This window comes from Rothia sp. BD8 (genome assembly GCF_044878465.1).
In the GTDB taxonomy this organism is placed as follows: Bacteria; Actinomycetota; Actinomycetes; order Actinomycetales; family Micrococcaceae; genus Rothia; species Rothia kristinae.
Genome location: NZ_JANJES010000005.1, coordinates 1 through 57,002, shown reverse-complemented (window position 1 = coordinate 57,002; position 57,002 = coordinate 1). Strand labels below are relative to the sequence as shown.

General features: G+C 72.3%; 49 protein-coding genes and 1 pseudogene (1 of these 50 running past the window's edge). 26 read left to right on the top strand and 24 right to left on the bottom strand.

What is annotated here, in order from left to right; translation table 11 throughout:
* Positions 1-534, top strand: partial view of an HNH endonuclease family protein gene (locus tag NQ707_RS05600; RefSeq protein ID WP_404435033.1) — the 3' portion only. It extends 198 nt beyond the left edge of the window; 534 of the gene's 732 nt are visible here — the last part of the coding sequence; its start codon lies off the left edge, out of view; it ends in the stop codon at positions 532-534.
* 118 nt (positions 535-652) lie between these two features.
* Here NQ707_RS05600 and NQ707_RS05595 read toward each other — a convergent pair whose 3' ends face one another.
* On the bottom strand, positions 653-1,465 hold the full coding sequence (locus NQ707_RS05595; protein ID WP_260008510.1) for a nitrilase-related carbon-nitrogen hydrolase: 813 nt from the start codon (positions 1,463-1,465) through the stop codon (positions 653-655).
* Between the two features lie 272 nt (positions 1,466-1,737).
* On the opposite strand from NQ707_RS05595, the gene NQ707_RS05590 reads away from it, so the two are divergent.
* Together NQ707_RS05590 and NQ707_RS05585 are read left to right on the top strand one after the other, a co-directional pair.
* Positions 1,738-2,889, top strand: coding sequence for a hypothetical protein (locus NQ707_RS05590; protein WP_404435032.1), 1,152 nt, complete (start codon positions 1,738-1,740; stop codon positions 2,887-2,889).
* Positions 2,886-4,316 (top strand): lipopolysaccharide biosynthesis protein, encoded by a 1,431-nt coding sequence (locus NQ707_RS05585; protein ID WP_058730400.1) that lies wholly within the window; start codon positions 2,886-2,888, stop codon positions 4,314-4,316. The genes NQ707_RS05590 and NQ707_RS05585 overlap by 4 nt, the downstream gene beginning before the upstream one ends.
* A 33-nt stretch (positions 4,317-4,349) precedes the next feature.
* On the opposite strand, the gene NQ707_RS05580 is transcribed toward NQ707_RS05585, so the two are convergent.
* Together NQ707_RS05580 and serS are read right to left on the bottom strand one after the other, a co-directional pair.
* Positions 4,350-5,171, bottom strand: coding sequence for an HAD family hydrolase (locus NQ707_RS05580; RefSeq protein ID WP_404435031.1), 822 nt, complete (start codon positions 5,169-5,171; stop codon positions 4,350-4,352).
* On the bottom strand, positions 5,168-6,502 hold the full coding sequence (serS, locus tag NQ707_RS05575; RefSeq protein ID WP_100464847.1) for a serine--tRNA ligase: 1,335 nt from the start codon (positions 6,500-6,502) through the stop codon (positions 5,168-5,170). Before serS ends, NQ707_RS05580 begins: the two co-directional genes overlap by 4 nt.
* Positions 6,503-6,635: 133 nt before the next feature.
* Between serS and NQ707_RS05570 the strand changes: the two genes are divergently transcribed.
* Positions 6,636-7,694, top strand: a complete 1,059-nt coding sequence (locus NQ707_RS05570) for a diacylglycerol/lipid kinase family protein (protein ID WP_404435030.1) — start codon at positions 6,636-6,638, stop codon at positions 7,692-7,694.
* 122 nt (positions 7,695-7,816) lie between these two features.
* Complete coding sequence (gene dld / locus NQ707_RS05565; RefSeq protein WP_363834062.1) at positions 7,817-9,532, top strand: D-lactate dehydrogenase; 1,716 nt, start codon at positions 7,817-7,819, stop codon at positions 9,530-9,532.
* A 19-nt stretch (positions 9,533-9,551) separates the two neighbouring features.
* On the opposite strand, the gene pheA is transcribed toward dld, so the two are convergent.
* Positions 9,552-10,493 carry a prephenate dehydratase gene (pheA, locus tag NQ707_RS05560; protein WP_064725306.1) on the bottom strand — a complete coding sequence of 314 codons (942 nt, stop codon included), beginning with the start codon at positions 10,491-10,493 and terminating at the stop codon, positions 9,552-9,554.
* A 2-nt stretch (positions 10,494-10,495) separates the two neighbouring features.
* Positions 10,496-10,819, bottom strand: coding sequence for a rhodanese-like domain-containing protein (locus NQ707_RS05555; RefSeq protein ID WP_058730396.1), 324 nt, complete (start codon positions 10,817-10,819; stop codon positions 10,496-10,498).
* A 168-nt stretch (positions 10,820-10,987) separates the two neighbouring features.
* On the opposite strand from NQ707_RS05555, the gene hutG reads away from it, so the two are divergent.
* Both hutG and pgm read left to right on the top strand, forming a co-directional pair.
* Complete coding sequence (hutG, locus tag NQ707_RS05550) at positions 10,988-12,100, top strand: formimidoylglutamase (RefSeq protein ID WP_404435029.1); 1,113 nt, start codon at positions 10,988-10,990, stop codon at positions 12,098-12,100.
* A 9-nt stretch (positions 12,101-12,109) separates the two neighbouring features.
* Positions 12,110-13,744, top strand: coding sequence for a phosphoglucomutase (alpha-D-glucose-1,6-bisphosphate-dependent) (gene pgm, locus NQ707_RS05545; protein ID WP_058730394.1), 1,635 nt, complete (start codon positions 12,110-12,112; stop codon positions 13,742-13,744).
* Positions 13,745-13,747: 3 nt separating this feature from the next.
* Here pgm and NQ707_RS05540 read toward each other — a convergent pair whose 3' ends face one another.
* On the bottom strand, positions 13,748-14,311 hold the full coding sequence (locus NQ707_RS05540; protein WP_058730393.1) for a DUF4190 domain-containing protein: 564 nt from the start codon (positions 14,309-14,311) through the stop codon (positions 13,748-13,750).
* A gap of 507 nt (positions 14,312-14,818) precedes the next feature.
* Here NQ707_RS05540 and NQ707_RS05535 point away from each other — a divergent pair.
* The 3 genes from NQ707_RS05535 to NQ707_RS05525 are packed head-to-tail and all read left to right on the top strand — an operon-like array spanning position 14,819 to position 18,063.
* A complete protein-coding gene (locus NQ707_RS05535) occupies positions 14,819-15,172 on the top strand; it encodes a hypothetical protein (protein WP_058730391.1) in 354 nt (117 codons plus the stop codon).
* Between the two features lie 46 nt (positions 15,173-15,218).
* On the top strand, positions 15,219-16,694 hold the full coding sequence (locus NQ707_RS05530; RefSeq protein WP_058730390.1) for a peptide MFS transporter: 1,476 nt from the start codon (positions 15,219-15,221) through the stop codon (positions 16,692-16,694).
* A gap of 16 nt (positions 16,695-16,710) precedes the next feature.
* A complete protein-coding gene (locus tag NQ707_RS05525) occupies positions 16,711-18,063 on the top strand; it encodes a solute carrier family 23 protein (protein WP_196826113.1) in 1,353 nt (450 codons plus the stop codon).
* A 254-nt stretch (positions 18,064-18,317) separates the two neighbouring features.
* On the opposite strand, the gene NQ707_RS05520 is transcribed toward NQ707_RS05525, so the two are convergent.
* The 6 genes from NQ707_RS05520 to NQ707_RS05495 form a co-directional block, all read right to left on the bottom strand.
* Positions 18,318-19,274 (bottom strand): hypothetical protein, encoded by a 957-nt coding sequence (locus NQ707_RS05520; protein ID WP_404435028.1) that lies wholly within the window; start codon positions 19,272-19,274, stop codon positions 18,318-18,320.
* A gap of 311 nt (positions 19,275-19,585) precedes the next feature.
* Positions 19,586-20,590, bottom strand: coding sequence for a glycerophosphodiester phosphodiesterase family protein (locus NQ707_RS05515; RefSeq protein WP_165869976.1), 1,005 nt, complete (start codon positions 20,588-20,590; stop codon positions 19,586-19,588).
* Between the two features lie 62 nt (positions 20,591-20,652).
* On the bottom strand, positions 20,653-21,444 hold the full coding sequence (locus NQ707_RS05510) for a hypothetical protein (RefSeq protein WP_404435027.1): 792 nt from the start codon (positions 21,442-21,444) through the stop codon (positions 20,653-20,655).
* A complete protein-coding gene (locus NQ707_RS05505; RefSeq protein WP_404435026.1) occupies positions 21,441-22,277 on the bottom strand; it encodes an HAD family hydrolase in 837 nt (278 codons plus the stop codon). The genes NQ707_RS05510 and NQ707_RS05505 overlap by 4 nt, the downstream gene beginning before the upstream one ends.
* Positions 22,278-22,817, bottom strand: a complete 540-nt coding sequence (locus tag NQ707_RS05500) for a YbhB/YbcL family Raf kinase inhibitor-like protein (protein ID WP_064725297.1) — start codon at positions 22,815-22,817, stop codon at positions 22,278-22,280.
* 86 nt (positions 22,818-22,903) lie between these two features.
* Positions 22,904-23,842, bottom strand: a complete 939-nt coding sequence (locus NQ707_RS05495; RefSeq protein WP_404435025.1) for a carbohydrate kinase — start codon at positions 23,840-23,842, stop codon at positions 22,904-22,906.
* Between the two features lie 204 nt (positions 23,843-24,046).
* On the opposite strand from NQ707_RS05495, the gene NQ707_RS05490 reads away from it, so the two are divergent.
* Positions 24,047-25,141, top strand: coding sequence for an excalibur calcium-binding domain-containing protein (locus NQ707_RS05490; protein WP_279752256.1), 1,095 nt, complete (start codon positions 24,047-24,049; stop codon positions 25,139-25,141).
* Between the two features lie 238 nt (positions 25,142-25,379).
* Positions 25,380-26,831 carry a glyceraldehyde-3-phosphate dehydrogenase gene (locus NQ707_RS05485; RefSeq protein WP_100464866.1) on the top strand — a complete coding sequence of 484 codons (1,452 nt, stop codon included), beginning with the start codon at positions 25,380-25,382 and terminating at the stop codon, positions 26,829-26,831.
* 129 nt (positions 26,832-26,960) lie between these two features.
* Here the strand turns inward: NQ707_RS05485 and NQ707_RS05480 are convergent, their stop codons facing one another.
* Together NQ707_RS05480 and NQ707_RS05475 are read right to left on the bottom strand one after the other, a co-directional pair.
* Entirely contained in the window at positions 26,961-28,292 is a 1,332-nt protein-coding gene (locus NQ707_RS05480) for a M18 family aminopeptidase (protein WP_100464868.1), read from the bottom strand.
* On the bottom strand, positions 28,289-29,404 hold the full coding sequence (locus NQ707_RS05475; RefSeq protein ID WP_196826111.1) for a CPBP family intramembrane glutamic endopeptidase: 1,116 nt from the start codon (positions 29,402-29,404) through the stop codon (positions 28,289-28,291). Before NQ707_RS05475 ends, NQ707_RS05480 begins: the two co-directional genes overlap by 4 nt.
* Positions 29,405-29,490: 86 nt before the next feature.
* Between NQ707_RS05475 and NQ707_RS05470 the strand changes: the two genes are divergently transcribed.
* Together NQ707_RS05470 and NQ707_RS05465 are read left to right on the top strand one after the other, a co-directional pair.
* Complete coding sequence (locus tag NQ707_RS05470) at positions 29,491-31,497, top strand: carboxyltransferase domain-containing protein (RefSeq protein WP_404435024.1); 2,007 nt, start codon at positions 29,491-29,493, stop codon at positions 31,495-31,497.
* On the top strand, positions 31,482-33,344 hold the full coding sequence (locus NQ707_RS05465; RefSeq protein WP_196826109.1) for a biotin carboxylase N-terminal domain-containing protein: 1,863 nt from the start codon (positions 31,482-31,484) through the stop codon (positions 33,342-33,344). The genes NQ707_RS05470 and NQ707_RS05465 overlap by 16 nt, the downstream gene beginning before the upstream one ends.
* A 132-nt stretch (positions 33,345-33,476) precedes the next feature.
* Here NQ707_RS05465 and NQ707_RS05460 read toward each other — a convergent pair whose 3' ends face one another.
* The 3 genes from NQ707_RS05460 to NQ707_RS05450 all read right to left on the bottom strand — a co-directional run bounded on the left by NQ707_RS05460 (position 33,477) and on the right by NQ707_RS05450 (position 36,966).
* Positions 33,477-34,808 carry an NRAMP family divalent metal transporter gene (locus NQ707_RS05460; RefSeq protein ID WP_404435023.1) on the bottom strand — a complete coding sequence of 444 codons (1,332 nt, stop codon included), beginning with the start codon at positions 34,806-34,808 and terminating at the stop codon, positions 33,477-33,479.
* Between the two features lie 221 nt (positions 34,809-35,029).
* Complete coding sequence (locus NQ707_RS05455) at positions 35,030-36,505, bottom strand: TIGR01777 family oxidoreductase (RefSeq protein ID WP_058743439.1); 1,476 nt, start codon at positions 36,503-36,505, stop codon at positions 35,030-35,032.
* 5 nt (positions 36,506-36,510) lie between these two features.
* Positions 36,511-36,966, bottom strand: a complete 456-nt coding sequence (locus tag NQ707_RS05450) for a pyrimidine dimer DNA glycosylase/endonuclease V (protein WP_058730522.1) — start codon at positions 36,964-36,966, stop codon at positions 36,511-36,513.
* A 264-nt stretch (positions 36,967-37,230) separates the two neighbouring features.
* Here NQ707_RS05450 and NQ707_RS05445 point away from each other — a divergent pair, with 264 nt between their 5' ends.
* From NQ707_RS05445 to NQ707_RS05430, 4 genes are all read left to right on the top strand, one after another.
* The gene (locus tag NQ707_RS05445; protein WP_208107293.1) at positions 37,231-38,601 is read left to right on the top strand and encodes a sodium/glutamate symporter; all 1,371 of its coding nucleotides are present in this window, start codon (positions 37,231-37,233) and stop codon (positions 38,599-38,601) included.
* 228 nt (positions 38,602-38,829) lie between these two features.
* A complete protein-coding gene (locus tag NQ707_RS05440; RefSeq protein WP_100464872.1) occupies positions 38,830-39,654 on the top strand; it encodes a siderophore-interacting protein in 825 nt (274 codons plus the stop codon).
* 34 nt (positions 39,655-39,688) lie between these two features.
* Positions 39,689-39,844, top strand: coding sequence for a hypothetical protein (locus NQ707_RS05435; protein ID WP_165590078.1), 156 nt, complete (start codon positions 39,689-39,691; stop codon positions 39,842-39,844).
* A gap of 11 nt (positions 39,845-39,855) precedes the next feature.
* Positions 39,856-40,164 (top strand): hypothetical protein, encoded by a 309-nt coding sequence (locus NQ707_RS05430; RefSeq protein ID WP_224799574.1) that lies wholly within the window; start codon positions 39,856-39,858, stop codon positions 40,162-40,164.
* A gap of 80 nt (positions 40,165-40,244) precedes the next feature.
* Here the strand turns inward: NQ707_RS05430 and NQ707_RS05425 are convergent, their stop codons facing one another.
* Positions 40,245-41,036, bottom strand: a complete 792-nt coding sequence (locus tag NQ707_RS05425) for a helix-turn-helix domain-containing protein (RefSeq protein ID WP_358293197.1) — start codon at positions 41,034-41,036, stop codon at positions 40,245-40,247.
* A gap of 230 nt (positions 41,037-41,266) precedes the next feature.
* Here NQ707_RS05425 and NQ707_RS05420 point away from each other — a divergent pair, with 230 nt between their 5' ends.
* The 4 genes from NQ707_RS05420 to NQ707_RS05405 all read left to right on the top strand — a co-directional run bounded on the left by NQ707_RS05420 (position 41,267) and on the right by NQ707_RS05405 (position 46,356).
* On the top strand, positions 41,267-42,160 hold the full coding sequence (locus NQ707_RS05420) for an alpha/beta fold hydrolase (RefSeq protein WP_404435022.1): 894 nt from the start codon (positions 41,267-41,269) through the stop codon (positions 42,158-42,160).
* A gap of 98 nt (positions 42,161-42,258) precedes the next feature.
* On the top strand, positions 42,259-43,800 hold the full coding sequence (locus NQ707_RS05415) for an NAD(P)/FAD-dependent oxidoreductase (protein ID WP_081046069.1): 1,542 nt from the start codon (positions 42,259-42,261) through the stop codon (positions 43,798-43,800).
* 115 nt (positions 43,801-43,915) lie between these two features.
* Positions 43,916-44,659: a trehalose operon repressor gene (gene treR / locus NQ707_RS05410; RefSeq protein ID WP_058730526.1), complete on the top strand. Its 744-nt coding sequence runs from the start codon at positions 43,916-43,918 to the stop codon at positions 44,657-44,659.
* Complete coding sequence (locus tag NQ707_RS05405; protein WP_100464877.1) at positions 44,656-46,356, top strand: alpha,alpha-phosphotrehalase; 1,701 nt, start codon at positions 44,656-44,658, stop codon at positions 46,354-46,356. Before treR ends, NQ707_RS05405 begins: the two co-directional genes overlap by 4 nt.
* Before the next feature lie 85 nt (positions 46,357-46,441).
* Here NQ707_RS05405 and NQ707_RS05400 read toward each other — a convergent pair.
* Positions 46,442-47,953, bottom strand: a pseudogene (locus NQ707_RS05400) (sugar porter family MFS transporter); the annotation flags it as partial.
* A 238-nt stretch (positions 47,954-48,191) separates the two neighbouring features.
* Between NQ707_RS05400 and NQ707_RS05395 the strand changes: the two are divergent.
* The gene (locus tag NQ707_RS05395) at positions 48,192-49,193 is read left to right on the top strand and encodes a hypothetical protein (protein WP_129357623.1); all 1,002 of its coding nucleotides are present in this window, start codon (positions 48,192-48,194) and stop codon (positions 49,191-49,193) included.
* A gap of 111 nt (positions 49,194-49,304) precedes the next feature.
* Here the strand turns inward: NQ707_RS05395 and NQ707_RS05390 are convergent, their stop codons facing one another.
* Positions 49,305-49,874 carry a YagU family protein gene (locus NQ707_RS05390; RefSeq protein ID WP_058730530.1) on the bottom strand — a complete coding sequence of 190 codons (570 nt, stop codon included), beginning with the start codon at positions 49,872-49,874 and terminating at the stop codon, positions 49,305-49,307.
* 282 nt (positions 49,875-50,156) lie between these two features.
* Here NQ707_RS05390 and NQ707_RS05385 point away from each other — a divergent pair, with 282 nt between their 5' ends.
* Together NQ707_RS05385 and NQ707_RS05380 are read left to right on the top strand one after the other, a co-directional pair.
* On the top strand, positions 50,157-51,641 hold the full coding sequence (locus NQ707_RS05385; protein WP_058730531.1) for an NCS2 family permease: 1,485 nt from the start codon (positions 50,157-50,159) through the stop codon (positions 51,639-51,641).
* A 222-nt stretch (positions 51,642-51,863) separates the two neighbouring features.
* Entirely contained in the window at positions 51,864-52,280 is a 417-nt protein-coding gene (locus tag NQ707_RS05380) for a YchJ family protein (protein ID WP_061225717.1), read from the top strand.
* Positions 52,281-52,315: 35 nt separating this feature from the next.
* Here NQ707_RS05380 and NQ707_RS05375 read toward each other — a convergent pair whose 3' ends face one another.
* The 4 genes from NQ707_RS05375 to NQ707_RS05360 all read right to left on the bottom strand — a co-directional run bounded on the left by NQ707_RS05375 (position 52,316) and on the right by NQ707_RS05360 (position 55,969).
* On the bottom strand, positions 52,316-52,987 hold the full coding sequence (locus tag NQ707_RS05375; RefSeq protein WP_404435021.1) for a GNAT family N-acetyltransferase: 672 nt from the start codon (positions 52,985-52,987) through the stop codon (positions 52,316-52,318).
* Positions 52,984-53,337, bottom strand: a complete 354-nt coding sequence (locus NQ707_RS05370) for a thiamine-binding protein (RefSeq protein ID WP_058730534.1) — start codon at positions 53,335-53,337, stop codon at positions 52,984-52,986. The genes NQ707_RS05375 and NQ707_RS05370 overlap by 4 nt, the downstream gene beginning before the upstream one ends.
* Before the next feature lie 194 nt (positions 53,338-53,531).
* The gene (locus tag NQ707_RS05365; protein ID WP_404435020.1) at positions 53,532-54,401 is read right to left on the bottom strand and encodes a spermidine synthase; all 870 of its coding nucleotides are present in this window, start codon (positions 54,399-54,401) and stop codon (positions 53,532-53,534) included.
* Positions 54,402-54,448: 47 nt separating this feature from the next.
* A complete protein-coding gene (locus NQ707_RS05360) occupies positions 54,449-55,969 on the bottom strand; it encodes an MFS transporter (RefSeq protein ID WP_404435019.1) in 1,521 nt (506 codons plus the stop codon).
* Positions 55,970-56,092: 123 nt separating this feature from the next.
* Between NQ707_RS05360 and NQ707_RS05355 the strand changes: the two genes are divergently transcribed.
* Entirely contained in the window at positions 56,093-56,860 is a 768-nt protein-coding gene (locus NQ707_RS05355; protein ID WP_081101643.1) for a TetR/AcrR family transcriptional regulator C-terminal domain-containing protein, read from the top strand.
* The last annotated feature ends 142 nt before the right edge of the window (positions 56,861-57,002 follow it).

Below are 57,002 nucleotides of genomic sequence, written 5' to 3'. Positions count from 1 at the left end.
AAGGGCAAGGCCGCCCGGACCGGGTACTCCCGGGACGCCTTCGGCGCGCGGTGGGCGGATGTGGACCACAACGGCTGCGACACCCGCAACGACATCCTCGCCCGGGACCTGACCCAGACCACCCTGCGCCCCGGGACCTGCAAGGTGGCCACCGGGGTGCTACAGGATCCGTACACGGGTCGGCGCATCGACTTCACCGCGGGGGCCCAGACCAGCGCGGCGGTGCAGATCGACCACGTCGTCGCCCTGTCCGACGCGTGGCAGACCGGCGCCCAGCAGCTGTCCACCGCGGACCGCATGGCCCTGGCCAACGACCCTCTGAACCTGCTGGCCGTGGACGGGCCCGCCAACAACGGCAAGTCCGACGGCGACGCCGCGACCTGGCTGCCCGAGCAGAAGTCCTTCCGCTGCGAGTACGTGGCCCGGCAGGCCGGGGTCAAGCGCAAGTACGACCTGTGGGTGACCCGTGCCGAGCGGGCCGCGATGCAGCGGGTCCTGGACACCTGCCCCGGCCAGCGCATCCCCACCCGGTAACCCGCCCGGCCCGCTCCACTGGGTTTCGGGCCGGGTTCGTCGCTTCGGGACGGGTTATTCCGGTCCCGAAACGACGAACCCGTCCCGAATCGATCTGATCAGGGCCGGGCCGGGCCGGTCAGTAGCCCAGGCGGGCGTTCTCCAGCACGGGCAGAGCCTGCCGGGCCCGGGGCACCACGTCCAGATCCAGATCCACGATCTCCAGGTGCTCCCCGCCGTCCAGCTGCGCCAGGGCTTCTCCGAACGGGTCCGCGACGACGGAGTGCCCCACACCCGTGGGCGCGCCCTCCGGCACCGCGGCGCCGGTGACGGCCGGGTCCGCCTGGCCCACCGCGAGCACGATCGTGTTGCTGTCCAGGGCACGGGCCCGAGTCAGGATCTCCCACTGCCGGACCTTGCTCTCGCCGGCACCCCAGGAGGCCGCACACACGATGACCTCGGCCCCGGCGCGAGAGAGCTCGGCGAACAGCTTGGGGAAGCGCACGTCGTAGCACAGGGCCAGCCCCACCCGGTGCCCGGCGACGCTGAGCACCACGGGCTCCCGGCCCGCAGCCACGGTGTCCGACTCGCGGAACCCGAAGGCGTCGTAGAGGTGGATCTTCGCGTAGTCGAAGCGCTCGCCCTCGGGGGTGTACGCCGCCAGCACGTTGCGCACCCGGGGGCTACCGGACCCGGCCGGAGCCTCCTCGAACTCCCCCGCCACGATGGTGATCTCCCGCTCGGCGGCCAGCCACATCAGCTCGGTCTTCCAGTGCTCGGCGTGCTCCCGGGCCGCACCCAGCAGGTCGTGGCCGAACCCGATCATCGTGGCTTCCGGGAAGACGACGAGCTGCGCACCGGCGGCCGCGGCGCGCTCGGTGTGCTCGCGGACCAGGGCGAGGTTCCCCGCGACGTCGGCGGTGGTGCTGATCTGGGCGATGGCGGCTCTCATGCCTCCACCCTGCCACGTCCGTCCGGGACCCGCGCACAGGGGCCGGGACCGGCCCCCGAGGCATGACGCCCGGGACTGGATCCCCGGGCCGGGCAGCGGGCACGGCACAGAATCCGCACAGCGACCCTCCGATAGACTCGCCCGAGGCGCACCGATGCCCGCACCCCGGTTACGCCCGGGCCGCAGACCCCCACGGGCGGCCCCGGAGCGCCTCCGGGGCGGACGCGGAAGCACCCGGACCATCGCACCCCATTCGCACCAGGACACACACTGTGGACATCCAGAACCACTTCTACGGCCACTCCGCCGCCTACGCCGCCCACGCGGGCCTGTCGGCACCACGCCACATCGCCGGTCTGGTGCAGCACGGGTGGACGCCCACCTCCCCGGTGCGCAGCCACTTCACGGAGCTGGCCTCCGCCGCACCGGCCGGAGGGCTGTTCGTGTGGTCCCACGGTTCCCGGGCCTGGGATCCCGCACGGGATGAGGAGGAGACCGGATACCGGAGCACAGCCATCGGGGCGCCGTTCCTGTACCTGGCGGACCAGGTGCGCGCCCGCGGGGCGATGCCGGAGCGCACGATCCCCACCGTCGTCGTCCCCTTCCACGGCTCCAAGATCTTCCAGCTGGAAGGCGACCAGTCCGTGTACGCCCGCCAGGTCTACGAGAAGGAGGGCCCGGCCGTGGTCTGCCTCCACGTGGATGACATGGAGCACGAGGAGATCGTGCGCGCCTGGACCGACACCGGGCACCGGGTGACCACCTGCGGTCAGCGCCGGGACCCGGAGTTCCTCTCCCGCAACCTGTGGCTGCTGGCCTCCGCACGCAAGGTGGTCACCAACCGGGTGGCCACGGCCTCGTTCTACGCCGCAGCCCTGGGCACCCCCGTGCACACCTACGGGCCCTTCTACTCCGTGCGCAACGCCGCCGCGACGGATCCTGACGAGGCCGCGATGCGCGCCATGTTCCCGGAGTTCTTCGCCGAGCAGCCGGACCAGGAGGCGCTGCGGCGGATCGCCGAGGTGGAGCTCGGCCGCCCCTGGATGCGCCGCCCCGAGGAGCTGACGCGCCTGCTCGGCTGGGACGGGTCCACCCTGCGCCCGGCGCTGCAGTACTGGCTGACCGGGCCGGTGGACAAGGCCCTGAAGGTCCTGGGACTGCGGACCAGCGCGGTCACGACCCCGCAGAGCCCCACCCACGACGGGCAGGCATCGGACCCGACCCCCGCTCCGGCGGTCCCGAACCGGACGGAGCCGAACGCGGGCGGGGAGCCGGCGGAGCCGAGCGCCGGCCCGAAGCCGCACCCCCTGGCGTTCCTGCGCCACCCGCTGCAGCATCTGCCCGAGCGCCTGCCCCGGAGCACCTACCCGCAGGCCGTGGCGCCTGGCATTGAGGACGCCCCGGCGGGGAGCCGCCGGGCATGAGCCGCACCCCGCCCTGGGCCGAGCCCGCCCCGGAGCCCGCCGAACCCCTCGGCGTCCCGGGCCCGGTGGGTCCCGTCCAGCCGTCGAGCCCGCAGCCCCGGACCGCGCAGACCACCCCCGTCGGGTCCCCGCGCCGGGGCCTCCCCCCGCGGGTGGTGCCGTACCTGTACCTCATCGCCTCGGCGGTGCAGGGCATGGCCGCGGTGCTCGTGCAGCCGTTCTCCATCCACCTGTTCGGCGGGGTCCGCTCCCCCGGGTGGAACTCCGCCTCCTTCGCGATCTCGGTGATGCAGGTGGGCCTCGTCGCCTTCTCCGCGGGCTTCCCGCTGGCCATCACCCGCGCCTGGCTGGAACCCGGCGACGGTCCCCGCAACGCCCGAGCGATCAACGGCTTCAACGTGCTGCTCGCGGTGCTCGGCGGCGCCCTCGGACTCGGCATCGCCGCCCTGGCCGGCGCCCCTGCCTACCTGCTGGCCTCGATCTGGTCCATGGCGGCCCTGGCCGTCGTGGTCGCCGCCCAGGCCCAGCTGCGCGCCCAGGCCCGCCCCCTGACCTTCGCGGCCCTGGCCGCCGGCTCCTCGCTGATCGCCCACCTGTTCGGTCTCACCGCCATCGCCCTGTTCGGCGCCCATGCCGCGGTGTTCATGGGCGGCTTCGCCGTCTCCACGACCCTCACGGCCCTCGCCGGGATCCTCCTGACCCGCCCCACCGCACCGCAGAGGGCATGGGGTGCGGTGAAGACAGCGGTGGTGGCCGGGGCGCCCCTGCTGCCGCACTCCTTCGCGATCATCCTGCTGATGCAGGGCGACTCCATCCTGCTCAAGCGCCTGGCCTCCCCCGGGGAGACCGGGGTCTACCTGGCCGCGCTCGTCTTCGCCCAGGGGCCCATCGCGGTGCTGGCCGGACTGAACAACGCCTGGTCCGCGACCGTCCTGAAGGCCTCCCACGGGGACCCGGCCGAGTTCGAGCGGATCTCCCGGTCCACCCTGCGCACCGCGACCCGGCTCGGAGCGCTGATGGCGGTGCTCGGGTCCATCGGCGCGCCCCTGGGGATCCTCGTGCTGGCCCAGGGCAACCCGGACACCACCCGCGTGGCCGTCGTCCTGCCGGTGCTGGGCATCGGCTACGCCCTGTACCTGGTCTCCACCAACATCCTGTTCGGGCGGCTGCGCACCACCGCGTTCTACTGGGTGACCCCGGCCGTCGTCGTGCTCGCCGCCGCGGCCGCCGCCTGGCCGGCCTCCCGCGACGCCCTGGTGGGGGTCGCGTGGGCGAAGGTCGCGGCCTTCACTCTGCTGGGTCTGGCCTATGCGTGGAACGCCCGCAAGGACGTCGCTCTGCCGATGCTGCGCACCGTGGGGCTGGTGGCCGCAGCGGGGCTCGTCGCCGCCGCAGTCCTCGCCGTCTACACGCTGCTGCTGGCCTGAACCGGGCACCGGGACCAGCCCCGGCCCACCCACTCAGTCCAGCAGGGATTCCAGGACGACGGCCGCGCCGTCCTCGTACACGCTGGGCGCCACCTCGTCGGCCACCGCCCGCACGCCCTGCGCGGCCTGGCCCATCGCGACCCCGCGCCCGGCCCACGTGAGCATCTCGACGTCGTTGAAGCCGTCCCCCACCGCGACGGTGCGCTCGCGCGGGATGCCCAGCCGCGAGCGGATCTGCTCCAGCGCGGAGGCCTTGGACACCCCGTGCGCGGCCACATCCAGCCACGGCGTCCACCCCACCGCGTAGGCGACCCCGTGCAGCCCGGCCCGCTCGATCGCCTCGGTGAAGTCCTCCAGGTCCAGCTCGTCGGAGAAGACCACCACGCGCACCGCGGACATGCTCGCCAGCTCCTCGAAGCCCACCACCCGGGCGGGCGCGCCGAAGCTGGCGTCGTGCACCGGGACCGTGGACCAGAACGCCCCCTCGGCGGTCTCCAGGGCGAAGCGAGCCCCCGGCACGGCCTCGCGCAGGGTGCGCAGGGCCGGTTCGGGGCGGAACTCGGCGGCGTCGATCACCGCGTACCCGCCGGGGGCCTCGGCGTCGATGCGCAGGGTGATCCCGCCGTTGGAGGCCACCGCGTAGCCGCGGGTGATCCCCGCCAGCTCCACCACGGGCAGGGCCGCGGCCCGGGAGCGCCCGGTGGCGATGACCACGTGGTGTCCGGCCGCGACCACCGCCTGCACGGCCCGGCGCACCCGGGCGGACATCGCGCCGTCGTGATCCACCAGGGTGCCGTCCACGTCCAGGGCCACCAGGTGGGGTCCCGACGCCGGGCTTCGGGGCGCGGAGGTCACCGGCTCCCGGCCTCGCGCACCGCCGGGATGACCTCCAGGCCGCCCAGGTAGGGGCGCAGCGCCTCCGGGATGCGCACGGAGCCGTCCGCCTGCTGATGGGTCTCCAGGATCGCCACCAGCCAGCGGGTCGTGGCGAGGGTCCCGTTGAGGGTCGCGACCATGCGGGTCCCGCCCTTCTTCCCCTCCGCGCCCTCGGGGGTGCGCTCGCGGATGTTCAGGCGCCGGGCCTGGTAGGTGGTGCAGTTGGAGGTGGAGGTCAGCTCGCGGTACGTGCCCTGGGTGGGCACCCACGCCTCGCAGTCGAACTTGCGGGCCGCGGAGGAGCCGAGGTCCCCGGCGGCGGTGTCGATGACGCGGTAGGACAGCTCGCACAGGCCGAGCATCTCCTCCTCCCAGGCGAGCATCTGCGCGTGCATCGCCTCGGCGTCCTCCACCCGGGCGTAGACGAACATCTCCGCTTTGTTGAACTGGTGCACGCGGATGATGCCGCGGGTGTCCTTGCCCGCGGACCCGGCTTCGCGCCGGTAGCAGGTGGACCAGCCGAGGTACTTCAGGGGGCCCTCGGACAGGTCGATGATCTCGTCCGCGTGGTACCCGGCGATCGCGACCTCGGAGGTGCCCACCAGGTAGAGGTCGTCGCGCTCGAGGCGGTAGATCTCGTCGTCGTGCTTGACGTTGAAGCCGGTGCCGGCCATGGTCTCCGGGCGCACCAGGGTGGGGGTGGTGAGCATGGTGAAGCCGCGTCGGCTCGCGTAGTCCAGGGCCATGCTCAGCAGGGCCTGCTCCAGGCGGGCTACGTGGCCTTTGAGGAAGTAGAAGCGGGCCCCGGAGACCTTGGCGCCGCGGGCCATGTCGATGCCGTCCACGATCTCGCCGATCTCCAGGTGGTCCCGGGGGGCGAACCCCTCGGCCTCGAAGTCTCGCGGCTGTCCGACGGTCTTGACGACCTCGAAGTCCTCCTCGCCGCCGGTGGGCACCCCGTCGATGATGAGGTTCTCCATGCGGGAGGTCAGCTCGTCCTGCTCCCGCTGGGCCTGCTCGGCGCGGGCCTCGGCCTCCTTGACCTGACCGGCCAGCTGGGCCGCCTGGGCCTTGGCCTGCTCGAAGGCGCCCTGCTGGGAGGGGTCCTTCTTCGCGGCCCCGGCGAGCCGGCCGATGTCCTTGCTGGCGGCCTTCTGCTCGGCGCGCAGGGACTCGAACTCGCTGATGGCCTGCCGACGGGAGGCGTCGGCCTCCAGGATGCGGTCCACCAGCTCGACGTCGGCCTGGCGGGCGCGCTGGGAGGCTCGGAAGAGGTCGGGGTTCTCACGCAGAAGACTGAGGTCGATCACGCCCCCAACCTACCGCACGGCCGTCCGCGTCGAGCGGCCTCCCCCGGGGCCGGCTCTGCCGCTCTCGACGACAGGTCCCGCCGGCGAGGGGCAGGCCACCCCTTCCGCTCGCTCCTCGCGTAGCCTGGGAGGCATGACTCGACCTTCCAGGCTCCTGGCCGCCGCGGGCCTCGCCGTGTTCGGCGGCGCCGCGGCCGCCAGCATCACCGCCGCCTGGCTGCGCAGCTCCCCCCTGCCCCCGGCGATCGCCGCCCCGGACCGGCCCCCGCTCACGCCGGGGCCGCCGCGGCGGGTCGGCGTCGTCGTCAATCCGGTCAAACACGGGGCGGGGGAGGCCCTCGACGCCGTGCACTCGTCGCTGCGCCGGGCCGGGTGGGAGGAGCCCCGGGTCTACGAGACCACCGTGGAGGACCCGGGGGCCGGTCAGGTGCGCGCCGCCCTGGCCGCCGGGTGCGAGCTGGTGCTGGCGATGGGCGGGGACGGCACCGTACGCCAGGCCGCCGCGCAGCTGGCCGACACCGAGGCGATCCTCGGCATCATCCCCCTGGGCACCGGGAACCTGCTGGCCCGCAACCTGGAGCTGCCCTTCACCGACCCGGCCGGCTGCGTGCAGATCGCCCTGCACGGGCACCCGCACCGCATCGACCTCATCGGCATCCGCGCCGAGCTGGCCGAGGGCGAGGCAGTGCGGCAGCGCTTCACCGTGATGGGCGGGGCCGGATTCGACGCCCAGATCATGACCGACACCCGGGATCGCCTGAAAGCCCGCCTCGGCTGGATCGCGTACGTGGAGGCCGGGATGCGCAACCTCGTGGCCCGCCGCCACTCCGTGAGCATCACCGTGGACGACGCCGCCCCGGTGCGCCGCAAGACCCGCTCGGTGATCGTCGCCAACACCGGGGACCTCACCGCCGGGATCCGCCTGGCCGAGGCCTCCCGGCTGGACGACGCCCGCCTGGAGACCATCGTGCTCACCCCCCGCAGCCTCCTGGACTGGGCCGCCCTGACCTGGCAGGTGATCTCCCGGCGCCGCGGACTGCTGCCGGTGATCGAGCATCTGCACGGGCGGCGGGTGCACGTGGACTTCCTGCACCACCCGCAGCCCATGGAGGTGGATGGGGACTACGTGGGCGAGGTCCGCGCCTTCACCGCCGAGGTCCAGCCCGGGGTGCTGCGGGTGCAGACCGCCTGAACCGACGTCGACGCGGGGTGGTGCGGCGCGGCGCGCGGCGGCGCGGTGTCATCGGGAGTCACCCGGCCGGGCGGAGGACTACGCTGGACGCGCATTCGCCGCCGCCGTCGAAAGGAATCCCCGTGGGCACCTCGTCCGCCGCCGCACCCTCCGCCACCGCCGCTCTGGATCAGTTCCGCAGCATCATGGGCACCCAGCACGTGCTCACCTCCGAACGCCGCACCGCACCGTATGCCCGCGGCAACCGCTACGGCTCCGGGAAGGTGCTGGCCGTGCTCAGGCCCGGCACCCTCGTCCAGATGTGGCAGGCCCTGCAGGTCTGCCTGGACCACGACATCGCCATCATCAACCAGGCCGCGAACACCGGGGTCACGGGCGGGTCTTCCCCTGCCGCGCAGGACTACGACCGCGACCTCGTGATCATCTCCACCCTGCGGATCAACCAGATCCACCTGATCAACGACAACCGCGAGGCCGTGTGCCTGGCCGGGTCCACCCTCTACGAGCTCACCGCCAAGCTCACCCCGCTGGGCCGGGAGCCGCACTCGGTGATCGGCTCCAGCTCCATCGGCGCCTCCGTGGTCGGCGGCATCGCCAACAACTCCGGCGGCTCCCAGGTCCGCAAGGGCCCCGCGTACACCGAGCACGCTCTGTTCGCCCGGGTGGACGAGCACGGGAAGGCGCACCTGGTCAACCACCTCGGCATCGAGCTGGGCGAGGACCCCGAGCACGTCCTGGAGCGCGCCCAGCGCGGGGACTGGGACCCGGCGTCGGTCACCGCCCCGCCGGAGGACACCACCGGCACCGACTACGCCGAGCACGTCCGGCAGATCACGGACACCCCGGCCCGGTACAACGCCAACCCCAAGTTCCTCTTCGAGGCCTCCGGCAGCGCCGGCAAGCTGATGATCTTCGCCGTGCGGGTGCGCACCTTCCCCCTGGAGAAGGACACCGCGACCTTCTACATCGGCACGGACAGCCCCAAGACCCTGGAGGACCTGCGCCGGGAGATCCTCACCTCGGACCGGCGCCTGCCGATCTCCGGGGAGTACCTGGGCCGGGAGTCCTTCGACATGGCCCGGAAGTACGGCAAGGACACCTACGTGGCCCTGAAGTACGCCGGCAGCCGCACCCAGGTGCGGATGTTCGCCCTGAAGAACTGGGCCAACGGGGTGTTCGCCAAGCTGCCCGGCTTCGGCCCGACGACGGCGGACACCATCGCCCAGAAGCTGTTCGCCCTGCTGCCCGAGCAGGTCCCCGAGCGCCTGCGCGCCTTCCGCGACCGGTGGGAGCACCACCTGATCCTGGTGGTCAGCCACGACCAGCGGGAGGAGACCCAGCAGATGCTCACCGGGTTCTTCGCCCAGGACGGGCACGACGGCGGGTTCTTCCTGTGCGACGCCGCCGAGGCCGAGGCGGCCATGCTGCTGCGCTTCGGGGTGGCCAGCGCGACCAACCGGATGTTCAACCTGCGCCGGGAGGAGTTCTCCGACTTCGCGAGCCTGGACGTGGCCCTGCGCCGGGACGACGAGGACTGGCTGGCGCAGATGCCGGAGGAGATCACCCGGGACATCGCGGAGAGCTGCTACCTCAGCCACTTCCTGTGCCACGTGGTGCACGCCGACCACATCATCCGCAAGGGGGTGGACGCCCCCACGGTGAAGCAGAAGATGGTGGACTTCCTCGAGGCCCGCGGGGCGGTGCTGCCGGCCGAGCACAACTACGGCCGGGTCTACCACGCCCCGGACAGCCTCGTGGAGCACTACAGGTCCCTGGACCCGTGCAACGTGTTCAACCCCGGGGTGGCGATGACCTCCCCGAAGCGCAACTGGGCGTAGCCGCCGGCCGGGTCGCGGCTCAGGCGCGCTCCGGGGCCGCGCCCATCAGCCCGGCCACCCAGCGGTCCGCGGCGTCGAAGGCGGCATCCGCGTGGTGGGCGTCCACCGCGGGTGCCGCGCCGTCGGCCCGGGGGTAGGAGCCCAGGAACACCACTCCCGGGGAGATCCGGTGCAGACCGCGCAGCGCGTTGCGCATCCGCGCGTCGGCCAGGTGCCCTTCCGCGTCCACGGAGAAGAAGTACCGGCCCAGGGCCTCCCCCGTGGGCCGGGACTCGATGCGGGAGAGGTTGACCCCGCGGGCCGTGAACTGCTCCAGCAGCTCCATCAGCGCCCCGGGGCGGTCCGCGGGCAGCGGGATCATCAGGGTGGTCTTGTCCGCGCCCGTGCGCTCCGGCAGCGGGGCGTGCGCGGGAGCCACCAGGACGAAGCGGGTCACCGCGGTGGAGACGTCCCCGATGTCCTCGGCCAGCACCGCCAGCTCCGGGTGCTGCTCCAGCACCACCGGGGAGCAGACCGCGGCCTGGTACCCGGGGGACTCCGCGCCCAGCAGGGCCAGGGCGGCGGCCGCGGTGGACCCGGCCGGGAGGTAGTCGGCCTCCGGCAGGTGGGCGTGCATCCAGCCGCGCACCTGCGCCCAGGCGTGGGAATGGGTGGACACGGTGCGCACCTGCTCCAGACGGGTGCCGGGGGCGCCGACCAGCACGAAGCGGATGGGCACCAGCACCTCGCGGATGATCCGCAGGTCCGCCCCGGCCGCGATCGCGTCCAGGGTGGCGGTGACTCCGCCCTCCACGGAGTTCTCGATCGGCACCATCGCCGCGTCGACTTCCCCGGCGCGCACCGCGGCCAGGGCCGCGGGCACCGACGGCGACGGCGCGCGCTCGGCGTCGGACGCCCCCTCCACGGACAGCAGGGCGGCCTCGGTGAAAGTTCCCTCCGGACCCAGGAACGCGTACCTCACGGTCAGCGGACCTGCGGGTCCTGGCCGTTCTCGGAGACCATGGGATACTCGGCGTCCTGCCACGCCCCCATGCCGCCGCGCACGTTGATCGCGTCGAAGCCGTTCTGGTTCAGGTACTCGGTGGCCTTCAGCGAGCGCCCGCCGGAGCGGCAGATGACGTAGACGTCCTCGTCCAGGGGGATCTCGCCGTAGCGGGCGGGGATGTCCGCCAGGGGCAGGTGCTGGGCCCGCTCGATGTGCCCCTCCTCCCACTCGTAGTCCTCGCGGACGTCGAGGATCTTGGCGTCCTCGGGGATCTCCTCCACGCTCACGCTGGGAATGTCCACGGTGCGCTCCTTCGCTGCTCGGCTGGCTCGGATTCCGCCGCCCAATCTACCCGGCGTCCGTCCCGCGCGGGAGGGCACTTGCGCCGGACCGCCCCCGGGTGTTGTCTGTAACGCGAGATATGGTTCACACCTCAGCGGGTGCGGGCCGCGGCAGAGAGGAACCCCAGCATGAGCACCACCCCGTGGCAGGGCCGCGACGACGGCCCCGGCGCCATCCACACCCGCTGGCACCACATGGTCTACGCCGGGCAGAAGGAGACCGGGGAGGAGGCGCAGAGCCTCGCGGTGCTCGGCTTCGACTCCCACGAGGGCACGATCCGCTCCCAGGGTCGGCCCGGGGCCGCGGAGGGCCCGCACCGGCTGCGCCACGCCCTGGCCCAGCTGGCCTTCCACGGGGCCAACGTGGTGCACGACCGCGGGGACATCGAGGTGGGCGGGCACCACCTGGAGGAGGCGCAGGCCGAGGCCGGGCGGCGCATCGCCGAGGCGGTGCGGGATCACCGGATGACCCTGGTGCTGGGCGGGGGACACGAGACCAGCTACGCGGGGTACCTGGGTCTGGCGGCCTCCGGGCGGCTGGACGGGGTGCGCACCTGGGGCGTGGTCTCCTTCGACACGCACCTGGGCACCGCCCAGGAGCCGCAGGCCACGGCCACCACGGTGTTCGACCAGATCGCCCGGGCGGAGCGGAAGGCCGGGCGGGAGTTCCGGTACGTGGCCCTGGGCATCTCCGAGACGGACAACACCCGCGCCCGCTTCGAGAACGCGGGGCGGATCGGGGCCCGGTACCTGAAGGATGCTCAGCTGCGCGAGGCGGAGCTGCCCGAGGCCGAGGCCTGGCTGGAGGAGCGGCTGGCGGACCTGGAGGTGATCTACCTCAGCGTGGATCTGGACGTGCTGCCGGGGGAGACCGCCCCGGGGGTCAGCGCGCCGGCAACCCTGGGGGTGCCCCTGTTCGTGGTGGAGCGCCTGGCCCGCCGGGTGGCGCGCACCGGGAAGGTCGCGGTGCTCGATGTCGTCGGGCTGGTGCCGCGCCTGGACCTGGATGAGCGCACCGCCCGCGCCGGGGCCCGGCTGATCCACTGGATCACTGCCGACGGCTTCGAGCGTCCGGCCGCGGACGCCTCCTTGGAGACCGCCCGGCCCCTGCTGGCCGAGCGCCAGCGGCACCTGGACTCCGGGACCGCGGACCCCGGCGGCACCACCGCCACCACCCAGCCCGTCACCGGCCAGCCCGTCACACAGGCCGCACAGGGCACCGGCACAGCGGCGGCGCGTTAGGTTGGTCATATGAGCGATCGAGCCGGAACCCCCGCACAGCCGCAGGACCTCGTGGACATCGAGGAGCTGCTCACCGCCTACCGCGAGCGCGTGCCCGACGCCGAGGACCCCGCCCAGCGGGTGGCCTTCGGCACCTCCGGGCACCGGGGTTCGGCCCTGAGCGGCTCCTTCAACGAGGCGCACATCGCCGCGATCACCCAGGCGATCGTCGAGTACCGCACCGAGCAGGGCATCGACGGGCCGCTGTTCATGGGCCGGGACACCCACGCCCTGTCCGGTCCGGCGCAGGAGACGGCCCTGGAGGTGCTGGCCGCGCACGGCGTCGTCGTGCTGCTGGACGCCCGCGACGGGTACGTGCCCACCCCGGCGCTGTCCCGAGCGATCCTGGTGCACAACGCCCGACCCGGGGCCTCCCAGGCCGACGGCATCGTGATCACCCCGAGCCACAATCCGCCCACGGACGGCGGGTTCAAGTACAACCCGCCGCACGGCGGGCCCGCCGGGGCCGAGGCCACCGGGTGGATCCAGGACCGGGCCAACGAGCTGCTGGCCGACGGGAACCGCGGGGTGCGCCGGGTGCCGTACGCCCAGGCGAAGCTGGCCGAGACCACGCAGACCTACGACTACCTGGACGCGTACGTCTCCGAGCTGCCCGAGGTGGTGGACCTGGAGGCGATCCGCAAGGCCGGGGTGCGCATCGGGGCGGACCCGATGGGCTCGGCATCGGTGGAGTACTGGAAGGAGATCGGGCGCCGGTACGGGCTCGAACTGACCGTGGTCAACCCGGACGTGGACCCGCAGTGGGGGTTCATGACCCTGGACTGGGACGGGAAGATCCGCATGGACTGCTCCTCCCCGCACGCGATGGCCTCGCTGATCGCCAACCGGGACTCCTACGACATCGCGACCGGCAATGACGCCGACTCGGACCGGCACGGCATCGTCACCCCGGACGCCGGGCTGATGAACCCCAACCACTTCCTGACCGTGGCCATCGACTACCTGTACCGGCACCGTCCGGACTGGCCGGGCGACGCCGGGGTGGGCAAGACCCTGGTCTCCTCCTCGATGATCGACCGGGTCGCCGAGGACCTGGGGCGCACGCTCGTGGAGGTGCCGGTGGGGTTCAAGCACTTCGTGGACGGGCTGCTGGCCGGCACCCTGGGCTTCGGCGGGGAGGAGTCCGCGGGGGCCAGCTTCCTGCGCCGGGACGGGGCCGTGTGGACCACGGACAAGGACGGGATCATCCTGGCCCTGCTGGCCTCGGAGATCCTCGCGGTCACCGGCAAGACGCCGTCGCAGCGCTACGCGGAGCTGACCGAGCGCTTCGGGGACCCCGCCTACGAGCGGATCGACGCCCCCGCGACCCGGGATCAGAAGGCCCGGCTGAAGCAGCTGAGCGCCGAGGACGTCACGGTCGAGGAGCTGGCCGGAGAGCCGATCACCGCCACACTCACCGTGGCCCCGGGCAACGGGGAGCCGCTGGGCGGGCTGAAGGTGGTCACCGAGTCCGCCTGGTTCGCCGCCCGCCCCTCCGGCACGGAGGACGTGTACAAGATCTACGCGGAGTCCTTCCGCGGCCCGGAGCACCTGCGGCAGGTGCAGGCCGAGGCCAAGCGGCTGGTGGACGGCGTCATCGGCTGAGGCTCAGCCGAACAGCACCCGCAGCGGGGCGGTGAGGCCGGCGGCGGACGGGGTGCCGGTGGGACTGTTGTGCAACGCGGTCCCCAGGATGCTGAACACGAAGATCACCGAGCCGACGATCAGCAGGACGGACAGCGCGCCGATGATGGTGGCGATCCACCCGAGCACCCGCCCGGCGGTCGCGTCCGCCCCACCCTCGCGGGCCTTCTTCGCCTGCACCAGGGCGATCGGCCCGAGGATCACGCCCAGCATGCTGACCAGCCCGACGATGCCGAGCACCAGAGCCGTCGTCGCCTGGGACTGCGCCCGCGGATCGACCGGCGGGTACGGGTAGCCGTACCCACGCGGATAGCCCCCGTGCTGCGGCTGCTGAATATGCCCCTGCCCGCAGTCGCCAGCGGGCTGGCCGTACTCACCCGGGGTCTGACTCTGGCCCGGCTGTTCCCCGTGCCGGCCGCCCTGCAAGGGGTGGTCGGGCTCGTCGCCGGTGCGGGCGGAGGCACCCTGGATCTCCGCCTGGCTGTGGTGGTCCTCGGGATGCTGGGGATCGCGGTGGTGCTCGCTCATACCCGCCACAGTATCCGCCGGACATCCCACCGGACCAGGCCTGACGCTGCCTGCGACGGAGCACGCAGGCCCCGAGGCCGATGACGATGAGCACCGGATGCTCGGCGCCGGCATCTCGTGCCGTCCCCGGGGCGAGGACCCCGCCCTGCTGCAACAGTCTCCACCCGCCACTGGAGTATGACGCGGATCATCCTCATCGGAATGAATGGGATGGAGCCGGATGAAGCACGCTGACGAAGAATCTGTCGACATCTCCAAGATGTCCATCTGGCGTTTTCGGGAGTATCGCCGATGGCTCACCCTGGGCACCTCCCATGATTTCGCCTCCGCCATCAAGCGGTTCACCTTCCCGATGCTGACCCTCATGGCGACAGGGGATCCCCTCCTCGCAGGGCTCGTGGGAACGCTGGGAGTCGCCTCCGAAGCGATCGCAGGTTTGGTCGGGGGGGGGGTATTTCGCGGACCACCATCCCAAACTCGGTCTGATGATGCTGGCATCATCTGTCGGTGCGGTATGGACTCGTCGGATCAGCCTCCACCGGCCAGCTGGTGGAGATCCTGGATGAGCGCGTGATAGGCCGAGCCCTGGCGGCGAACCAGGGGCGTGATGCGACGATCTCCCTGACCGGCGCTCCGCTCGGCGGGTTCGCCCTCGGGCTCTCCACCGCCCTGGTCGCACCGCTGCTCCAGATCCTCGACCTGCTGGGCCTCGTCGGCCTCAGTGCGGCGGTCCTGGTGGTCCTGCTCAACAGATCGCTCCGAGGCATCCCCAGACCCGAGGACCTGAAGGAGTACGCAGTGAGTCGGGTCAGCCGGGAGGCGCACCCCCGCCGAGAGCCCGCGGGGACGACGACGTCGTAGAGTGGGGACGATCGTCCCTGACCTCGACCGAACGGTGCATGACCCCATGTCCCACACCACCGCAGAACCCCGCGGCGTCGACGCCCACAATCCCAGCGGCAAGACGTTCTTCGGCCACCCCCGCATGCTCGCCAACCTCTTCTCCGTGGAGATGTGGGAGCGCTTCTCCTTCTACGGCATGCAGGCCATCCTGGTGTACTACCTGTACTACTCCGCCGCGGAAGGCGGGCTGGCCCTGGACAAGGGCGCGGCCACCGGCATCATCGGCGCCTACGGCGGCATGGTCTACCTCATGGCCATCGTCGGCGGATACCTCGGGGACAAGATCCTCGGGCCGGAGCGCACCCTGTTCTACTCGGCGATCGCCATCATGTTCGGGCACATCGCCCTGGCCCTGCTACCCGGGCTGGTCGGGGTCATCGTGGGCCTGGTGCTCATCGCCGTGGGCTCCGGGTGCCTGAAGACCAACGCCTCCGTGCTGGTCGGCTCCCTGTACGACCTCAAGGACACCCGCCGCGACGCCGGCTTCACCATCTTCTACCTCGGCGTGAACATCGGCGCCCTGGTCGGTCCGCTGCTGACCAACTGGCTGTGGGGTCTGGCAGGCTTCCACTTCGGCTTCGGCCTGGCCGCGATCGGCATGTTCGCCGGCCTCGTGCAGTACGTGGCCACCCGCAAGCGCCTGCCCGCCGAAGCCCGGGTCGTGCCCACCCCCGCCTCCGCGAAGGAGAAGGGCCTGGCCGGCGGCGCCGTCGTCGTCTTCCTGCTCCTGGTGGCCCTGATCAGCGCGACCGGCCTGCTGACCCCGGACAACATCGACAACTGGGTGATCGGACTGACCCTGGTGGGCGCCATCGCCCTGTTCGCGGTGCTGCTGACCAGCAAGCGCACCACCGCCGATGAGCACTCCCGGGTGCTCTCCTTCGTGCCGCTGTGGCTGGCCAACGTGGTGTTCTGGGCGCTGTTCCAGCAGCAGTTCACCGTCATGGCCGTGTACTCGGACACCCGCCTGGACTGGCACCTGTTCGGCATGGAGCTCAAGCCCGGCCTGGTCAACTCCATCAACCCGATCTTCATCATCGCCTTCGGCACCCTGTTCTCCGTGATGTGGACCAAGCTCGGCGAGCGCCAGCCGACCACCGTCACCAAGTGGTCCTTCGGCCTGGTCGGCGCCGGCATCGCGTTCCTGATCTTCCTCACCCAGGCCGGCAAGCCCGTGGTGAGCCTGTGGTGGATCGTGCTGATCCTGTTCGTGCTCACCCTCTCCGAGCTGTCCATCTCGCCCACCGGCTCCTCCCTGGCCACCAAGCTCGCCCCGGAGGCGCACAAATCCCAGATGATGGCGCTGTTCTGGACCTCCGTGGCCATGGGCACCACCCTGTCCGGCTGGCTGGCCGGCTTCTACTCGATGGACACCGAGATCCCGTACTTCACGACCATGGGCCTGATGTCCATCGCCGCGGGCCTGCTGGTGTTCTTCGGGCGCAAGCCGATCCTCAAGCTCATGCGCGGCGTGCGCTGAGAGGCGGGAGGCAGGCATGAGCACCGCACCGCGCCCGAGCTCCTCCGGCCGCCCCGCAGCGGCCCGCCGCCTCGGCTTGGGGTGGACCCTGCACGGCGACGGGCGCACCGTCGCCCCGGGGCAGGTGGTGGGCCCGCGGGAGCGGCTGCGGTGGGGCCGCACCGTGAGCATCGGCGCCCAGCACGTGGTCGCCATGTTCGGGGCGACCTTCCTCGTCCCGCTGATCACCGGCTTCCCGCCGGCCACCACCCTGTTCTTCTCCGGGCTGGGCACCATCCTGTTCCTGCTGCTCACCGCCGGGCGGGTGCCCTCCTACCTGGGCTCCTCGTTCGCGTTCATCGCCCCCATCGGGGCGGCGAGCAACCAGTACGGTCCCGGAGGAGCCCTGGGCGGGGTGGTGATGGCCGGGGCGGCGCTGTTCGTCGTCGGGCTGATCGTGCAGTGGGCGGGCACGGACTGGCTGCAGAAGCTCATGCCGCCGCTGGTCACCGGCGCGATCGTCGCGCTGATCGGCTTCAACCTGGCGCCCTCAGCCAAGGACAACTTCATGAAGGCGCCCGTGACCGCGCTGGTCACCCTCGGCTCGATCATCCTGATCTCGGTGCTGTTCCGCGGGATGATCGGGCGGCTGTCCATCCTGCTGGGGGTGGCCATCGGGTACGTCACCGCCGTGGTGCGCGGGGAGGTGGACTTCTCCGCGATCCGCGCGACGTGGGAGGCCGAGGGGCTGATCGGGCTGCCGCACTTCCAGACCCCCGAATTCCACCTGTCCCTGGCCGGGCTGTTCATCCCGGTGATCCTGGTGCTGGTGGCGGAGAACATCGGGCACGTGAAATCCGTGGCCCTGATGACCGGGGAGAACCTGGACCGCTACGCCGGACGCGCCATCATGGCCGACGGCCTGGCCACCACCATCGCCGGATCCGGCGGCGGCTCCGGAACCACCACCTACGCGGAGAACATCGGCGTGATGGCCGCGACCAAGGTGTACTCGACCGCCGCGTACTGGGTGGCCGCCGTCGTCGCCCTGCTGCTGTCCGTGTTCCCGGTCTTCGGCGCGGCCGTCGCGACGGTGCCGGCCGGGGTGCTCGGGGGCGCGGCGACCGTCCTGTACGGCATGATCGGGATGCTCGGCGTGCGGATCTGGGTGCAGAACCGCGTGGACTTCTCCGACCAGGTCAACCTCACCACGGCCGCCGTCGCCCTGATCGTGGGGATCGCGGACTACACGTGGGAGATCGGCGGGCTGCAGTTCGCCGGCATCGCCCTGGGCACGGGCGTCACCCTGGTGGTGTACCACCTGATGTCCGCCATCGCCCGGGCGCGCCGGACGGCACAGCCCCAGCCCCGGGAGGAGGGCCCGGAGTAGGCCCCGGGGGATGGTGAGGCCGTCCCGTTGCCGCATCGCCGCGCACCTGGTCGCCGAGACCGTACGTGCTGGCCGAAACCGTATCGGAGCGACGCCATCAGGACCGCACCGCCGCCCCCCTCACCGCGGCATCCGGTCACCGAGACCGCACCTGGTGGCCGAAACCGTACAAAGGTGTCGAAACCGGACCCGACGGTACGGTCTCGGCACGTCCGTACGGTCTCGGCCACGGTGTACGGTTTCGCCGCGCCGGCTCAGCCCCATCCGCGCACGCCGAGCTCGGCCGCACGTCGGGCCGCCAGATCCATGAGCCGGGCCTTCAGTTCGGGACGACGACGCCGCACATCGGCCCACCCGGCGCGCAGCAGCACCACCCCCGCCTCCTGGATGTCCAGCTCCCGCTGCCGCTCCTCGTACAGCTTGGTCCGGGTGTCCCCGTAGTCGAAGTACTTGGCCTTCCCATCAAGCTCCAGCCCCATGCGCAGCGGTTCCCACCCCAGGTCCACGCGCCGGCGACCGCGCCTGGTCTGCACCGGCATCTGGGGCCGCGGGGCGGGCAGCCGCAGCTCGTGCACGGCCACCCGCGCCAGACTCTCCAATGCCGACTCCGACCGGGCGTCCGCGAAGTCGAGCACCCGCCGCACCCTCCTCGCGCCCCGGAAGCCGGGAGCCGCCCGCAGCAGCCCGAGGACATCCTCCGATGCGACCCCCACCCGCAGCACGTGGTCGGCCAGGACGACGCCGTCCTCGAAGCCCATCGACGCCGCGCAGTCCAGGAGAGTGCGCGGCAGATCCGTCACGGGGATCTGCCCGCCGAGCAGGCTCCGATGCGCCCCGATGCCCGGCCGGTGGTGCACCGCGATCCGGGGATCACGGGTGGAGGGCTTGCCGACGGAGCTGACATGCACGCGGTCGGGCAGACGCAGCAGGGACAGTCCGTGCAGGAGCGCCGCCGAAGCATCGGAGAAGATCCACGGGGCGGTGGTGCGAGACAGGAACGCGAGGTGCATGGCCAGGCACTGCTGCCGCGGGGACAGCTCCTGCCAACGACGGGCCCGAACGTAGCAGCTGCGGGCGATCCGCACCCAATCGGTCCCGAGGCCGCCCCGACTCGGACGCGGATCCCCATAGCCGAGCTCGCGCAGCTGCTCGGGCTGCAGGATCTCCTCGAGGCTCAGGTCAGCGATCGTCGTTCCCATGCCGGCCAGCATGCCGCACCCTGAGGTGGCCGATGGCGTCTCAGAGGCAGGATTGTGCGGTGTGGGCGCAGGTGGAGGCCACCGTCCACAGATCCGGGAAACGCCAACCCCGCCCCGAACCCGGTGGGACCCGATCACGGCGCCCCAGCAGATCGGTGAGACCGCACCTGGTGGCCGAAACCGTACAGAGGTGTCGAAACCGGACCCGACGGTACGGTCTCGGCACGTCCGTACGGTCTCGGCCACGGTGTACGGTTTCGGCCGCACACCGCGCACCGCACACCGCAGCCAGCAGCCCTTAGCCAGCGGACCGCGAGCGCGGGTCAGGGGCGGGGGAAGAGCTTCCGGGCCAGGTCCGCGCGGTTGGTGACCAGCCCGTCCACGCCCAGCGCGGCCAGGCGGCGCATGTCCTCCGGATCGTCCACGGTCCACACGTCCACCCGCAGGCCGCAGGCGTGCGCAGCATGCAGGAACCGACGGGTCACCACCGGCACCCGCACCGGACCGAGCCGGTGGGACTCCGGAACCTGCAGGGCGTCGAAGGGCGGGACCCACCGGCCGAGCAGCCGCAGCGCGATCCGCCAGCCGGGCCGCACCCAGCGCATCGGCAGCCTGCTGACCAGCAGGAACAGCGCCGTCCCCGCGATCCCCGGGCTGGACGGCGGCAGCGGAGCGCGCCGCTGCTCGGGAACCGAGGCGCCCGAGGCCGCCCCGGAAACCTCCGCGTCGTCTCCGGAGTCGATCCCGCGGCGAGCGGTCGCCCCGGGAGTCTCCGCACCGTCCCCGGAGGCGATGCCGTGGCGAGCGCCCTGCCCGAAAGGCCCGGCCGTCGTCCCCGCCGCGGACCGCCGCGGCCCACCGGTGCCGGCCCCCGACGCGCGCAGGGCGGCCAGCGCGCGGCGTCGTCGGGCATCCGAGAAGGAGGCGATCCGCACCCGGTCCACCGCCCCCGCCTCCCGCAGCACCCGCGGCACGGCTTCCACCGCGCCCTCGTCCTTCAGGTCGATGTTGAACCGGGCCGTGGGGAAGGCCTCGAGGGCTTCGGCCAGGGTCGGGATCCTCTGCCCGTCCGGCAGCCGCACCTCGGCCACCTGCGCGGCACTCAGCTGCGAGACCCGCCCCGGCACCCCGGCCACCCGATCCAGGGAGGGGTCGTGCAGCACCAGCACGACGCCGTCGGCGGTGGTGTTCACGTCCGTCTCGATCCACTCCGCGCCCGCCTCCACCGCGGCGCGGAAGGCCTCCAGGGAGTTCTCCGCGGCTTCGAGGGCCAGGCCACGGTGGGCGTAGACGGTGGGGACGGTGCGGTCACGGGGGCGCTCTGACATGCCCCCGAGCCTAGCGGCCATCCCCGGGGAAGGCGCACCGCCACCGGCACAGCCGCAAGATCCTAGCCGTCCGGGCCCGCCCCGCCGCCGGGATTCTCGGCGTCGCCTTCCGCGGCCCTCGGGGGTCCGGCGGGCACGTCCAGGATGGTGAACAGCTGCCCGATCACCCGCATCGCGTCCTGCTCCTGGGCGGTGATCGAGGTGGGCGGGTCCGAGACGATCACGACGTCGGCGCGCTCCAGATCCACCCCGTCGTCATCGATGGCCGGACGCACCGTGATCTCCAGGGGGTAGTCGGGGACCTCGAGGGCCGCCCGTCGGGTGACGTTCATCCCCTGCTCGTCCAGGCGCTCCAGCCGGTACAGCTCATCACGGTCCAGCACGGAGGCCAACCGCGCCAGGCACATCCCCGGGGACAGATCCGCCCGATGCCGCCCGGTCACCTTCCCGTACACGGCCTCGATCTGCCCGGGTCCCGCCGACCGCGCCCCGAAGATCCCCGGGGAGAATCCTCCGGTGCCGAACAGCTGCGCGCCAGACAGCCCCCGGCGAAACGGCGCCAGGGCCTCGCCGAGCGTGGGGCGCGGGGCTGGGCCGGCGTCCTCACCCGCGAGATCCCCGGCGGCCTCCTGCTCCCCGGCATCCCGGCCCCGCTCCCCCGCGCCGCCGACGCCGCCGCGGCGGAACCTGCCGAGGCCCTGCATCAGCATGGGGACGAGGAAGAGCAGCATCAGGACGACGCCGGGTGGCAGTCCCACCGCCCGCAGCAGCATCGGCCCCAGCAGCACGGCCGCGATCATCAGCCCCACCCGCAGCCCCTCGCCACCGGCCCAGCGGCTCTCCCGCGAGCTCATCGGTCCTCCCGGGTCCCGGCGTCGGCCGCGCCCTCGGCCAGCAGCCGCTCGATGGTCTGGGCGACGCCGTCCTCCTCGAAGCCCGGGCAGGTGCGGCCCACCTCCTCGATGACCTGGGGCCAGCCGGAGGCCATCGCGTATCCGTGTCCGGCCCAGCGCAGCATCGCGGTGTCGTTGGGCATGTCCCCGAAGGCCGCGACCTGCTCCGCCCGGATGCCGCGTTCGGCGCACCAGCGCGCCAGGGTGCGGCCCTTGGACAGCCCGGCCTGGCCGATCTCCGCCAGCGGGAGGGTCGCCACGGCGTGGGTCACGGACACCTGCTCACCGGCCAGCTCCCACACCCGCTCGTACAGCGCCCCCGGATCGGTCCCGTCCTGGCGCACCAGCAGCTTCACGACCCCGGCATCGGCGGGCAGCACCTGCTCCAGGGGCCCGCGCACGACGTCGGGGGAGGTCTCCAGGACGTTGGTCTGCCCCCAGCCGGGATCCGTGTAGATGCCGTCCAGGGCCTCCGCGGACAGCGCGGCCTCCGGCAGCTCGGCCCGCAGGCGCGCCAGCAGCTGCGGGATGACGCCCGGGCCCACGGTCTCCGATGCCAGGATCCGGTCCGCCCCGAGGTCGTAGATCACGGCGCCGTTGGAGCAGATCGCCACGGACTCGTAGGCCAGCTGCTCGCGCAGGGGCTGCAGCCAGCGGTACGGGCGCCCCGTCACGAACACCACGTCCACCCCCGCGTCCTCGGCGGCCGCGAAGGCCTCGAGAGTGCGGGGACGGAAGCGGAAGTCCGGGCCCAGGACGGTGCCGTCCAGGTCCGTGGCGATCAGCCGGATCACTCAGGAGTCCTCGGCCGGCACCTCGAAGGTGGGGGTCAGGAAGGCGCGGGCGATGCCGTGGAAGAACAGCTGGAAGTTCACGACGGCGGGGCTCGCGCTCTCGTCGATCTCCAGCTGCTCGGTGTCCACCGCGGTCACGCAGAAGATGTACCGGTGGGCGCCGTGCCCGGCGGGCGGGGCGGCGCCGGTGAAGTCACGGTTCCCGCCGTCGTTCAGATGCTTGATCACCCCGTCGGCGATCTCCCCGGAGGCCCAGTCCCGCGGCAGGGAGGTGACCTCGGCCGGGATGTTGGACACGCAGGCGTGCCAGAAGCCGGAGGGGGTGGGGGCGTCCGGGTCGAAGCAGGTCAGCACGTAGGACTTGGTGCCCTCCGGTGCCCCGGACCAGGACAGCTGCGGGGCGACGTCCTGCCCGCCGTCCACGCCCATGGCCCCGGAGGCGAACTCGACGGGCATGGGCTGACCCTCGGCGACGTCCTCGGAGGTCAGGGTGAAGGTCGGCAGCTCGGGCAGGCCCTCGTAGGGGCGGCGGTCCAGCATGGGATTCTCCTTCGTCGGGTGTCGGTGGTTCGGTCCGGCCCTGACGGGGGCCGGGGGTCGGGGTCGGCTCGACCGGGCCGGTCGGCTCAGCCGGCCAGCGCGGCGTCCAGCTCCTCGCGGGTGGGCGGGTTGGCCCCGGCCCGGGAGACGGTGATGGCGGCCGCGGCCGCGGCCCGCTCGAGGATGGCCAGCAGATCCTCGCGGTCCAGTTCGCCCAGGCGCTGGGCGGCCTCCCGGCCGGTGACGCCGCGGTCCGCGAGCGCGCTGAGCAGCCCCGCCATCAGCGCATCACCTGCGCCGACGGTGTCCGCGACCTCGGTGGTGCGGGCGGGCACGCTCACGCCGTCCGGGCCGGTGACCGGCGTCAGGGCCCAGGAGCCCAGGGCCCCGCGGGTCACGACCACCAGCCCGGGGCCGGCCTCGAGCCAGGCCGCTGCGGTCTGCTCGACGGTGCGGTGCGGGTACAGCCACAGCAGGTCCTCGTCGGAGGCCTTGACGACGTCGGCGTGCTCCACCACGGCCTCCGCGCGGGCGCGGGCCGCGGAAGCGTCCGGGACGATGCTGGGGCGGCAGTTGGGGTCGTAGGAGATCAGCGCGTGGGGGGCGGCGGTGCGCACGGCGTCGAGCACCGTCTGGGCGCCGGGCTCCAGCATCGCGCCGATCGAGCCGACGTGCAGCACCTCGGCCGCGGTGAGCAGCTGCGGCAGCTGGTCGGCGACGGCGTCGAGATTCCAGTCCAGGGTGAAGTCGTACTCCGCGGCGCCGTCCTCGGCGAGGGTGGCTTCGGCGACCGGAGTGGGGCGCTCGTCGGCGGGCACGGGGATCTCCACGCCGGCGCCCTCCAGGTGCTCGCGCACCAGCTGCCCGTGCTCGTCCTGGCCGTGGCGGCCGATGAAGCGCACGGGGTGGCCCAGCCGGGCCAGGCCGACGGCGACGTTCAGGGGGCTGCCGCCGGGCAGCGTGCGCGGGGCGTCGTCATGGGGGCGGACCACGTCCACGAGGGCTTCTCCGATGACCGTCAGCATGCTCCCACTCTACCGAGGGGCCCGGCGTGGGTGAACCAGGCCACCACGGGGTCGTCGCCGAAGCGGACAGCCCGAGGGATCACCGGTCATCAGGTCCCGCCCAGGGGTTTTTGAGGGTACGCTGAGCCTGGTCTGGATGACCCAGCCGCCTTCCCCGGCCGGCCGTCACCGACCCCATCGCATTCGCTGAACCCGAGGATCATCATGACCGCTCCCCGCCCGCTGCGCGCCCTCGTCGGCGTCGGTGCCTCTCTGACCCTGGCCGGCGGCCTCCTGCTGGGCGGCCTGCCCGCCCAGGCCGACGAGACCCCCGCCCCGACCGCACCGACGGCCACCGCCCCGGTGGTTCCGGCGGACACCACCGTCACCCGCACGTACCCGGATGGCGCTGCGGCCACCATGGATGTGGCCTGGGCTCAGGGTCGGACCCTGCACGTGTCCGGCACCGGCTTCTTCGCCGAGGACGGCAAGACCCCCTCGACCATCGCCATCAAGCTGACCTCCGGCACGGACAAGCTGAACAACGGCGCCGTGACCGCCCAGTTCCAGGCGCAGGCCGACGGCACCTTCTCCGTCGAGCTGCCGTACCCCACCATCGCCAACGGCGGGGCGATCCGCCAGGGCAAGGCCGATTCCTCCGAGGAGCTGAAGATCGGCGAGCCGGTGGGTGTGAACCTGCTGACCGGCTCGCTGCAGACCGGCGACCGGATGCGCGGCGGCCCCATCGGCTACGCCGCGATCACCGCCGCCCCCGCACCCACCGAGGACCCGACGCCGGAGCCAACCACGGACCCGACGACCGATCCGACCGGCGAGCCGACCCCGGTGCCGAGCACCGAGCCCACCTCCCCGGCGCCCACCACCGATCCTTCCGAGGAGCCCAGCGAGACCCCGACCGCTGATCCCTCCGCCTCGACCGAGCCGGGCGCACAGCCCTCCGCATCGGCCAGCACCCAGCCCGAAGCCTCCGCCAGCCCCACCGGCTACCAGAACTGCCGAGCCGTCTGGGATGACCTGGGTCGGTCCATCCACTCCGATGAGCCCGGCTACTCCCTGGATCTGGATGCCGACCGCGACGGCATCGGCTGCGAGCAGGAGCCCGACTACACGAGTGACAACGGCACCGGCGGGTACGGCTCCGGGGCCTCCGGTTCCGGCACCACCGGCGCCGGCTCCGCCAGCGGCCTGGCCAGCACGGGTCTGGGCCGTCAGGCCGGGCTGATCGTCTCCGGCGGGCTGTTCGTGCTCGCCGCAGGCACCGCCCTGGTCGTGTTCGGACGCCGCCGCTCCGCCGAGTAGCACCGCCCCGAGCGCATCCCGCCGCGGATCCCCGCGACGGCACACGCGACGCACGCCCCCGGACCCCGCGGTCCAGGGGCGTGCGTCGTCTCATCGGCCGGTCCCGGCGTCGGATAAGGTGGTGGGGTACCCCACAATGACGTGAGCTCCGCCCCGTACCGCCGACCCCGCAGCCCCGTCCGCCCCGCCGCGGATGCGGGCCGCCCCGGGGACGCGGCACCCCGGGGCGGGAAGGAGAATGGATCCCGCCGTGAGCACCCCCACCACCCCCGCCGCCTGGTCCCGCCGCGAAGAGCTGGCCGAGCAGATGATCCCCCTGATCGGCCGCCTGCACCGGGAGAACCAGGTGGTGGTCAACATCCACGGGCGCAGCCTCATCAACCGGTCCGTCACGGACATCATCAAGGCCCACCGGTGGGCCCGGCAGATCGACACCGTGGAGCTGGACCTGGAGGAGACCCTCCCCCTGGTGCAGGCCCTGACCGAGCTGGAGCTGGGCGCGGCCTCCGTGGACCTGGCCCGACTGAACTCCCTGTACCGCAGCGAGGGCGAGGGCCGGGAGCTGGACGCCTGGCTGCGCGAGCAGCTGGCCGAGGTGGTCGGGGGGAAGGGCCGGACCGAACCCGCCGGGCAGGATGTGGTGCTCTACGGCTTCGGGCGCATCGGCCGGCTGCTGGCCCGCATCCTCATCGAGCGCGGGGCCGGCTCGGGGCTGAACCTGCGCGCCGTCGTCGTGCGGAAGAACGCGGAGAACGACCTGTTCAAGCGCGCCTCCCTGCTGCGCCGGGACTCCGTGCACGGCGCGTTCAACGGCACCATCCAGGCGGACCCGGAGACGGACGTGATCACCGCCAACGGGGTGCCGATCCAGTTCATCTACTCCTCGGACCCGGCCGCCGTGGACTACGAGCGGTACGGGATCCGCGATGCGGTGGTCATCGACAACACCGGCCGCTGGCGCGATGAGGAGGGCCTGTCCCAGCACCTGAAGGCCAAGGGCGTGGCGAAGGTCCTGCTGACCGCGCCGGGCAAGGGGGACCTGAAGAACATCGTGTGCGGGGTCAACGACCACGTCATCGAGGACTCGGACCGGATCCTGTCCGCCGCCTCCTGCACCACCAACGCGATCACCCCGGTGCTGAAGGTGCTCGACGACGAATACGGCGTCTCCCACGGCCATGTGGAGACCGTCCACTCCTTCACCAATGACCAGAACCTCATCGACAACTTCCACAAGGGGGACCGCCGCGGCCGCTCGGCGGCCCTGAACATGGTGCTGACCGAGACCGGCGCGGCCAAGGCCGTGGCCAAGGCCCTGCCGCAGATGGCGGGCAAGCTCACCGGCAACGCGATCCGTGTGCCCACCCCGGACGTGTCCATGGCGATCCTGAACCTGCGGCTGGGCAAGGCCCCGGAGTCCAAGGAGTCCCTGAACGCCTACCTGCGGGACATGTCCCTGAACTCCCCGCTGCGCAAGCAGATCGACTACACGGACTCCCACGAGGTGGTCTCCACGGACTTCGTGGGCTCCCGGCGCGCCGGGATCGTGGACGGTCTGGCCACCATCGTGTCCGGGAGCTCCGTGGTGGTCTACGTCTGGTACGACAACGAGTTCGGCTACTCCTGCCAGGTGATCCGGGTGGTGGAGGAGATGGTCGGGGCCCACCCGGCGAGCTTCCCGCGGGACTGACCCGCGTCCGGCGCCGAGCCGTCAATCCGGGAGGGATGTCCCCGAAAATCGGGGATCGTCCCTCCCGGATTGACGGCTCGGCGCTGAGAATTCTTGGCGCTGGAACGTCTTGGCGCCGGGGAGGAGCGCTCAGGCGCGGTAGAAAGCCTCGATGACGGCGCCCAGCGCGGCGGCGTCCTCGATGTGGCACATCTCCCGGGCCGAGTGCATGGACAGCAGGCCCAGCCCGACGTCGATGGTGCGCATCCCCAGGCGAGTCGCGGTGATGGGTCCGATGGTGGAGCCGCACGGGACGTCGTTGTTGGACACGAACTCCTGATACCGGGCCCCCGCGTCACGGCAGGCCTGCGCCCAGATCGCCGCGCCCACCGCGTCCGTGGCGTAGCGCTGATTCGCGTTGATCTTCAGCAGCGGCCCGCGGCCGGGCTGCGGACGGTTGACCGGGTCGTGATGCCCCGAATAGTTCGGGTGGACCAGGTGCCCGGCGTCGGAGGACAGGCACACCGAGGCCGCCAGGGCCCGACGGTACTCCTCCGGGGAGTCCCCGCGGGCCGCGCTGATCCGCACCAGCAGGTCCTCCAGGATGGGTCCGGCGGCCCCGGATCGGGTGGAGGAGCCGATCTCCTCGTGGTCGAAGGCCGCCAGCACCAGGGTCTGCTCCGACGCCGAGCCGCCGGCGGCCGCCGCACCGATCAGGGCCTGCACTCCGGCGTGCACCGAGGAGAGGTTGTCCAGCCGCCCCGCGGCCAGGAACTCCTCCTCCGCGCCGAACAGCCGCGGCTCCTGGGCATCGGCCAGCACCACGTCCCAGCCCAGGACCCGCTCCGGGGCCACCGGCGCCGGGTGGGCCCCCGCGGCGTCCAGGGCCTGTTCGCCCAGGTGGGCCAGCACATCCTGCGGCTCCTCCCCCGCCGCCCAGATCGGCTGGGTGTGCCGCTGACGGTCCAGGGTCAGCCCCTCATTCTGCGTGCGGTCCAGGTGGATGGCCAGCTGCGGGATCCTGGCCACCGGACCCGTGGCCACCAGACGCTGCCCGAGGCTCCCATCCTCCTCGCGCACGGCCAGGCGCCCGGCCAGACGCAGCTCCCGGTCCAGCCACGAGTTCAGCAGGGCCCCGCCGTACACCTCGACGCCCAGCTGGCTCCAGCCCAGGGACCCGGTGCTCGGGTGCGGCTTCAGCTTGAAGGAGGGCGAGTCCGTGTGCGCGCCGAGGACGCGGAAGCCCCCAGCCCGCTGCCCGCTCTCCGGCTGCACCCAGGCCAGCAGGGCGCCGTCGCGCCGCAGGAAGTACCCGCCCGGAGCCGTGGGGAAGGAGTCGGACTCCCGCACCGGGGTGAAGCCCGCGGCCTCCAGGCGGCGGGCCCCCTCGGCGGCGGCGTGGAAAGAAGACGGCGAGGCGGCGAGGAAGCGGCCCAGATCCAGGGCGTGCTCGCGGGCGTCGGGAATGGGGGCGGTGGTCATGGATTCCTCCTGGATTCGGGGATGGGGTCGAATCGGGTCGGCGGGGGCGCCATCGGCGGGGCCATGAGGGGCATGCGCAGGCGCGGCAGGTTCCGGCGTCGGGCCAGGCGCACCACCAGCAGGGCGTACAGCCCGTCCACCACGACGGCGACCACCAGGTCCCCCGGGGCCCCGCCGGACGAGGCCGTGGGATCCGCCCAGCCGATCAGCCCGAGGCCCAGGCCGATGACGTTGTTGGCCGAGTGCAGGCCGATCGCCGCCTCCAGTCCGCCGGTGCGCCAGGTGAGGTAACCCGCCACGACGGCGAGCACCCCCACGCTGGCCTGCCCCCACGGATCGTAGCCGTGGCCCAGGACGAACACCGGCACCGGCAGCAGGATGGCCCACGCGGGGTGACGCAGCCAGCGGCCCAGGGTCTGCATGGGCAGGCCCCGGAAGACCACCTCCTCGGTGGCGCACTGCACCGGCACCAGCAGCAGGATCATCACGAGGATCGCCAGGCTGGTCCCGCCGTTCCAGACGGTCTGCGGCAGGCCCGCCTGCGCCGCGCCGGTCTCCGCCTGCTCCACGGGCAGCAGCATCATCACCGCCTGCACCGCGACGAACACGGCGACGGCGAGCCCCGTGCACCGGGTCAGCCAGCCCCAGCGCAGGCGCCCGGCCGCGGAGAGGATCAGACCGATCGGGCGGGGCCCCATCACCAGGCGACCCACCAGCACGGCCGGCAGCATCACGATGATGCCGAGGAAGGTCATCAGGAAGATCCCGGGGCGGGTGAACAGCTCCACCGGGTACCCGGAGGGCCCCAGCTCGATCCGCGCGGAGGCGGGGTCCCCGGCGTGGACGGCGAACCAGACCAGCCCGAGGGCGAAGGACAGCGCGAGGTACACGGCTCCGGCCAGCGGAATCTCGACCAGCGGGGACCACCAGCGGTGCCGCGGATCGGCGAGCGCGAGCCGGTGGTAGGCCAGCCCGGCGGCGGGTGCGGGTGCCTGGCCCGGCTGGGCGTGCCGGGTGTCCGGGCGGGGGCCGACGTCGTGAGGGGGCTCGGCGGGCGGCGTCGCGCCGGGGCGCTCGGGCGGGGGCTGGACCATGGTCTCCACTGTATCCATCCGCCTCCCGGCCCTTCCGGACGAGTCGTGACCCGAGCTATAGACTGGTGGGAATCGCCGTCCGCCGCCCCGCCGGAAGGAGTGCCGTGCCGCAGCCACCCGCCGACGCCGCCCCTGCCCTGCACGCGCTGGGCCCGCGCGCGGTGCTCGCAGATCTGCCGGACCTGGCCGCCGTCCTGGACCTGCGGGAACGGGTGCTCGCCGATCCGCCGGAGCACCTGCTGGCCGGGCGCGCCGGGACCGTGCCCGCCGCGCGGACCCTCCTGCTGCGCTTCGACCGACCCCTGGACGAGGCCGCCCGCACCCGCCTCGCCCGGCACCTGGGCCGACTCACGGCCCAGGATCCGGGAGTGCAGGCGCCGGCAGACCGGGAGCGCGTGGTGGAGATCCCCGTGCGCTACGACGGCGCGGATCTGACCGCCTGCGCGGAGCACCTGGGCTGCACCCCCGAGGAGGTGGTGCGCCGCCACACCGAGACCCGCTGGCGGGCCGGATTCGCTGGCTTCGCCCCGGGCTTCGCCTACCTCACCCCGGACGGCGGAGCGGACGGCACTCCGGACGCCACAGGCCCCGGCGGGCTCGAGGTGCCGCGTCGGGACTCCCCGCGCACCCGGGTGCCGGCCGGCTCGGTGGCCCTGGCCGGGACCTTCTCCGCGGTCTACCCGCAGGACTCCCCCGGAGGCTGGCAGCTCATCGGACGCACCGACGCCCCGCTGTGGGACGTGGACCGCGACCCTCCAGCGCTGATCGCCCCCGGCGACGTCGTGCGGTTCCGGGAGATCACCGACGACGCCGACGACGCCGAGCCCCGCGGGGCGGCGGAGGATTCCCCCGACGGCTCACCTCGTGCGACCGATCGGGACTTCGGCGCGGCCGCCGAGACTCCGGAGCCCCGCACCGTCCGGGAGGACACCGGGGCGGAGCAGACCGCCGCCCGGCTGCGGATCCTCGCCCCGGGGCTGTCCACCACGCTGCAGGACGCCGGGCGGCCGGGGCTGGATGACCTCGGCGTCGGGCCCTCCGGGTGGGCCGATCCCCTCGCGGCGCACGCGGCCAACCGGCTGGTCGGCAACCCGCCGGGCTCGGCCGTGCTGGAGAACGCGCTGGGCCGGCTGCGGGTGATGGTCCCGGAGGACGCCCCGGATGCGGTGCTGGCGCTGACCGGAGCGCGAGTGCAGGCGAGCCTCTCCGGTTCCGATACTCAGGGACCGCGGCCCGCGCCCCTGGATCGGCCCTTCCTGCTGCGCGCCGGGCAGACCCTGGAGATCGGTCCGGTCCGGTGTGGCCTGCGCCTGGTGCTGGCCGTGCGCGGCGGCTTCACGGGTCGGGCCGTGCTGGGGTCCCTGGCCACGGACACCCTCTCCGGGGCGGGCCCGGCGCCCCTGACCCGCGGGGACGAGGTGCCCGTGGGGCCGACCCCGCGCGCCGCCGTCGAGCCGTGGTGCCCGCCGGTGCCCCTGCCCGAGGACGACGCCGTGCTGCGCCTGCCGCTGGCCCCGGGGCCGCGTGCGGACTGGTTCGCCGACGACTCCATGGCCGCCCTGCACCGGAGCGTGTGGCGGGTGGCCGAGCAGTCGGATCGGGTGGCGGCCCGCCTGGAGCCCGAACCCGCCGACGCCGTCGGGGCTGTCGGGGTCGAGGACCGCGGGCCGGCGTCCGGGCGGGGGTCCTCATCCGACGCCGATGCCGCCCGCACTGACGCCGCTCAGACCGCAGGCTCCGGCGCCGTCGCGGCCGGGCTGCGTCGCACTCCGGAGCGCGAGGGGGCGGAGCTGGCCTCCGAACCGCTGGTGCGCGGGTCCGTGCAGATCCCGCCGAACGGGCACCCGGTGGTGTTCCTGGCCGACCGTCCCGTGACCGGCGGCTACCCGGTCCTCGGTCTCGTGGCCCCCGAGCACCTGCGGCTGCTGGCCCAGGCCCCGCCGGGCACGCGCGTGGTGCTGGAGCCGCCCGCCATCACCCCGGCCGCACCCGCCGACCAGCCCGCCGGCGTCGTCGCAGGCCCCGATCCGCCTGACCCCGCCGGGATCATCCGTCCCGATTCGCCCGAGAACGCCGCACCCACCGAGGAGAGCCGATGCGCACCGTCCTGATCGCCAACCGCTCCGAGATCGCCGTGCGGATCATCCGCGCCTGCGCCGAGCGCGGCATCCGCACCGTCGCCGTGTACGCCGATGCCGACGCCGAGGCGCCGCACGTTCTCCTGGCCGACGAGGCCTACGCCCTGGAGGGGGATTCCCCCGCCGAGACGTACCTGGATCAGCGGAAGCTGCTGGAGATCGCCCGGCGCGCCGAGGCCACGGATGTGCACCCCGGCTACGGGTTCCTCGCCGAGTCGGCGGGCTTCGCCCGGGCCGTGATCGCGGCGGGTCTGCGGTGGATCGGCCCGTCCCCGGAGACCATCGAGGCGCTGGGGGACAAGATCCGGGCGCGGGAGATCGCCCGGGCGGCCGGCGCCCCGCTGGCCCCGGGCACGGACGGCCCGCTGGAGGATGCCGCCCAGGCGCGGGCCTTCGCCGAGGAGCACGGGCTGCCCATCATCATCAAGGCCGCCCACGGAGGCGGGGGCCGCGGGATGCGCGTGGTGCGCGAGGTCGACGAGGTGGGGGAGGCCTTCGAGGCCGCGGCTCGGGAGGCGCGCGGGGCCTTCGGGCGCGGGGAGTGCTTCGTGGAGCGCTTCCTGGAGCGGCCCCGGCACGTGGAGGCGCAGGTGGTGGCCGATGCCGCGGGCGGCGTCGTCGTGCTGGGCACCCGGGACTGCTCCCTGCAGCGGCGCAACCAGAAGCTCGTGGAGGAGGCACCCGCGCCCTTCCTCACCGAGGAGCAGCGGCGCACCCTCGAGGGCGCGGCCGCGGCGATCTTCCGGGAGGCCGGGTACGTCAACGCCGGAACGTGCGAGTTCCTGGTGGGCGCGGACGGGCTGATCAGCTTCCTGGAGGTCAACACCCGCATCCAGGTGGAGCACCCGATCACCGAGGAGGCCTACGGGGTGGACCTGGTGGGGCTGCAGCTGGACGTCGCCGCCGGGGAGCCCCTGCCCTTCGACGAGGCGCCCGCACCGCGCGGGCACGCCATCGAGTTCCGGATCAACGCCGAGGATCCGGGCCGCGGCTTCCTGCCTGCCGGGGGCGCGGTGCGCGCGCTGGCCCTGGGCGGCGGTCCCGGGGTGCGGGTGGATGCCGGGGTGGGTCCGGGCACGACGGTGGCCGGGGAGTTCGACTCCCTGCTGGCCAAGCTGGTGGTCACCGCCCCGACCCGCCGGCAGGCGCTGGCCCGGGCGCGCACGGTGCTGCGGGAGGCCGCGGTGGACGGGGTGGCCACGACCCTGCCCTTCCACCGGGCGGTGCTGGCACGCCCGGAGTTCGCGGCCGAGGAGGCGGAGGGCTTCGGGGTGCACACCACGTGGATCGAGGAGACGCTGACCCCGGATCTCGAGCCCGACGGCGGCTACGCCGCGCCCCGGTTCGCGGACCCGTGGGGCGAGGACGGCGGCTCCTCCGGCCCCGCTGGCGTGGCGGCCGCGGTGGAGGTGGAGGGCCGCAGGCTGCGGGTGCGCCTGCCCGAGACCGCTCTGGCGGCCCTGGGCGAGGGGCTGGGCCGGCACCTGGCCGCGGCGCCGGGCGGGCGCGGTGCCTCGGGCGGTTCGGCGGGGTCCGGCGCTTCCGCGGGTGCGGGCGGTTCCGGGGGCGCTGACTCTGGTGAGGGGGCGGCCGACGGCGCGGGCGGCGTCGTCGTGGAGGCCCCGCTGGCCGGCTCCCTGGTGCGCTGGGTCGCCGAGGACGGCGCCCAGGTAGCCGAGGGCGAGCGGCTCGCGGTGCTGGAGGCCATGAAGACCGAGATGCCGGTGGAGGCCCCGGGAGCGGGGGTGTTCCACCGGGCGGAGCTGGAGCCGGGGGCCAAGGTCGCCGCGGGCACGCAGCTGGGGCGCATCACCGGCTGACCCGCCGCCCGAGGCGCCGCGCTGATCGGGCCGCGCAATCATCCCCGCGCGACGGCGGTTCGGGGCCCTGGTCCGGCCGAGCGGCCGCTGGTTGGAATCGCTCGCCGCGCCGTCGCACCGCTGCGGACCCCGTCAACCCCACAGCTTCCCGAGGCTCTGCACGGCGTTGGCACCCAGCCACAGGGTCAGGGCCCACACCGCCACGCCCACCGCGATCAGCCACGCCGGGTAGCGGTACCCGTGCAGGAGATCCCGGCGTCGGAAGATCGCCACCACCAGGATCACCGTGAAGCCGACGGGCAGGATCAGCCCGTTGACCGTCCCCGCGATGATCAGCAGGTTGGCCGGGGCCGTGCCCAGGGAGGCGAACGCGATGGTGGAGACCACGATCATCGCCACCGTCAGCCCGTTGCGCACCAGGGGACGAGCCGTGCGCGGGACCATGAAGGACACCGAGGTGTACGCCGCCCCGATCACCGAGGAGATGGCTGCGGCCCACAGGATCAGCCCGAACAGCCGCAGCCCCACCTCCCCGGCCGCGTGCTGGAAGGCGCTGGCGGCGAGATTTCCACCGGCCAGCTGCGCCCCGCCGGCCACCACCCCCAGGATCGCCAGGAACAGCAGGAAGCGCATGATCCCGGTGACCACGATGGAGACCACGGAGGCGTTGGAGATCGAGCGGACCTCCTCCACCCCGTGCACCCCGGCGTCGACCATCCGGTGCGCCCCGGCGTAGGTGATGTACCCGCCCACGGTCCCGCCGATCAGCGTGATGATCACAGCCATGTCGATGACGTCCGGGGCCACGGACTGGCGCAGCGCCTCCCCCACCGGCGGATTCGAGACCACCGCGACGTACCCGGTGATCAGGATCATCACCACCCCGAGGACGACGACGATCCGGTCCAGCGCCGCCCCGGCCTTCCGGGACAGGAACACCGTCACCGCCAGGGCCGCCGTGAGGATCCCGCCCCAGGTGGGGTCCAGCCCGAGCAGGGCGTTCAGCCCCAGGCCGCCGCCGGCGACGTTGCCGACGTTGAACACGAAGCCGCCGAAGACCACGAAGACCGCCAAAACCGCGCCCAGACCCGGCACCAGGGCCCCGGCCAGCTGGTTGGCGCGCAGCCCGGACACGCCGATGACCCGCCACACATTCAGCTGCACCGCGATGTCCACGAGGATCGAGAGCAGGATCGCGAAGGCGAAGGCCGCCCCGAGCTGCACCGTGAAGTTGGCGGTCTGGGTGATGAAGCCGGGGCCGATCGCGGAGGTCGCCATGAGGAAGAGCGCTCCCAGCAGGATCGAGCGCTTGGACTCGGTATGCGGCAGGCGCTGCTTGGCGACGACGTCGCCCGCGGCCGTGGGCGGTGCCGACTCCGTGACGGGGTGCCCGGCGTGGTCGTGGTCCGGGCGGTGTTCGCGACGGCGGTCGCGGTGGGAGCGGCGGGAGGGATCAGGGGTCATGACGGGGCCTCTCGGAGCATCAGTGTGGCACGACACACGCGAGCCTACCAGCGCGGTCGATGCTGAGACGGCGCTCTCGTTCCCACCCCCTCACCGAGACGGCGCTCTCGTTCCCACTTTCGGAATTTCCGGGAACGGATGCGCCGCCTCGCGGAAGGAACGGGCCGGGAAGGGAACGGATGCGCCGGCTCGGGGATGGGGTGGGGCGGGCGGGGCCGGGGTCAGACGAAGCGGCCCAGGGTCAGGCGCAGGGCGTCCTCCAGGTCCTCGAAGCGGAAGCGGTACCCGGCCTCCCGCAGCGCCGCCGGGTCCATCGCGACGTCGGCCAGGGCCAGTTCCCGGGCGCCCTGCCGGCCCAGCACGGCCGCCGGGGCCGCGGCGGGGGTCGGGACGACGGCGGGGCGGCGCAGCACCCGGCCCAGGGTGCGGGCGAACTCCCGCTGGGTCACCGGGTTCGGGGCGGCGGCATTGAGCGGACCGGAGATCTCCGGGTTCGCGAGCGCGACGGCGTAGATCTGGACGAGGTCGTGCAGGGAGATCCACGGCTGGCGCATCCGACCCCCGCCCATCGGGCCGCCGGCCCCGGCCAGGTACAGCGGCAGCTGGACACCCAGCAGACCGCCGGCCGCGCTGAGCACCAGGCCGGTGCGCACCAGGGCCACCCGGATCCCGAAGTCCTCGGCGCGGCGGGCCTCGGCCTCCCAGCGGCGGCACACCTCGGCGAGGAAATCCGTTCCGGACGGGGATGCCTCGGTGACGGGTCCGGCGTCGTGGCCGTAGTACCCGGAGGCCGAGGCGCTGACCAGGGTCATCGGCCCGTCCTCGCCCGCCGCCTGCGTCATCGCGGTGACCAGGGTCCGGGTGGCGTCCAGCCGGGAATGCAGCACGGCCCGGCGGTGGGCGTCGGTGAAGCGCCCGGCGATGCCCGCCCCGGAGAGGTTCACGACGGCGTCGGCCCCGGCCAGCAGCTGCGGGTCCAGGACCCCGTGGGCCGGATCCCAGGTGATGACGTCCGCGTCCAGGCGCACCGAGGGGCCCTCCCGGCGCTGCAGGGTGATGACCCGGTGCCCGCCGGCGCGCAGCAGGGCGCTCAGCTGCGTGCCGACCAGCCCCGAGGCCCCGGCGATCACCACGGTCATCGGCTCGGGGCGGATCCCGCGCAGGGCGGCGTGGAAGTCCAGGTCAGCGCGAGTCTGGCGGGTCCGGTACTCGAAGACGCGCTCCAGCTGCCGCCGCATCTCCCGGACGCTGAACCCGATCCTCGCATCCAGTCGGGCCGGCAGCTCGTAGTCCACCTCGTCGTGCACGCGGGTGGCCGCCGCCTCCGTGCCGCCCTCCACCTCACCGTCGCCGTCCCGGGCGCCCCCGGGAGCGTCGGAGAAGACGTGGTGGTGGGTCCAGGAGCGCAGGGGCCCGCGGTCCATGACGTCCGTGAAGGTCTCCCCCGGGGTGTGCTCGGTGTGCACCGCGGTCCAGCGGACCCCGGCGTGCAGGGAACCGGGCAGGAAGGTCTCCGCCCACGGCAGGCCCATCAGCAGCTTGGTCACCGACCCGCGGTCCAGCCCGTCGGTGGGCTCCTGCAGCACGGTGCCGCTGAACTCCGGGGTGAGCCGTCGGATGGCCCCGGGGGAGCCGTACCAGCCGGTCACGGTCGAGCGCGGGTGGTCTATGACGGCGTCGTGGGTGTAGGTGCTCATGGGGCTCACCTGGCTTTCTCCCAGTCCGCGATGGGACCGGGGACGATGGTGAACAGGGGGTGCGGGCTGATGCGCCCGGCCTCCCTGTCGGTGCGCAGCGCGGGAACCCGCTCCGGGTCCCGCACGGCGAGCTTCTCGGCGAGGAATCCCGCCTCGTAGTCGATCTGCCCGGCGCTCACCGGGATCGGGTCCAGGGCCTGCGCGCGCGCGAGGGCCTCGGCGTCGATCTTCGCGGCGTCGAAGCGGTACCCGCGGCGAGCGGAGTCGGCGTGCAGCTCCCGCAGGAACATCGCGATCCCCGCCAGCGGGTCCGGGCAGGCGCGGAAGCGGGCCAGCTGCGGGTGGTTCCGATACCCGGTGGTCCGCCCCTGCAGCACCTTCTGGGCCAGCAGGGCCTCACGCCACCCGGCCACCAGGCCCTTGGGGTCGAGGTAGCGCGGGTGCAGGCTCCACAGTCGCACGGTGGCCTCCTCTTCGGATCGGGGGGCGCTCGCCGACGGACCGCCCTCTCTCGGCCCACGCTACCGCGCGGAAGGCGCCCCGGCCGCCCGCAGGCCGCCGCGCCTCCCAAAGGGATCCGCTGGTCAGGGCGCGGTCCGGGCGTCATCGAGCACCGAAGCTCGCACCATCGAGTAGGGTGTTCGGGCATCCCCGATCACCCGCCGCCGGCCCCGCGCGCGACGACGACGCCGCGTCAGCCTCCGCCGTCGGCCCGCACCCGGAAGGTGACTCCCCTGGATTACACCCCGTACACCCTGCTCTCGGACATCGGCTGGATCTCCGGTCTGCTGCTGCTCGGCAAGCTGATCCGCCGGTTCATCCCTGTCGCCCAGCACCTGCTGCTGCCCGCGCCGATCACCGGCGGTCTGCTGGGCATCCTGTTCGGCCCGGCCGGGCTCGGCTGGATCCCGTTCTCGGACCAGCTCAACGCGTACTCCTCGATCCTCATCGCCGTGGTGTTCGCGGCCATGCCCTTCTCCATGGAGTTCTCCGGGAAGGTCGCCAAGGGCGCCCGGACCATGTGGTCCTACTCCACCGGCATGTACGTGGGCCAATGGGGCATCGCGGTGCTGTTCGGCCTGATCGTGCTGGTCCCGCTGTTCGGCACCCCGGACTGGTTCGGGATGATCATGCCGGTCGGCTGGGTCGGCGGCTTCGGCACCGCCGCCGCGGTGGGCGCGGCCCTGGACGGGGACGACGGCGCCACCGTCGCCACGACCCTGGGGTTCACCTCCGCGACCGTCGGCACGCTGGTGGCGATCATCGGCGGCGTCATCATCGCCAAGTGGGGCTCCTCCACGGGCCGCACCTCCCAGATGGGCTCGTACAAGGAGCTGCCCGACGACGTGCGCACCGGCCTGATCTCGATCATCGGCGAGCGCCCCTCGATCGGGAAGGGCACCTCCTCCCCATCCTCCCTGGAGCCGCTGGCCCTGCACCTGTCCGTGATCGCCGGGACGACGTTCGTGGCGTACCTGGTGACCAACGGGATCAAGACCGCCACGGGCATCTCCATCCCGATGTTCGCGATGGCCTTCGTGATCGGCTTCATCTTCCGCCTGATCCTGGACGCCACCAAGGCCTCCGCGTACGTGGACGGCACCACCGTGAACTCGATCTCCGGCGGGGCCACGGACTACCTGGTGGCCTTCGGCATCGCCTCGATCGTGCCGTCCATCGTCGTGGACTACGCGGTGCCGCTGGTTCTGCTGTTCGTGCTGGGCCTGGTGTACTGCCTGCTGGTGTTCCGCTTCCTCTCCCCGGCGATGTTCCAGCAGGCCTGGCTGGAGCGCGGCCTGTTCGGGTGGGGCTGGGCGACGGCGTCGGTGGCCACCGGCATCGCCCTGCTGAAGATCGTGGACCCGCGGATGAAGTCCGGGACCATGGAGGAGTTCGGTGTGGCCTACGTGGGGTACGCGCCCTTCGAGATCGGCACCACGATCCTCGCCCCGATCATGGTGACCCTGGGCCTGACCTGGGCCTTCGGCGGGATCGCGACCGTGGTGGCCGTGGTCGTGATCGTCCTGGCCTTCGCCCTGGGCTGGGTGCGCGCCAACCGCGACGGCGAACACGAGGCGGTGCGGGTCCGCACCTGACGCCCCCGGGCGGGGCGCCTGCGGGCGGGGCGCCTGCGGGCGGGGCGCCTGCCCGTTTGGGAGCCGTTTCGCCGTTTGGGAGCCACGAGGACGCTCCCAAACACCGAGACGGCTCCCAATTCGCGGTGGTGAGGCATCCCCGCGGGCGGGAGCCGCGGGTGGGCGCACCGCGGAGCGGGCGTTAGGGTGAGGTGAGCCTTACTCGTCCCGATCGGATCGGAGGTCCCCATGACCGCCCCGCAGCGCAAGCCCAAGCCGCAGACCCTCCTACAGGTCGTCGAACGACGGCAGCTCACCCCGCACATGGTGCGCCTGATCCTCGGCGGGGAGGGATTCTCCGCATTCCAGGACAACGGCTTCACGGATCAGTACGTCAAGCTGGTCTTCGCCAAGCCGGAGCTGGGCCTGAGCGCCCCCTTCGACATGATGCACCTGCGGGAGACCCTCCCGCCGGAGGACGTTCCCGTGACCCGCACCTACACGGTGCGCGCCGTGGACCATGAAGCGCAGACCCTGACCATCGACTTCGTGACCCACGGGGACGAGGGACTGGCCGCCCCGTGGGCCGCACAGGCAACCCCCGGCGACCAGCTGGTGCTCATGGGGCCCGGCGGGAAGTACTCCCCGGATCCCGACGCCGACTGGCACCTGTTCGCCGGCGACGCCTCGGCGCTGCCCGCCATCGGCTCCGCGATCGAGGCCCTGCCCGACGACGCCCGCGGGTACGCCTTCATCACCCTGGACCACGACGAGGACCGCCAGGAGTTCGCCTCGGTGCCGGAGGGCTTCGAGGTCGTGTGGAAGGTGCAGGAGGGCACCGGCGCGGATCCGAACCGGCTGACCGCGCTGATGCAGTCCCGCGAGTGGCTGCCCGGCACCGTGGACGTCTTCGCCCACGGGGAGCGGGAGTCCATCAAGCAGGTGCGTCGGCTCCTCAAGGAGCGGGAGGTCCCCCGGGAGCGGATCTCCATCTCCGGGTACTGGGCCTACGGGCGCACCGAGGACCGCTTCCAGGCGGAGAAGCGCGAGCCGATCGGCAAGATCGAGGACTGAGCGAGCGGCCGTCATCGATCGCTATCCTCGGGGCATGCAGTCGATCAAACCGGCATCAGTGAGTCCCGAACGGCGCCACCGCTGGGAGCGGAGGCTCCTGCTGTCCGGGTTGATCGCGGCCTTCACCGTGATCGTGGTGAATGGGCTCGGCTCCCGCTTCCTGGGCTGGTGGCCCGGGGCTCTGCTCTGACTCAGATCTGGGTGCAGTTCACCCTCATCCTGTCCTTCCTCCTCCTGATGAGCGCCTCCACGCCGACCCCCGCCCAGCAGCCGCTGGCTCGCTCGCGTCGGCTCGGCTGGACGGCGTGGTTCTACGGCGCAGCGGGCCTTCTCCTCACCGGCCTGGCCCTGTTCTCCGCTGGTGACGGCTCGGCGGATTCTCGCGATCGGGCGTGGAGGTTCGCGGGTCTGGCGCTGCTGTTCCTCTCCCTGTGCTCCACCCACGCCATCGTCAGCATCCGGGCCCGCCGACGGCTCGCCGCGCGCGACGCCGAACCGTCACTCAGGTGAGGTCTGCGCACCCCAGAGCCCACGTGAGTGACGGCTCGGCAAGGTGACCGTCCGACGACACACACCACCGCACCCCGCCCTCAGGGCAGGGCGATGCTCTCGGCCAGGCGCCCGGCGGTCTCGCGCATGGAGGGCAGGATCCCTCGGATGCGCTCCGGGCTCAGACGCGAGTGCACGGCGGAGATGCTCACTGCGGCCAGCGCAGCCCCGGCGGCGTCGTACACGGGCACCGGCAGGGACAGCCCGGACAGCTCCGGGACCACGTGGTTGGGGCCAGCGGCGTACCCGAGCTCGGCGACGTCGGCCAGCGCGCGGCGCATCATCGCCTCGTGCTTCGCGGAGGAGGTGGCCACCCACTCGGGGGAGCGACGACGGCGCCACTGGCCGAGCTCCCGCTCCTGTTCGGCGGCCGGCAGGGTGCCGAGGATCGCCAGCCCGCAGTACGTGTTGCTCAGCGGCAGGATGTCCCCGGGGTCGATGGCGTACGCCCGCAGCGGGTAGGTGCCGCTGGTGCGGGTCACGTACCTGACGCCGTCCGCGTGGCGCACCCCCACGTACACGGTGTCTCCGCAGATCCCGGACAGCCGCTGCGCCTCGTGCCGGATGCGGTCGGCATTGAGCACCGGCCCGGGGGCCGCCAGACCCAGCGCGTACAGCTTCGACCCGCACGCGTACCGGCGCTGAGCGGTGCTGCGCACCAGCCCGACGGCGGTCAGCTCAGCGAGGATGCGATGCACCGTGGGACGGGCGATCCCGGTGTCCTCGGCGAGATCCTTCAGTCGCGCCCCATTCTGTCCCGCAACGGCCAAGGCTTCCAGGATCGCGGCGATCTTGGGGATGGTGCCGGGACCAGGTGTGGGTGGTGATGCCATGGTGCCGCCTTCCGTCCGGAGCGGAGAGTCCGCAGAGCTGACTTCCGATGATCCGCCATCTCTTGTGATGCAGACTACGCCGTCGTAGAAATATCACCACGACGGCCGCGACGGACCCCGCTCCGAACCCCCGGCGCCGCGGCAGCGAAGCCGCGGCCCCGAGTCGGAGGGGCCAACGCCCCCAAGGGCCGTCACTCCGACCACCTTCGACGCCGCAGGAGGCCCACCCGATGTACGACGATCTCCCATCCCTCGCCCACACCGTGCAGACTCAGGACAGCGCAGGCTCCGCCGTCGACGTCACCTGGTACGACTCCCGCGATGCCCACGACCGCGACGACGTCGTCGTCCTCGTCCACGGCACCGGCGGCTCCACGGCCGCGAACTTCGGCTTCCTCTTCCCCGTCCTCGCGATGCGCCAGCGCACCCTGGCCGTGGACTGGACCGCCCCTGAGGGCACCACCGCCCCGGCAGGTGAGTCCGCTCAGCGGACCCTGGAGCTGGAGGACCTGGCGCTGCAGGTCATCGCCGTGCTCGAGGAGGCCGCCGTCGAGGCCGGGCACGTGACCCTGCTGGGCTACAGTCTCGGCGCGTGCGTGGCCGCCCTCATCGCCGCCCGCCGCCCCGAGCTGATCGGACGGCTCGTGCTGCTCAACGGCTGGGCGCGCACGGACCTGCAGCAGCTGATCCGCAACGACGTCTGGACCCGTCTGTACGCCGCGGACCACGAGGCCCTCGCCGAGTACACGGCCTTCTGCGCCTTCGGCGGCCCCTTCCTCGCAGGCAAGACGATGGCGGAGATCGCTCCCGCACTGAAGGCCCAGGCCTTCACCCCGTTCACTGCGGCGCAGATGGAGCTGAACCGGCGCGTGCAGATCACCGAGGAGGCGGAGGCGATCCCGCACCCCACGCTGATCATCGGCTCGGAAGACGACCAGATGGTGCCGCTGCGCCACCAGCGGCAGCTGTTCGGCGCCATCCGGGACGCACGTCTGGCCGTCATCGGAACCGGCCATGCCTCCGTTCTGGAACGGCCATCCGAGATCAGCTTCCATGTGCAGGGATTCCTCGACGACCCTCAGCGCTATGACGCGGGGACCCTTATCCCCGCGCCGAGGCCGTGACCCCGGCAGACGACCCCATCGACCCCGACCCCGCTCGAGTCCGGCGGCCGCCGGAGCCCAGCCTCGGCCGCGGACTTCCCAACCTCCAGGAGCACACCATGACCACCACCGACACCCACACCACCACCCAGATCCCCTCGGACACCGCCCCGGGCAATGGTCCCACCCGAGTGAAGACCGCGATCGTCGGCTCCGGCTTCGCCGGTCTGGCCATGGGCATCCGCCTCAAGCGCCGCGGGGACGAGGATTTCCTCATCATCGAACGCGCCTCCGACCTCGGCGGCACCTGGCGGGACAACACCTACCCCGGGGTCGCCTGCGACGTCCCCTCGCACCTGTACTCCTTCTCCTTCCGCCCCAACCCCGACTGGACCAGCCTCTTCTCCCCCGGGGCCGAGATCCAGGAATACCTGCGCGAGTGCGCCCGCGAGGAGGGACTCACGCCGCACTTCCGATTCGACGCCGCCCTGCGGGACGCCACCTGGAACGAACGGACCCAGCGATGGGAGCTGAGCACCGACGGGGGTGAGGTGGAGGCCCGCTACCTGATCATGGCCACCGGACACCTGGCCGATGAGCACCTGCCGGAGGTGCCCGGCCTCGAGGGATTCACCGGACGCGCCTGCCATTCGGCCCGCTGGGATCCGAGCATTCGACTGGAGGGCCTGCGGGTCGGCATCGTCGGCACGGGCGCCAGCGCGATCCAGCTGGTGCCGGAGGCGCAGCAGGCGGCGAGGGAGCTGGTGGTCTTCCAGCGCACCCCGGCGTGGGTGATCCCCCGCCCGGTGAAGGAGTACACGGACGGGGAGAGGCGGATGTTCCGACGGGATCCCTCGACCATCCGTCGGGTGCGTGAGGAGCTGTTCTGGAATCAGGAGAACACGTACCCGGCGCGCCGCGGCATCGATCCGTATCTGAGCGGGATCAAGGCGATGGCCGCCGCGCACCTGGCCGCACAGGTGCAGGACGAGGCGCTGCGGGAGAAGCTGACGCCGCACTACGAACCCGGATGCAAGCGTCTGCTGCTGTCCAACACGTACTATCCCGCCATGGCCGCGGAGAACACCACGGTGGAGGCTTCCGCGCTGGCCTCGGTGCAGGGCTCGACGGCGGTGGCCGCCTCGGGTGCCCGCTACGACCTGGATGTGCTGATCTTCGCGACCGGGTTCGAGGCCGCCCAGCCTCCGTTCGCGCGACTGGTGCACGGCGTGGGCGGGGTGAACCTGGCCGAGCACTGGTCACGCGGGATGCGGGCCCTGGATTCCACGGCGGTGGCCGGGTACCCCAACCTGTTCTCGATCAACGGACCCAACACCTCGCTGGGGCATAATTCGATCGTCTACATCATCGAGTCCCAGGTGGAGTACATCCTGGGGGCGATGGACTACGCCGGGCAGCACGACGATGCCGTGCTCACCCCGATCCCGGAGCAGGAGGAGGAGTACGTGGCGCAGATCGACCGGAAGGCGCGCGGCTCCGTGTGGACCGACGGCGGATGCGATTCCTGGTACCTGGATCCGCGCACCGGTCGGCTGACGCTGATCTGGCCGGATTTCGGGTACGCCTTCCGGGAGGCCAACGGCACCTTCCACCCGGAGCGCTTCGAGCTGCTGCCGGATCGAACGACCGCGGCCGCCTGAGCCCTGGACGCGCTGCCCCGGGCCGCGACATTCCCCGCTGCCCACCTGTCTGGACAGGTGGGCGGCGGGGAGCACAGTGGTGTCTAGACAGGTAGGCACGACCAGGGGGAACCACATGACCGGCAAGGCGGCTGCCATCGATCGGGATCTGCGCGCCCGCATCGAGGACGGCACCTACCCCGTCGGCGGGTTCCTCCCCAGCGAGCACCAGCTGGCCACCTCCTACGGGGCCTCCCGCGAGACCGTGCGCCGGGCCCTGCAGGAGCTCACCGAGGATGGCTGGATCCAGAAGATCACCGGGCGCGGCTCCAAGGTCCTCGAGCGCTCCCACTACGTCTTCCCGGTGACACGACTGCTCGGATACCAGGAGTTCTCCCTCGCCGAGGGCCTGGATCTGGATAACCGCGTGCTCGCCGTCGAGCAGACGATGCTGCCGGTGGCCGCGTTCGCCGGTCTGCGCGACGGAGGAGCGCGCCTGGAACCGGTGCCCGTGACCCACGTGGCTCGACTGCGCGTGATCGACGGGGAGCCGGTGATCATCGACCACGACTATCTGGTGACCGCGCTGGCCCCCGGCATCACCGAGCAGGTCGCCCAGGACTCCCTGTACGACCACCTGGAGGGCACCCTCGGGCTGTCCCTGGGGTACTCCGTCAAGGAGATCCGGGTGGTCCCCGCCGACGACGAGGACTGCCGCCTGCTCGGGTTGGATGCCTCCGACGTCGTGGTGACCACCACCAGCATCACCAGCTTGGAGGACACCGCGGACATCCAGTTCACGGTCTCCCGCCACCGCGCGGACCGCTTCCGGTTCCGCGACTTCGCCCGCCGTCGCCCCGAGGAGAGGAGAACCCGGTGAGCTTCCGTGAGAAGGTCATCTACCAGATCTATCCCAAGTCCTTCCGGGACTCGGACGGGGACGGGGTCGGGGATCTGCGCGGGGTCATCGAGAAGATCCCGTATATCGCCTCCCTCGGGGTCGACATGGTGTGGTTCAATCCGTTCTTTCCCTCCCCGCAGCGGGACAACGGCTACGACGTCGCCGACTACCGCGCCGTGGACCCCGCGATGGGCACCATGGACGACGTCGAGGAGCTGATCGCCCGGCTGGGCGAGCACGGCATCGGCGTCATGTTCGACATGGTCTTCAACCACACCTCCACCACCCACGAATGGTTCCAGTGCGCCCTCGCCGGTGAGCGGAGGTACCGCGATTACTACATCATCCGCCCGCCCCAGGCGGATGGCTCCCTGCCCACCGACTGGGAGTCCAAGTTCGGCGGGCCGGCGTGGGCGCCTTTCGGGGACACGGGGGAGTATTACCTGCACCTGTTCGATGAGACCCAGGCGGATCTGAACTGGCGCAACCCGCAGGTCCGGACGGAGATGGCGGAGATCGTGAACTTCTGGCGCGCCAAGGGCGTGCGCGGGTTCCGCTTCGACGTCGTGAATCTCATCGGCAAGGACGCGCAGCTGCGCTCGGCGGGTGACGGCTCGGACGGGCGGCACATGTACACCGACGGCGCCGACGTCGACGCTTACCTACGCGAGCTGAATCGCGCGAGCTTCGGTCGGGATCGGGATTCGGTCACCGTCGGGGAGATGTCCTCGACCACGGTGGAGCGCTGCGTGGGCTACTCGGACCCGGACAACGAGGAGCTGGACATGGTCTTCAGCTTCCACCACCTCAAGGTGGACTACCGGGATGGACGCAAGTGGACGCTGATGCCCTTCGACTTCTCCCGGCTGAAGGCCACCCTGCACGAGTGGGCCGCGGGGATGCAGGCCGGGAACGGGTGGAATGCCCTGTTCTGGACCAATCACGACCAGCCGCGGGCCCTGGACCGCTTCGGCAACGCGACCGTGTGGCGCGAGCGCTCCGCGACCATGCTCGCCACCGTGATCCATCTGCTGCGCGGAACCCCGTTCGTGTACATGGGCGAGGAGATCGGGATGACGGACCCGGTCTACACCTCGGTCGAGGAGTACACGGACGTGGAGGCGCGCAACGCCTACGCGACCCTGCGCGCCCAGGGGCTCAGCGAAGCCGACGCCTTCGACGTCGTGCATTCCAAGGCTCGGGACAACGCCCGCACCCCCATGCAGTGGGATGCGAGCGAGCACGCCGGGTTCTCCTCGACCGTGCCCTGGCTGCGTCCGACCAATCAGGAGGCGATCTCCGTGGCCGCGGAAGAGGAGTCCGGGAGGATTCTGCCGTACTACCGGGAGCTGATCCGGCTGCGCCACGAGAGCCCGCTGATCGCGCACGGGACCTACGAAGCGTGGGCCCTGGAGCACCCGAGCGTGTTCGCCTACATCCGGCGGTTGGAGAGCGGTTCGCCGGAAGGGCCCGCGTCGGAATCCGGGGAAGCCCTGCTCGTGCTCACGAACTTCTACGGCGAGAGCACCGCCGTCGCCGTGCCGGAGGAGTTCCGCACCGGTCGGGTGCTGATCGGCAACGTCCACGACGACGACGCGCGGCTGGCCGCCCTCGCTGAGGGGGCCTCCGAGCTGGAGCTGGCCCCGTACGAGGCGATCGCGATCCTCGCGGGGTAAGCGCCCTGAGGGGTCCCCCGGCAGCCTCACCCGCTCCAGGGCCGGGTGAGGCCACCGGGACCGACGGACGGCCGTGCCGCCGCTCTCAGTCCTCCTCGCGCCCCGGGACGACGAAGATCGCTCCCGTGGCGACGTCCTCCTCCACCTGCTCGAGGGTGCGCCCGCGGGTCTCCGGGAGGAAGCGCCACATCACCAGGACCGCGAGGGCGTTGAGCACGGCGAAGCCGAAGAAGCACGCCGTCATGCCCAGGTGGGCGATGAGCACCGGGAAGAACAGGCTGAGCAGGCCGTTGGCCACCCACATGCACAGCACGGACACGCCCATGCCGACGGCGCGCATGTGCAGCGGGAACATCTCGGAGAGGATCACCCATGTGGCCACGTTGAGGAAGGTCTGCATGGACCCGACGAACCCGACGATCAGCACCAGCATGATGTAGGGGCGGGCCGGGCTGTCCTGGGGCACGGCGAGGGTCGCGGCGCCGATGAGCACGTGGAACACCGTGACCAGGGTGTAGCCGGTGATGAAGGTGGTGCGCCGGTCGACCCGCTCCATCATCCACAGGGCGATGATCGCGCCGATCACCCCGATCACGCTGGGGGCGATGTTGGCGACCAGCGCGGCGTTCTGCCCGAAGCCGGATTCGGTGAGCACCACCTGGCCGTAGTACATGATCACGTTGATGCCGGTCAGCTGCTGGAACACGGCCACGGCGATGCCGGTCAGCAGCAGGCGCAGCAGCCACCGGTTGGTCAGGACCCCGCGCAGGCCCTCCCCGCGCTCCTGCCGGTCCTCGTGCACGAGGCGCTGGATGTCGTCGACCTCGGCCTGGGCGCGCTCCTCGGAGCGGACGGTCTTGAGCACCTCGAGGGCTTCATCGGTGCGGCCGCGGGCCATCAGCCAGCGGGGGGATTCCGGCATCCGCAGCATCCCGAAGAACAGGGCGAGGGCGGGCAGGGCGGCCACGGCCAGCATGATCCGCCAGACCCCCTCGAGGTGCCCCAGCGTGTTCCCGAGGATCGCGTTGATGACGATCGCGGCCAGCTGCCCGAGGACCACCATCATCTCGTTGCGCCCGGACAGGGAGCCGCGGATCTCGTAGGGGGCGAGCTCGGCGAGGAACACCGGCACCACGGTGGAGGCTCCGCCGACGGCCAGGCCCAGGACGATCCGCCCGGCGATCAGCAGGCCCAGCCCTGGGGTGAACACGCACAGCATGGCGCCGAGGAAGAACATCACGGCGAGCAGGAGGATGGTCCGGCGTCGACCCCACGCATCGGAGACGTATCCGATGGTCAGGGCGCCGATGGCCGCGGCGAACAGCAGGGAGGAGGTCACCACGCCCTCGGTGACCTCGGTGAGCCCGAGCTCGGCGGACATGGGCAGCAGGGCTCCGTTGATGACGCCGGTGTCGTAGCCGAACAGCAGGCCGCCCAGTGTGGCGACCAGGGCGATCATGGTCAGCCGGTGCTGATGGGCTCCGCTGCCCAGCGGCGGGAGGTCCGGGGCGGCGGAGGCGCCTGGGCCGGAGGGAGTGCTGTCGGTGCTCATCGGGTGCTCGGCCTCCTGGGGTGCTCGGCGGCGGGTCCGCCCAGGTCAGCATAGCCGCCCGAATGACGACGGCGTGCGGTACCGAACCGTCACTCACGTGGGCTCTGATGCTCCCATACGCCACACCAGTGACGGTTCGCGGGAGGGCTGGGGCGCTGAGCGCGGCGGGAGGCTCCGGCAGCGGGGGATCCACACCTGAGATGCCGCTGGGAATCCACAGGGGCGCCGTCGTCGTGCGGATCCGGAGGCGTTCACCGGATGCCCCGCCCGGTAGAACCGGGGCATGAGAGTTCCCCAGCCCCTCCCGACGCCGCTGCTGAACACACCGATCACCGCGAGCGCACTGGAACGGCACGGGCTCTCCCGGTTCCGGGCGTACGCGGGGGACCTGCGGCAGCTGCGCCGCGGCATCCGCTGCGTCCCCGGGGCGGAGCCGACGCCGGCGCAGGTCGCCGCCGTCGTCGCCGCGCAGGCGGGGCACGCCGTGATCTGCGGGGTGACCGCCGCACAGCTCCATGGGATGCGCCTGCCTGGAACGTTGTCGCGCAGCACCCTCCTGCATCTGGCGCGCACGGATGGCAGGCCGCGGTTGCGTCGCCCAGGCGTCGTCGGCACCGAGGCGGCGTACCGTCCGGGGGACGTGATGATGGTCGGGGAGGTCATGGTGACGACGCCGGCGCGCACCTTCCTGGACCTCGCGCGGATGCTCAACCCGGTGGCGCTGGTCGCGGTGGGTGACGGTCTGGTGTGCACACACCGTCACGGCATCCGCGCCGGTGTGCCGCCGCTGTGCACCGTGGAGCAGCTGCGGAGGATGCTCGACGAGCACCCGGGGGTCCGCGGGGTGCGGCGGGCCCGGCTGGCGCTGGGCCGGGTGCGCGTGGGCGTGGATTCACCCCAGGAGACGCGGATGCGTCTGCTCCTGGAGGATCACCGGGTGGGCGAGTGGATCACGGATCACCGTCTCATCGGGGCAGACGGGCGCGAGGTGCTGCCAGATCTGTGGGATGAGTACAGTCGCACGAGCGTCCAGTACGAGGGGATGCACCATTCGGATCCGCGGCAGGTCCACCGCGACGTCGCCCGGGAGCGGGCGACCCGCAGCGTGGACGCCGTGGAGGTGCGCGTGGTCGCCGCAGACCTGGACGCACTCGCGCCCTACCGCGGTCAGCTGGTGCCGCGGGTGGTCGCGCTGGTGGCAGCTGCGGTGCACCGAGCCCGCTGGCCTCACCGACCCTCCCTCCCCAGCACCGAGCCGTCACCCACGTGGACTATAAGCCGTTGAGAAGCCACACCAGTGACGGTTCGCGGCCATACGACAGACACAAGACTCCGAGCCGTCACCCACGTGGGCTATGAGCCATACATAACCCACGCCAGCGACGGTTCGCGCGAATCAGCCCGCGGCCTCTCCTGGCTGCCGCACCCACGGGTCCGGCTGGCCGGTGATCCGGCTGCGCAGGTCTCGGCGCACGATCTCGATGGACCACGCCCACACCACGTGGCCCAGGGCCTCGGAGAAGTGCTCGCCGAAGGGCTGCTCCCACGGGGCGGGCACGATGCCCATCAGCGGCATGACCACGAGGTGGAAGGCCACCCACACCGCCAGACCGAAGACCGCACCCTGCCACAGGGTGATTCCGGGCCGGTACTCGGCGATCACGCAGTACAGGACGGCGAAGGAGATCGCGAAGGCGAAGTGCACGATGAAGCTGACCCACGGCAGGTCGTTGCCCAGGTAGGTGTAGGTCTGGTGCGTGGACTCGGGGGACATGCCCAGCAGCTCCAGCAGGGCCTGGGGCGGGTTGGTCGCGTTCCGCTCGGGTGAGCGCGGCGGGAACGGCACCTCCCACCCGAACTTCACGATGCCGGAGAAGATCCCGGCGATCACCCCGACCAGCACGGCGACGGCGGGGCGGCGTCGCACGGGGTCGGTCACGGTCCTCAGCAGGGTTGCAGCGCTCATCGGGCGTCCTTTCCACGCGGCCGGCGGGGATCCCCGCCGTCACCCCACCCTAGTGTGGGTTCGTGTGGCTTTATGTGGGATGACGTGATGTTTCCCGGGTCGGCTGGAAAAGCGGGGTAGACTCGAGCTCGCGCGGTGATCCGCACCACCGGATCCCGCGCCCATGCACCCCCGACGGCGGGGCCGCCCTCCCCGGCGCACCCGCCCGGACCCGGCGGCGCGACCGATCCCGGCGCTCATGGTGACCCCGCACCCACGAGAGTATCTACGGATTTTCACGCCATGACTGAAGACACCGCGGCTCCGCGCCGCACCCCCGCCGCCGACACCCCGACGCCGCAGCCTCGCGGCGGTCTGGATCGGTTCTTCCACATCACCGCCCGCGGCTCCACGGTGGGCACCGAGATCCGCGGCGGCCTGGCCACGTTCTTCGCGATGAGCTACATCGTGGTCCTGAACCCCCTGGTCATCGGACTGATCGCGGACGCGAACGGCTCCCAGCTCGGCCTGGCCAGGGTCGCCGCCGCCACATCGCTGGTCTCCGGGATCATGACCATCCTGATGGCCGTGATCGCCAAGCAGCCCTTCGCGATGTCCGCGGGCCTGGGCATCAACGCCTTCCTCGCCGCGACCATGGCGACGACGCCGAACCTCACCTGGCCGGAGCTGATGGGCATGGTCGTGTGGGCCGGCGTCATCATGTTCGTCCTGGTGCTCACCGGCTTCCGCACCGCCGTGTTCAACGCGGTGCCGGAGTCGCTGAAGGTCGCGATCGTCGTCGGCATCGGCCTGTTCATCTCCTTCATCGGCTTCGTCAACGCCGGCTTCATCCGCCGCACCCCGGACGCCGCGGGCACCACCGTGCCGGTGACCTTCGGGGTGGACGGGCAGCTGATCGGCTGGCCGATCCTGGTGTTCCTGGTCGGGCTGTTCCTGACCATCGCCCTGATGATCCGCAAGGTGCGCGGGGCGATCCTCATCGGGGTCATCGCCTCCACCGTGCTCGCGGTGATCCTCGAGGCCGTGGCCCCGTCCGGGACCTCCGCGGACTCCGCCACCGGCTGGTCCCTGGTCGCCCCGTCCCTGCCCAGCCAGTGGCTGAGCCTGCCGGATCTGTCCCTGGTCGGGGCGGTGGATCTGTTCGGCGGCTTCACCTCCCTCGGGGCGATGGCCGCGAGCCTGCTGGTCTTCGCGATCCTGCTCTCGGTGTTCTTCGACGCGATGGGAACCTCGGTGGGCCTGGCCACGGAGGCCGGGACCGTGGACCGGCAGGGCAACATCTACGGGATGAACCGGGTGCTGGCCGTGGACGCCCTGGGTTCGGTGGCCGGCGGCGGCGCCTCCGCTTCGTCCTCGCAGATCTTCGTGGAGTCCGCGACCGGCATCGGCGAGGGCGCGCGCACCGGCCTGGCCACGGTGGTCACCGGCCTGCTGTTCCTGGCGGCCATGTTCTTCTCCCCGCTGGTGAACATCGTGCCCTTCGAGGCGGTGGCCCCGGCGCTGGTCGTGGTCGGCTTCCTCATGGTCCGCCAGGCCGTGCACGTGCAGTGGGACGACTGGGGCCTGGGCATCCCGGCCTTCCTGACCATCGCGATGATGCCGTTCACCTACTCGATCGCCGACGGCATCGGCGCGGGCTTCGTCTCCTTCACCTTCATCCGCCTGGTGCAGGGCCGCGGCCGGGAGGTCCACCCGCTGATGTACCTGGTGTCCCTGGCCTTCCTGGCCTACTTCGGGATGGGCCTGATCCAGGGCTGGACGCACTGACCCTCACCGCATCCGCGCCGATGGCGGACGCGCCGCCATCGCCGAGCCGCTGGAGGCCGCACGAGCCGAACGCACCGAAGCCCCGGTCCTGGAACACCAGGCCGGGGCTTCGGCTCATCAATCACTCGCACCTTTGAGGTGGTTCCCACCGTACGCACCGACCCTGGGGTTCTCCTGTGCCGCACCTCGGACTTCCCCCCGACGCCGCCTATCCTGGACCCCATGCCCACCCTGGATGACGACGCCCGCTGCCCCTGCGGCACCGGCGAGACCTACGGCGCCTGCTGCGCCCGGCACCACCGGGGCGCACCCGCCCCCACGGCGGAGGCGCTGATGCGCTCCCGCTTCACGGCCTTCGCCCTGGGGCTGGCCGACTACCTGCTGGCCACCTGGTACCCGAGCACCCGGCCGGCCTCATTGGAGCTGGACCCGCAGATCCGGTGGCAGCGCCTGGAGATCCTGCAGACCTCCGGAGGTCCCTTCGACGACGCCGCCCGCGTGCGCTTCGCCGCGCACTGGCGCTCCGTCCCCGGCATCCCGGGCGAGCATCGGCGTCGCGGGGTGCAGGAGGAGGACAGCCGGTTTCTGCGTGAGGACGGACGCTGGTACTACCTGGACGAGGCGCCCGCCCGACGCTGACCGGTCCGGGCCGGGCCGGACAAAGCTGGGCCGGATCAGTCCCGGCCGGATCGCGCCCGATCATCGGGGCGGGTCAGCCCGCGCGCCATCCGCCCGGTGGTGGCCGGCTCCCACGCCCCGCCCCCGGGGTAGGCCTCCCCGAGGGAGCGGAAGCAGCGGCGGGCGTAGAAGCGCTCGGCGCCGTCGTTGCCGTTGATGATCCACAGGTACGCCGGCTCCTCGGCGCCCAGGACGGCGTCCAGCAGGTGCCCGCCGAGCCCGCGGCCCTGCGCCTCGGGCAGCACGTACAGGGTCACCAGGGTGCGCGGCGGCTTCCCAGCGACGCCGGGCAGGGGCTCAGCGCCCGCCTTCGCCTCCCACGACTGAGGCCCGTCCGTGCTCAGCGCCAACCCGACGGGGCGGAACCACAGGTCCGGGTCCGCCCCGATCGAGCAGCAGCCGAACTCGTTGCTCTGCCCGAAGCCGGGATTGGCCCAGGCGATCACCGCGCGGGTTGCGGGCGCGGCGAGATTCTCCCGATCCTCGGCGGCGACGCTCTCCGCCTCGGCGCGGATGCGCCGCCCGAAGTCCTCGTCGATGATCCGCGCGTAGGCGGTCTCAAGGCACTGTAGATGCAGGCGGGTGAAGGTCTGCGGATCCGCGGAGCCGGGGACGGCATCCACCGGGGCGATGCGGAATTCGCCGTCGCCGACGAACCACCCGCTCACGCGGCGCCCGTCCCGGCGTCCTTCCCGCCCTGCCCGCTCTCCAGGGCGCGGCGCTGCACGGCCCGCTCGAGCCGCTCGATCTTGCCGGTGAGCTCCCCGGTGTACCCGGGGCGGATGTCCGCCTTGAGCACGAGGGAGACCCGCGTGCCGTACTCGCCGACGGCCTCGGCGGCGCGCTTGACGACGTCCATGCACTCATCCCATTCGCCTTCGATGGTGGTGAACATGGCGTCGGTGCGGTGCGGCAGACCGGAGTCGCGGACCACGGTGACGGCGGCCGCGACAGCGTCGTGCACGGAGGCGTCCGGGGACTCGCCGCCGGAGGGGACCAGGGAGAAGGCAACCAGCATGATCCCAGCCTGCCACTTTTCCCACCCCGTGGGGAGGGGGACTCACGGTCGGCGACCCGCCCGACGGGCGAAGTCATCCAGGGCCTGCGCCACGAGGGGAACGGTCCGACGCGCGGCTGAGCTTATTGAGACGCCGGTGCGTCGATCTTCTCATCAAGCGTCTTCCTGAGACTACCGGGCGCCCGACGGGGGACTCAGTCCCGGCGCGGTGACGCGCCGGGGGCGAAGCGGCGGGTCCACGCCTCGTCCCGGTACTGGGCGGGCACCGCCCCGCCGAGCAGCTGCCTGGCCAGGCGGGCGGCGTCATCGGAGCCCTCGACCGGCAGCGGGGCGTCCGAGGCAAGCAGGATGACGTTTCCGTAGCGGCGGCCCTTGAGCATCGGCGGATCCGCGATCACCGCGACGTGCCCGAACACCTCGGCCAGGCCGGCGATCTCCTCCCGCACCCCGAGCATCCGCCGGTCATCCCCGCAGTTGGCGACGTACAGCCCGCCCGGGGCGAGGGAACGGTGAGCGTGGGTGAAGAACTCCGCGGTGGTCAGCGGCCGCGGGGTCACGGCCCCGGCGAACACGTCCCGGATGATCACGTCCCGGCTGGCCTGCGCGAAGCCCTCGGTGACCTGCCGGGCCTCCCCCACCCGGATCCGCACGGTGGGAGCGCGGGGCACGTCGAACCACTCGCGCACCAGCGCGGCGAGCCGGGCATCCAGCTCGACGACGGTGCTGCGGCTGCGCGGCCAGGTCGCGGCCGTCCAACGGGCCAGGGAGCAGCCCGCGCCGCCCAGGTGGGTCGCCCGCAGCCGCTCGGGGTCCAGATGCGCGGGGACGAACAGCTCGAGGAAGGCCGCGATCCACCGCATGTACTCGAAGGCCAGCTCCCGGGGCTGCCCGAGGATCACGTGGCTGGACTGCACGCCGTTGACCAGCAGCAGCCAGGCGTCCGAGTGGAAGCGATCCGGCACGAGCTCGGCGGTGCCGGTGTCGATGGGGTGCTCCCCGGGCACGGGCCCGGCCGACGTCGTCTGCGGGGTGTGCTCCTGCCGTGCGCCGCGCTTCCTGCCCATGGCACCCCACCCTACGACGCCGCCGTCGGCCTGATGCGCCAGCCGGGTCAGTGCTCCTCGGTCTGGGTGGAGTCCGTGAGGGTCCGCACCCCGATGCACCCCATGATCAGCACGATCCCGGCGAGGATCGCGAAGGAGATCTGCTGGGAGTGCACGAAGCCGTCCACCATCGCCGCGTCCCAGGCGCCCTGCGGGAGGCTGCTGCCCACCACCGCGGCCATGACGGTGCCGACGATCGCCACGCCCACGGCGTTGCCCAGCTCCTGGGCCGTGTCGTTCAGGGCGGAGCCGATGGAGGTGTGGGACTCCGGCAGGGCCCCCACCAGGGCCACCGCGCCCGTGGTCATGATGATGCGCATCCCGGCGGTCATGATCAGCATGCCGACGGCGCACCACAGGTAGCCGCGGGTCAGCGCCTCGATCCAGATCACCAGGGCCGCCAACACGCACACCAGCCCGATGAGGCTGGTGCGGCGGTGTCCGATCCGGGCGACCAGCCCGTCCACCGCGGGGCCCACGAACAGCATGCCGACCACGAAGGGCAGGTTGGCCAACCCGGCCCGGAACGCGGACCAGCCCCAGGCATACTGGTACAGCTGGGTCGAGACGAACATGACGCCGACCATCGCGATCATCACGGAGGTCTGCAGGATCGCGGAGCCGCGCACGGTGCGCAGACCCAGCAGCCTCAGATCCAGCATCGGGTCCGCGGCGGTGCGCTCCCGCCGGAGAAAGCCCAGCAGGCAGGCCAGACCGCCGACGAGGATCAGCAGCGTGCAGGCATCGGACCAGCCCCATTCGGTGTCGGCGGTGAAGGTGTAGAGGGTCAGTCCCAGCGCTCCGACGGAGAGCAGGCCGCCGGGGACGTCCACCCCGCCGCGGCGCAGGTCCTCGGCGCGGTCGGCGGAGACCCCGAAGCGCACGCCGATCCAGGCGAGCAGGGCGGCCGGGGCGTTGAGGACCAGCAGGGCCTGCCAGGGCAGGTGCTCCACGGCCAGACCGGCCAGGGTGGGGCCCACGGCGAAGCCGATCATGGAGACCATCATGATCGGGCCGATGGCCTTGCCGCGCAGGAGATCGTCGTCGAACAGGCGGAAGATCAGGGACATGGTGATCGGCGCCATGAGCGCGGCGAAGGCCCCGGACAGGGCGCGCACGGCGATCAGCTGCTCGGGGGTCCGCACCAGCAGCACGCCCAGCCCGGCCAGGCCGAACAGGGCCAGGCCGGTGAGCAGGGTGCGGCGGCGCCCGATCTTATCCCCGATGGTGCCGCCGACCATGAGCAGGCCGCCGAAGGTCAGGGAGTAGGCCCCGACGATCCACTGCAGGTCCGTGGGGCTGGCGTGCAGCTCGCGCCCGACGGTGGGCAGGGCGATGTTGAGGATGGAGTTGTCCACCATCTCCACGAGCATGGCCAGGCACAGCCCCAGCAGGGCGGGCCAGGCCGCGCGCAGGGACTGGGGGGAGGTGGTGCGGCGGGCGCGGTGGCGTGCGCCGGGGTGGGGTGCGACGGCGGCGCGCGGGGCGCCGTCGGAGACCGCGGGGGTCTCGAGGGTATCGGTGGTCATGGGAAGAGCCTTTCGGGAGGATCGAACGCGGCTCGATTCTGGAACGACGTTCGATTTATCGAACCGCGTTCGAGAATAGAACGATGTTTGATTCCCTGCAAGCCCGTGCGTAGCCTCGGTGGCATGAGCCCCGACCCCCGCGCCTCCCGCCGCCCCGCCCGACGCCGCGCCACCCTCTCCGTGGAGGCCATCGTGGACGCCGCGATCGGCTTCCTGGACCGCGAGGGCGCGGAGAAGCTGACCCTGCGGGCCCTGGCCGCGAGCCTGGACAGCGGGGTGGCCAGCCTCTACTGGTACGCCTCCGGCAAGGACGAGCTGATGGCGATGGTGGCCGACGAGGTGCTGGGTCGGGCCCTGGCCGAGGACGAGCGGCTGGCCGCAGCAGGCCGCAGCGCCCCGGCCTCCTTCGAGGGCTTCCCCGCTCCCGCCCCGGACCCCCGCACCAGCCCGGGCACGGCCGAGGCCCTGGGGGACCTGCGCCGACTCTCCCTGTGCCTGTTCACCCAGATGCTGGAGCACCGCTGGCTGGCCGAGCAGCTGATCCACGCCGGCCCCGACGAGGAGCACGCGCTGCGCACCTGGGAGCGCACGGGCCGGATCCTGCAGCGCATGGAGCTGAGCACCGCCCAGCAGTTCCACGCCTCCCTGGCGGTGACCAACTACGCCTCCGGCATGGGCGCGGAGATCTCCCAGCGCCAGAGCGAGGAGGAGGACGCCGACGTCGAGCAGATGTTCCGCGAGCAGCTGGAGCGCTGGGGGCACACCAGCACCGAGCAGTTCCCCTTCGTGCACTCCGTGCTCGGGGAGTTCCACCGCCATGATGACCGCACCGAGTACATCGCCGGCCTGGAGCTGCTGCTGGGCGGCATCGAGCGCCAGACCTGGGGCTGACCGGGGCGCCCGCGCCTAGGCCGTGTTGCTAAAGGGTGCTCGTGGGCACGTGGGTGATCCTTGTGTTCGTGGCGCGTGTGGAGATCTCTGATGATGATTGGGCTGTGATCGGCCCATTGTTTCCGGCCGTGGGCACGACTGG

Excerpts from the sequence above, each read along its gene's own strand:
- NQ707_RS05595 (WP_260008510.1), bottom strand. The coding sequence starts at position 1,465 with ATGAGAGCCGCCATCGCCCAGATCAGCACCACCGCCGACGTCGCGGGG.
- NQ707_RS05585 (WP_058730400.1), top strand. The coding sequence starts at position 2,886 with ATGAGCCGCACCCCGCCCTGGGCCGAGCCCGCCCCGGAGCCCGCCGAA.
- NQ707_RS05570 (WP_404435030.1), top strand. The coding sequence starts at position 6,636 with ATGACTCGACCTTCCAGGCTCCTGGCCGCCGCGGGCCTCGCCGTGTTC.
- hutG (WP_404435029.1), top strand. The coding sequence starts at position 10,988 with ATGAGCACCACCCCGTGGCAGGGCCGCGACGACGGCCCCGGCGCCATC.
- pgm (WP_058730394.1), top strand. The coding sequence starts at position 12,110 with ATGAGCGATCGAGCCGGAACCCCCGCACAGCCGCAGGACCTCGTGGAC.
- NQ707_RS05540 (WP_058730393.1), bottom strand. The coding sequence starts at position 14,311 with ATGAGCGAGCACCACCGCGATCCCCAGCATCCCGAGGACCACCACAGC.
- NQ707_RS05530 (WP_058730390.1), top strand. The coding sequence starts at position 15,219 with ATGTCCCACACCACCGCAGAACCCCGCGGCGTCGACGCCCACAATCCC.
- NQ707_RS05525 (WP_196826113.1), top strand. The coding sequence starts at position 16,711 with ATGAGCACCGCACCGCGCCCGAGCTCCTCCGGCCGCCCCGCAGCGGCC.
- NQ707_RS05520 (WP_404435028.1), bottom strand. The coding sequence starts at position 19,274 with ATGCTGGCCGGCATGGGAACGACGATCGCTGACCTGAGCCTCGAGGAG.
- NQ707_RS05515 (WP_165869976.1), bottom strand. The coding sequence starts at position 20,590 with ATGTCAGAGCGCCCCCGTGACCGCACCGTCCCCACCGTCTACGCCCAC.
- NQ707_RS05510 (WP_404435027.1), bottom strand. The coding sequence starts at position 21,444 with ATGAGCTCGCGGGAGAGCCGCTGGGCCGGTGGCGAGGGGCTGCGGGTG.
- NQ707_RS05500 (WP_064725297.1), bottom strand. The coding sequence starts at position 22,817 with ATGCTGGACCGCCGCCCCTACGAGGGCCTGCCCGAGCTGCCGACCTTC.
- NQ707_RS05495 (WP_404435025.1), bottom strand. The coding sequence starts at position 23,842 with ATGCTGACGGTCATCGGAGAAGCCCTCGTGGACGTGGTCCGCCCCCAT.
- NQ707_RS05490 (WP_279752256.1), top strand. The coding sequence starts at position 24,047 with ATGACCGCTCCCCGCCCGCTGCGCGCCCTCGTCGGCGTCGGTGCCTCT.
- NQ707_RS05485 (WP_100464866.1), top strand. The coding sequence starts at position 25,380 with ATGGATCCCGCCGTGAGCACCCCCACCACCCCCGCCGCCTGGTCCCGC.
- NQ707_RS05480 (WP_100464868.1), bottom strand. The coding sequence starts at position 28,292 with ATGACCACCGCCCCCATTCCCGACGCCCGCGAGCACGCCCTGGATCTG.
- NQ707_RS05475 (WP_196826111.1), bottom strand. The coding sequence starts at position 29,404 with ATGGATACAGTGGAGACCATGGTCCAGCCCCCGCCCGAGCGCCCCGGC.
- NQ707_RS05465 (WP_196826109.1), top strand. The coding sequence starts at position 31,482 with ATGCGCACCGTCCTGATCGCCAACCGCTCCGAGATCGCCGTGCGGATC.
- NQ707_RS05460 (WP_404435023.1), bottom strand. The coding sequence starts at position 34,808 with ATGACCCCTGATCCCTCCCGCCGCTCCCACCGCGACCGCCGTCGCGAA.
- NQ707_RS05455 (WP_058743439.1), bottom strand. The coding sequence starts at position 36,505 with ATGAGCACCTACACCCACGACGCCGTCATAGACCACCCGCGCTCGACC.
- NQ707_RS05440 (WP_100464872.1), top strand. The coding sequence starts at position 38,830 with ATGACCGCCCCGCAGCGCAAGCCCAAGCCGCAGACCCTCCTACAGGTC.
- NQ707_RS05435 (WP_165590078.1), top strand. The coding sequence starts at position 39,689 with ATGCAGTCGATCAAACCGGCATCAGTGAGTCCCGAACGGCGCCACCGC.
- NQ707_RS05425 (WP_358293197.1), bottom strand. The coding sequence starts at position 41,036 with ATGGCATCACCACCCACACCTGGTCCCGGCACCATCCCCAAGATCGCC.
- NQ707_RS05420 (WP_404435022.1), top strand. The coding sequence starts at position 41,267 with ATGTACGACGATCTCCCATCCCTCGCCCACACCGTGCAGACTCAGGAC.
- NQ707_RS05415 (WP_081046069.1), top strand. The coding sequence starts at position 42,259 with ATGACCACCACCGACACCCACACCACCACCCAGATCCCCTCGGACACC.
- treR (WP_058730526.1), top strand. The coding sequence starts at position 43,916 with ATGACCGGCAAGGCGGCTGCCATCGATCGGGATCTGCGCGCCCGCATC.
- NQ707_RS05395 (WP_129357623.1), top strand. The coding sequence starts at position 48,192 with ATGAGAGTTCCCCAGCCCCTCCCGACGCCGCTGCTGAACACACCGATC.
- NQ707_RS05390 (WP_058730530.1), bottom strand. The coding sequence starts at position 49,874 with ATGAGCGCTGCAACCCTGCTGAGGACCGTGACCGACCCCGTGCGACGC.
- NQ707_RS05385 (WP_058730531.1), top strand. The coding sequence starts at position 50,157 with ATGACTGAAGACACCGCGGCTCCGCGCCGCACCCCCGCCGCCGACACC.
- NQ707_RS05380 (WP_061225717.1), top strand. The coding sequence starts at position 51,864 with ATGCCCACCCTGGATGACGACGCCCGCTGCCCCTGCGGCACCGGCGAG.
- NQ707_RS05370 (WP_058730534.1), bottom strand. The coding sequence starts at position 53,337 with ATGCTGGTTGCCTTCTCCCTGGTCCCCTCCGGCGGCGAGTCCCCGGAC.
- NQ707_RS05365 (WP_404435020.1), bottom strand. The coding sequence starts at position 54,401 with ATGGGCAGGAAGCGCGGCGCACGGCAGGAGCACACCCCGCAGACGACG.
- NQ707_RS05360 (WP_404435019.1), bottom strand. The coding sequence starts at position 55,969 with ATGACCACCGATACCCTCGAGACCCCCGCGGTCTCCGACGGCGCCCCG.
- NQ707_RS05355 (WP_081101643.1), top strand. The coding sequence starts at position 56,093 with ATGAGCCCCGACCCCCGCGCCTCCCGCCGCCCCGCCCGACGCCGCGCC.